We start from the raw sequence: 56,272 nt of genomic DNA, 5'->3' as shown, positions 1-56,272 counted from the left end.
CGAGGGCGGCGGATCGGGCCAGGGTGCAGGGATGGCCTGGCATCCCCCGAGTGGTGGGAAGCCAGATGGGCAGCAGCAGTGCCTCCGGGGAACAGTCCACGGTGTGATCGATGGTGGCGGGGATCCACACCGCGCGCGTGTCGTCCGCCACGAAGTCACCGTCGGGTGTGGCGACATGGGCTCGTCCGCTGGCTGTCCAGACCAGTTCGGGGTGGTCGTGGACCAGTGTTCTGTCCGGCATGCAAACCTCCGTGTCCGACCCGCGATGACGATTTTGGTTAGGTCAGCCTAACCTAAATCATTGCGGAGTGGTCGGCCGGTGCACGAGTAGGCAAGGCGCCGGCCCGCCCAACCCCACCTCTTCGGGTCCTCGCGGCCCGCTGTCCGGAAGGCACCATGAACTCCGTCTTGCGCCGCCTGCAGGCCCTGCTGGCCTGCTGCCTGTTGTTGGCCATCGCCGCCTGTTCTGCAGGAAGCTCAACCAAGGAATCCACCACGGGGGCACCTGCGGCCAGCTCGGGTGTCTGGCCGCGCACCATCACGCACAAGCTCGGCACCACCACCATCCCGTCCCGGCCGCAGCGCGTCGTCTCCACCTCGATGGTGCTCACCGGCTCGCTGCTGGCCATGGATGCGCCCGTCATCGGCACCGGCGCCAGCAAGCCCGGCGCAATCGGGCTCGATGACCAGGGCCTGTTCACCCACTGGGCCCCCAAGGCCAAGGAGAAGGGCGTGAAGGTGCTGTTCAAGAATCAGCAGCTCGACCTGGAGGCGATCACGGCCGCCAAGCCCGACCTGATCTACGTCTCGGTCACCGGCGGCGACTCCTTCGCCGATTCGTACGCACAGCTCGCCAGGATCGCGCCGACGGTCGCCGTCGACTACAACACTGTCGGCTGGAAGGAGACCGTCAAGGAGCTCGGCGCCAGCCTTGGCATGGAACAACAGGCCACCGACGTCGTCGCCGACTACGATGCCAAGGTCTCAGCGCTGAAGAGCAAGGTCAAGGCCCCCGCCGAACCCGTGCAGATGATCGTCTTCAACCCCAGCAACGGCTCCGCCTTCGCCAAGCCCGGCGGCCCCCACGAGGCAGTTCTCAAGGACCTCGGCCTGACACTGGACGCCACCGATCTCGACAAGCTTGGCACCAACGAAGGTGGAAAGGGGCGTGGCGACTTCACCTTCCTCAGCGAGGAGAACTCCATCGCCGCCCTCACGGCCAAGACCGTCCTGCTCGTCTCCGGCACCGAGGACGACGTCCGCCAGATCAAGGCCTCAACGACTTACCAGAAGATCCCCGCCGCCCAGGCGGACGGCAGGCTGGTCCCGCTCGGCCTGCCCAGCTTCAAGCTCGACTACTACAGTGCCCTCGACATGGCCGAGCACCTGGCCAAGGCCTTCGGGGCATGAGCCGTCTGGCCATCGCCGACGCGGTGGCCGCGAGCCCACGGTCTGCCCGGCACGGACGTGCCGGGCAGGCCACCCTCGTGCCAGCCCTCGCCCTGCTCGTCGCCGTCCTCGCCCTGACCAGCCTGTTCGTCGGCTCGCGCCTGCTGACGCCCGGTGCCGTGGCCGAAGCCCTGCGCCACCACGACGCCAGCAACACTGGCCACGCCATCGTCGTGCGGATGCGCATCCCCCGTGCCGTCGTCGGCATCCTCGCCGGCATCGGCCTGGGTGCCGCGGCGGCCGTCATCCAGTCGATGACCCGCAACCCGCTCGCGGAACCCGGCCTGCTCGGTATCAACGCCGGCGCCTCCGCCGCCGTCTGCGTCGGCATCGTCGAGTTCGGCCTCACGGCGCCGCTGCCGATGATGCTGCTCGCCATGACGGGGGCTGGCCTCGCCGGAACAGTCGTCCTGCTCATCGGAGGAGCCTTCAGCCGCACCGCCGACCCGATCCGCCTTGTCCTGGCCGGCGTCGCCATCTCCAGCGTCCTGGGGGCACTCACCAGCCTGATGATCCTCAACCAACCGCAGGCCTTCGCCGATTTTCGCAACTGGGACGCCGGCGGCGTGGCCCCGCGGCCGTGGCCCTTGGTGGGGTTCGGAGCCGGCCTCCTCGCCGTCGGCCTGATGGTGGCGCTGGCCGCCGCCCGGTCCCTCGATGCCTTGGCCCTCGGCGCTGACATGGGCCGTGCCCTCGGCGTCAGCCTCGGCCGGGCATGGGCACTGGGAGGGGTCTCCATCGTCATCCTGTGCGGTGCATCCACCGCACTCGTCGGCCCGATCGGCTTCCTCGGCCTGGTGGCCGCCATCGGCGCCCGACGACTCATCGGTGGCGGGCTCGCGGCGATGATCCCGGTGGCCGGTCTGCTCGCCGCGGGGATGCTGCTCGCCTCGGACCTCATCGGTCGGATAGTCGCCATGCCCGGGGAGGTGGCCGCCGGGGTCGTCTGCGCTCTGGCCGGCGCCCCCGCCTTCGTCGCGCTGGCCCGAGGCTCCCGGGTGGTGACGGCATGACAACGCAGCCCGCCTTCCGCGTCGTGCGACGCGGTGGCCTCGGTCTGATCTGGTACCCACGCGCCGTGCTGGTCTCGCTCGTCCTGGTGGCCATCTGCATCGGCATCGCCCTGCTGGGATTGTTGAGCGGCTCGACGGACCTGCCGCTGCAGGTCGTCCTCGACGGTCTGCAGGGGCACGGCGAGGGCGTCGACATCGTGCGTGGCATGCGCCTGCCCCGGGTGATGTGCGGGCTGGTCGTCGGCGCCTGCCTAGGGGTGAGCGGCGCCGTCTTCCAGTCACTGGGGCGCAATGCGCTCGCCTCGCCCGACATCATCGGCGTGGCCTCCGGGGCGGCGCTCGGTGCAGTCACGGCCATCGTCGTCTTCCATCTGGGACGCGGTGGCACGGCGCTCGGCGCGCTCGTCGGGTGCGTCCTGGCCTCTGGCCTCGGCCATGTGCTCGCGCGGGGGCGGGTCCGGGTGGCCCAGCGCCTCGTGCTGGTCGGCATCGGCATCGGCGCCTTCTGCCAGGGGCTCACCACGCTCCTGCTCACCCAGATCGACCCCGACATCGCGATCGCCGGGCAGAAGTGGCTCACCGGAACCCTCAACACCCGCAGCTGGGATGACCTGGCGCCCGCTGCCCTCGGACTCGCCCTGCTCCCCGTCGTCGTCTGGTGTGCCCGGCACCTCAATGCGCTCGAGATGGGCGATGACCTGGCCCGGCAGCTCGGCGTTGATGCGGACGCCACCCGACGTCGTGCCGCGGCGGCGGGGGTGGCCATGTGCGCCCTGGCCGTCTGCGCCGTGGGGCCCGTCGCGTTCGTCGCCCTGGCCTCCCCGCACCTGGCCCGACGCCTGTGCCTCAACGCCACCGTGCCCGTGGTCCCGGCCGCACTCGCCGGGGCCACGCTGCTGTTGGGTGCGGACGTGGCTGGCCAATCCCTGCCCGACGGGTGGGGGATGCCCGTCGGCATCGCCACCGGCATCCTCGGCGGTGCCTATCTCGCCCTCGTCCTGACCAGGAGGTCATCATGAACACCAGCACGGCCATGGCAATGTCATCGCGCCTGGAGGCCCGGCGGGTCAGCCTCGGCTATGAGGGAGAGCCCGTCGTCGACGGACTCGACCTGGCCATCCCCGACGGGGAGTTCACCGCCATCATCGGCCCGAATGCGTGTGGGAAGTCCACCGTCCTCAAGGGGCTCGCCCGGTTGCTGGCGCCCAGCGTCGGCGAGGTGCTGCTCGACGGGCGGGCCATCGCCCAGCAGTCCACGGCCGATGTCGCCCGACGGCTGGGCCTGTTGCCGCAGGGTGGCTCCGTCCCCGACGGCATCCGCGTCGTCGACCTCGTCGCCAGGGGGCGATTCGCCCACCAGCGCTTCCTGCGTCGCTGGAGCGAGGCTGATGCGTCGGCCGTCGACCGCGCGATGGCCGATGCCCGCGTGGCCGGCCTGGCCGACCGGGTGGTGGACGAGCTGTCGGGTGGCCAGCGCCAACGCGTCTGGCTGGCCCTGGTGCTTGCGCAGCAGACCCCGCTGCTGCTGCTGGACGAACCCACCACCTACCTGGACGTGAACCACCAACTCGAGGTGCTGGACCTCTGCGCCCGCCTGCGCCGCGAGGGCCGCACCGTCGTGGCCGTCCTCCACGACCTCAACCAGGCCATCCGCTATGCCACACACCTCGTGGCCATGCGCGACGGCCGGATCGTGATGGCCGGAAGCCCCGAAGAGGTGGTGACCGCGGAACTGCTGCGAGAAGTCTTCCGGATCGAGGCGCTCGTCCTCGACGATCCGACCAGCGGCGGTCCACTGGTGGTGCCGGTGCGACCGCTGTCCGGGGAGGCGTGATGAAGGACAGGATGCTGCCGCCCACGCCCCGGACCGTGACGGGTGCCCCTCCGCGGACGTCCCCCGGATGGCTGGTCGACCTGCTCGGACGTGGTCCGCAGGCCGTCGAGCAGTGGTGGGCGGGCGTCGGCCGAACTCCCGTCGTCGGTCCCGTCCTCGAGCACGATGGCGTGGACGTCTGCGAGGTGACCTTCGTCGCGCAGGTCGACCCCGGCCCCGAACAGGCGGCAGTCGAGGTGATGGTGCACCTCAACGGCCTCACCGACCACCACCGTCGCGACATCACCCCATCGCTGATGGAGCCGGTGCCGGGTAGCCAGCTGCGCCACCTCACCCTGCTACTGCCCGTGGACGGCACCTGGTCCTACCGCCTCGTCCACGGCAGCCCCCTGGACCGCCACGCAGGCGCCAGCCGGGAGGGATGGCGAGCGGTGCACCTGGCTGGACGGGTCGACCCGCGCAATCCGCGGCGCCTGCACGATGGGCAGGGGGCCGATTCGTCGGTGTGGAGCGGGCCCGGGGCCCGCCTGGTGGACGGCTGGCCCGACGCCGGATCGCGTCATGCCGGAATGCTGGTGGAGCGGGAGGTGTTGCGCGACGACGGCGCCCGACGGCCGGTCTGGGTGCTGGGGGCGGGGCGGCTCGTGCTGGTGATCTTCGACGGTGCCCTGTGGCGCAGCCTCGGCATCGTCGACGCGCTGGCGGCCTGCGCTCCCCTCCTGCCGGGAGGGGAACCCCCGTCGCTGGTCTTGGTGGACTCGATCGACCACCAGCGCCGGGCGCTCGACCTCACCGACGAGGCCCGTCTCGGGGCGCTGCTGGGTGATGCCCTGGACGTGGCCGCACCAGTGCTGGGTGGGCTTCCCGATCCCGGACGCGTGGTCGTCGCCGGGCAGTCCTTCGGTGGGCTCGCCGCGGCGCTGGCCGTCGTACACCATCCCCAGCTGGCCCGGACGGCGATCGTGCAGTCGGGTTCCTTCTGGTATGACCCGGACCGTCCGACCAGCCCGGACCAGCGGGGGCCCGTTCCCGGGCGTCTGGCCCGCCAGCTGTGCGATCCCTTGGACCTGGCCGGGCGACGACTGCTCGTCCAGGCCGGTACCGACGAGGGCGAGATGGACAGCCAGGCCCTTTGGATGGTCGAGCGGCTGCGGGGACTGGGGGCCGAGGCCAGTTTTGACCACTGGCGCGGTGGCCACGACCATGCCTGGTGGCGTCACGGGCTGGTCTTTGCCCTGTCACAGCTGGGATGAGGAGGGCCGATGCCCACCGACCTCCTGTTCGGCGTCCGTGGCCTGTGTGCGGCCCACCCAGGCGGCCCCGAGGTGCTCCACGACATCGATCTCGACCTGCCGCGGGGCAGCTTTGTCGCCGTCATCGGCCCCAATGGCTGCGGAAAGTCGACCTTGCTGCTGTGTCTGGCGCGACTGCTGCGCCCCAGCCGTGGAACGGTCGACTTCAACGGCCAGCCACTCAACAGCGCCACGCCCCGGGCCTTGGCCCGCCGTCTGGCCTTTCTGCCGCAGCAGCCGCTCGCACCGGACGGCATCCGGGTGCGGGACCTGGTGATGCGCGGACGGCACCCGCATCGGCGCCTGCTCCTACCACCCGGCGCTGCCGATCATCAGGCCGTCGACGAGGCTATGGCCGTCGGAGGCGTGGCTGACCTGGCCGATGCCCGGCTTGCCGAGCTGTCGGGCGGTCAGCGGCAGCGCGCGTGGATTGCCATGGCGCTGGCCCAGCAGACCTCCACCATCCTGGTCGACGAGCCCACCAGTTTCCTCGACATCGCCCACCAGGTCGACGTGCTCGAGACCTGCAGTCAGCTGGTGGCGAGGGGCCATGACGTCATCGCCGTCCTGCACGACCTGAGCTTGGCCTGCCGCCACGCCGACCTGCTCGTGGTCATGTCCGCCGGGCGGGTCGTCGCCGTCGGGTCGCCGACACAGGTGATGACCGTGCCGCTCGTCATGGACGTCTTCGACCTGCCCTGCCGCATCATCAGTGACCCCGAAACCTCGACACCCCTGGTGGTGCCCCGTCGCCACCACACCGCCGCCAGCCAGGGCACAAGCCCCATCACAGCCACGAAGGAGCACCCATGAAGTCATCCATGATCGTCACCGTCCTGCTCGCCGCAGTCCTCGCTGGCTGCGGCGCCACCGGTTCCGCCCCCCAACCGTCGCCACCGGCCAGCACCTCCTCTGCCCAGGTCCATACCGTCGAGACGGCCTTCGGGCCGGTCAGCATCCCACGCTCTCCGCGGCGCGCCATCGCGCTCGAAGGTGGCGTCGGCCCCTTGTTGCAGGCCGGCATCACCCCGCTGGCCACCGCCGACGGCGACTATCCGGACCAGTTCCTGCCCGCCGAGTACCAGAAGGTGAAGGACCTGCCGATCATCCTGGGCAAGGACGGGCCCGATCTGGAGAAGATCGCCGCGCTGAAGCCCGACCTGATGATCGGTTTCGTCCGCGGCGGCAAGGCCGCCGAGCTCAGCGCCGAGGCGAAGGCCCAGTGGCAAAAGCTCAATGCCATTGCCCCCACCGTCCTGATCCGTTCGACAGGATCGTCACAGACCAAGGACGCCACGCTGGCGATGGCCGAGGCCCTTGGTCACGGAGAGGAGGCGCATGCCGCGAAGAAGGCCTATGAGGCCAAGGCGGCCGACATCCGCACCAAGCACGCCGCGGTGCTGTCCCGCCACGTCTTCGCCGCCGTCGACTACTACGAGAAGGTCAACGTCTACTCGCCGATCTCGTGGCCCGGTGACACCCTCGTCGATGCCGGGGCGAAGCTCACTCCGGTCTCCCGCGATGAACGGCAGGAGAATGCCACCTTCCTCTCCCTGGAGCAGCTGGGACGGCTGTCCGACTCCACCGTGCTCCTCTACGAACAGCGTCCCGACGACACGCCCGGCGAAGGCGCCACCGAGCTGCTCAAGCAACCGACCTGGCGAGCGCTCCCGGCCGTCAAGGCCTCGCATGCGTACGGCCTTCCCTACTTCTTCGCTGACCGCTACGAAACCGGGCTCATCTCGCTGGAGGCCCTTGACACGATCTTGTCCCGGCTCGAATGAGTGCCACAACCACTGGAGGAAACATGGAACACCACCATCCCCAGGGCCATGCCCCTGACGACGAAGGTCCACGAATCGCCCGCTGGTGGTTCCCCCTCAAACCACGACGCATCGAGGTGGTCTGGGTCCGCCGACTGTCCGAGCACATGGTGCGGCTGCGCTTCACCGGACCCGATCTGGACGACTTTCCGACGGTCGCCCCAGAGGACCACGTCAAGCTCTTCTTCGATCCCGATGACCACAACCGGATCGTCCTGCCCGAGCTTGACGAACAAGGACGGGCATCGTTCGGTGGGTTGACCTACCGCGACTACACGGTGCGCGCCTTCGATCCGGCTGGGCCGTGGCTCGATGTCGACGTGGTCCTGCACGGTGGTGGCATTGCCAGCAATTGGGCGGCCAGGGCTCGCCCGGGTGACGCGTTGGGCATGCTCGGCCCACGAGGCTCTTTCCAGGTCAAGGACGTCTTCGACCAGTACCTGTTTGCCTGCGACGAGACCGCACTGCCCGCCATGGCTCGGTGGCTCGAGATGCTGCGCCCGGGCGTCCCGGTCACCGCCTATGTGGAGGTGGCTGGCCCTTCCGACGAGCTGCCCCTGCAGACGCGGGCCGACCTTCACCTCGTGTGGCTCCATCGCGACGGACGACCAGCCGGAAGCACCCGCCTGCTGGAGCAGGCCGTGCGCGGGCACGCGCTGCCGTCCCGTGGAGATTTCTTCGTCTGGGTGGCAGGCGAGTCGACGTCGATCAAGCCGTTGCGGCGCTACCTTGCACGAGATCTGGGGCTGCCGCGTGACAACTGGGACGTGGACGGTTACTGGCGGCGAGGCCAGACCAACCACGACCATCACATCGACGAGGAGGACGAGTCGGCTGATGCCGCCTGAAGAATCCGGCCGTCGCCGCTGGTTCCGGGCGGCAGTGCTGCTGCTCCTGGTGATCGACCTGCTGGCCTGTCTGGGCAGTCTGGCCATCGGCTCGCAATGGATCGAGCCCACGAGGGTATGGGCAGCGTTGTCCGGCCGCGGGACCGCGAACGAGCAGGCCATCGTCATGGGGCTTCGGCTTCCCCGCACCCTGCTCGGGATGTTGTGTGGGGCCTCGATGGGGATGGCCGGCGCCCTCACCCAGGCCCACACTCGCAACCCGTTGGCCGATCCGGGACTGCTCGGCGTCGGGTCGGGTGCCAGCTTCGCTGTGGTCTGCGCGATGGTGTGGCCGGGCTGGCAAGCGCCTTCGCAGTATGTCTGGGCCGGGGTGGCCGGTGCCGTCATTGCCGGTATCGGGGTGATCGGTCTCGGCCTGCGTCAGCGTTCGGTCGAACCCATGCTCGGGGTGGTGCTCATCGGAGCGGTGGTGACCGCCCTGCTGGGGTCCGCCACCAGTGCCGTGGTGATCACCCACCCGCACCAGATGGGCTCCTTCCAGGCCTGGAGCACCGGCTCACTGGACGGCCGTGGCCTCGACGTGGCACGAGGTGTCCTGCCGGTGTTGCTGTGCGGTCTGCTGCTCGCGGTGTCAGCGCTGGGCGCGCTCCCCGCGCTCGAACTCGGAGACCGGCTCGCGGCGAGCCTGGGCAGCCGGGCCGTTCGCGACCGGGCAATCGGTCTTGCAGCCGTCGTCTTGTTGTGCGGTGGCTCCACCGCCGCCTGCGGCAGTCTGGGTTTCATCGGACTGCTGGCGCCCCATGCCGCCCGTCGACTGTGCGGTGGGCGCCCGGTCATGACTGCGCTCTTGTGCCTACCGACGGGGATTGCCGCCATCCTGATCGCTGACATCATCGGCCGGGTCGCCACTCGCGGCGCCGAAGTGCCGGTCGGTGTCACGCTGGCCGCGCTCGGGGCTCCGCTGTTCGTGTCGCTGGCCCGACGGGCAGGCGACGAGCGGTGAGGGGCCGGTCAGTGGCATGCAGCACGGGCCTGGCCGTGATGCTCATGGCTCTCCTGGTGCTGGACCTGTGCCACGGGCAGGGGTGGATCGCACCACGCGACGTCCTCGCCGTCGTTCTGGGCACCCCTGAGGTGGACCCAACCGCGTCGTACCTGGTGGGAACGGTGCGCGGCCCAGGAGCTCTGGGGGCCGTGATCGCCGGGGCGGCGCTGGGACTGGCCGGAGCCATCACCCAGTCGCTGCTGCGCAATCCGCTGGCCAGCCCGGACATCATCGGGGTCAACGCCGGGGCGTCCTGCTGCGTGGTGGCCACACTCGTCGGCAATGGTGGCGGCGGGATTGCGGCCGCGTCGGGACTGCGAACCGGTGTGGTCGGTCTTCTGGGTGGCCTGGTGGCGGGGGGCTTGGTGGTTGCGCTTGCCTGGCGAGCAGGCCTGACCGCGCGACGTGTGGTGCTGGTGGGTCTTGGGGTCGGTGCCGGACTGCAGGGGCTCACCTCCTGGCTGTTGCTGCAGGTCCCCGCCGCTGACCTGTCCTCGGCGATGGTGTGGTTGACCGGTTCGCTTGCCAATGTTCCCTACGCCTCATTGGGGCAGCTGGGTGCAGGTGTCGGGGCCTGCCTGTTGCTGGCTGCCGCCAACCGGGGCGAGCTCTCCCTGTTGCAGCTGGGTGACCTGACCGTAAGGTCTCTGGGTGTGCGCCTTTGGTTGGCGCAGGGTGTGCAGGCGCTGCTGGCGGTCGTCGCCGCGGCCCTGGCCTGCGCAGTGGCTGGCCCGGTGCCGTTCATCGCGTTCAGTGCACCGCAACTGGCCCAACGTGCCCTCCGCTCGCCCGGGCCGCCGCCCTTGGTCAGTGCCATGACGGGCGCTGCACTGCTGGTGGGGGCGGACATCGCGGCTCGAACCGCTCTCGGCACGCCTGTCCCGGTGGGCCTGGTCACGGCCGTGCTGGGTGGGCCGGTGCTGTTGTGGACACTGATGAATCGTTCCCGGCCGGCCTGAGCCGCATCGGCCGTCGCGCCGCACCGTCCCAACTGGTGCACGACAGGCCGGCCCGGGCCACCCGATGGGTACCCTCTACCCGGTACACGACAACTTCTCCCGAGGTGGGCTCATGTCAGACGCGACGCCACCCGTCAGTGCGGCGGGGCACGAGAACGAACTCCGACGGGGGCTGCGCGCCCGGCACCTGAACATGATCGCGATCGGTGGAGCCATCGGGACCGGTCTGTTCGTGGCCTCCGGGCAGACCATCAACTCGGCCGGCCCCGGCGGCGCCCTGCTGGCCTACGCCGCCATCGGCTTCATGGTCTACCTGCTGATGCAGTCTCTGGGCGAGATGTCCACCTGGCTGCCGGTGGCCGGCTCCTTCGAGACCTACGGCACCCGCTTCGTCAGCCCCTCCTTCGGCTTCGCGACTGGTTGGAACTACTGGTTCAACTGGGCGATCACCGTCGCCGCCGAGCTGGTGGCGGCCTCCCTGGTGATGAAGTACTGGTTGCCCGACGTTCCCGCCTGGGTCTGGTCGGCCGGCTTCCTGACCATCCTCTTCCTGCTCAACGCGGCCAGCGTCGGCACCTTCGGGGAGAGCGAGTTCTGGTTCGCCTCCATCAAGGTGGTCACCGTGATCGTCTTCCTGGTGGCCGGCCTGGCGATGATCCTGGGGATCATGGGCGGCAAGTCCCCGGGCTTCGGTAACTGGACCAACGGCGAGGCGCCCTTCGTGAACGGCTGGCAGGGCATGCTCGGGATCTTCATGATCGCCGGCTTCTCCTTCCAGGGAACGGAGATGATCGGCGTCGCCGCCGGTGAGGCCGACGACCCGGAGAAGTCCATCCCGCGCGCCATCAAGGCCGTCTTCTACCGGATCATGCTCTTCTACATCGGCGCGATCGCCGTCGTCGGTTTCCTGATCAGCTACACCGACGAACGGCTGCTGTCGGCCGACGTCGACAACATCGCCGTCAGCCCCTTCACCCTGATCTTCGAGCGGGCCGGGATCGCCGGCGCCGCGTCGCTGATGAATGCCGTGATTCTGACCTCCATCCTGTCCGCCGGCAATTCCGGGATGTACGTCTCCACCCGGATGCTCTACGGCATGGCGCGTTCCGGGAAGGCGCCCAGGATCTTCGGCACCACCACCAGGCGCGGGGTGCCGTTGACCGCGCTGCTGGCCACCACCGTCGTGGGGGCCATGTGCTTCATCGCCAGCCTGATCGGCGACGGCGGCGCCTACCTGTGGTTGGTCAACGCCTCCGGCCTGGCCGGTTTCATCACCTGGATGGGCGTCGCCTGGTGCCACTACCGCTTCCGCCGGGCCTTCGTCGCGCAGGGGCGCTCACTGGACGAGCTGCCCTTCCGCGCCCGCTGGTTCCCGCTCGGCCCGCTGGTGGCGTTGGGCATGTGCGCCATCGTGGTGGCCGGGCAGAACTACCAGGCCTTCCTGGGCGACGTGGACATCGAGGGACTGTTCGCCTCCTACCTGGGGCTGCCGGTCTTCCTGGCGCTGTGGGCCGGGCACAAGCTCGTCACCAAGGCCCCGACGGTGGACCTGACCACGGCGGACCTTTCCCGCACCGACGTCGCCGATGATGTGGCCTACGACCTGATCCCCTGATCGGATGACGTCCCGCGCCAGGGGAGAGGTGATCGCCGCGCTGCTGGTGGTCTGTCTGTTCTGCGCGATCGTGGGGCCGGTCTGGTGGCAGCGCTGGCGCGAGGGGACACTCGGCTCCGCCACGTCCGCAGCGCCGGTGCCGACCCCTCCACTTCCGGGGCGGGAGGCCGCGACCGTGGTGCGGGTCAGCGACGGTGACACCGTCGTGGTGCGACGGGGTGGCCGGGAGGAGACCGTGCGGATCCTGAACATCGACACCCCGGAGACGCACAAGCGGGGCACGGCCGTGGAATGCCTCGGCCCCGAGGCCACCACCGCCCTGACCCGGCTGCTGCCGAAGGGCACGGCGGTGGAACTGGCCCACGACGGCCCGCGCAGGGACCGTTATGGCCGCACCCTGGCCGCGCTGTGGGCCGACGGCCGTCTGCTCTCGGCCGAGATGGCGCGCCAGGGCCTCACCGGCGCCGTGGTGGTTAGCCGAGCCGACACCTTCCTTGCCCCCGTCGCCGCGGCCCAGCAGGAGGCCATGACCGCACACCGGGGCCTCTATGATCCGGCGATAGCCTGCACCCTGGCCGGGCAGACCCGGGCCCGGGTGCAGGCGCTGCAGAGCGACGACGTCGCGAAACTACGCGCCGCGATCGCGCCGGCGCAGGCCCTGCGACAGCAGCTGGCCACGCCGGACTCGAAGATCGGCGCGGTACAGCGCCAGCGGCACCCGGCGGCCTGGCGTCAGGCCCGGGTCGACGAACTGGACGAAGCCCTCACTCGGGCTGCGCGAACAGTGCGGTGATGCTGGCGCTGTCCAGCTCATTGGCCAGGATGGTGAACCGGACCTGCGCGCTGGTTGCCTCGTCGGGCACCGGCAACTTGTCGAAGGGCAGGGCGTGCACGGTGTGCACATAGCGGTGCGCCGGGCCGGGCGGCGGGCAGGGGCCGCCGTAGCCCTCGTAACCGTAGTCGGTCACCCATTCCCGCACGCCGTCGGGCAGCGGGCCGCCCTCGGGCACGGAGGTCAGGTCCCCGGGGAGATCGACGGCCACCCAGTGCCACCAGCCGGAGCCGGTGGGGGCGTCGGGGTCGTAGATGGTGATCGCGAAGCTCTGGGTCCCCTCGGGGACACCGGTCCAGCTGAGCTGCGGGCTGATGTTCTGGCCACCGGCGCCCTGCTCGGCATACTTCAGGGCAATCTCGGCGCCTTCGGTGATGGACGTGCTGGTGATTTCCATGACCAGAGCCTAGTCAGTCGACGCGCCCGAAGCCCAGCACATGGAGCACCAGTTCCCCGGCCTCGTCGCAGGCGTCCAGGTCGATCGAGGCCTGCAGCTGCCAGTCGTGGTCATGGTCCGGGTCGTCGATGATCTGCGCCACCCGCCAGGTCCGCGGCTCGCCGCCCTTGCCGCCGAACTCCTCGATCCGTAGCATCTTCGGCCCGCGGGCGTCGCCGTCCAGACCCATGTCGTCGTGGGCATCCCAGTAGGCCCCCAGCGCCGCATCCCAGGCGTCGGCATCCATCACCGCGTCGGGATCCCGGGCGTCCAACTCGGCCAGCTCATCGACCTTGTCGTAGGCCATCAGCTCCACATGCCGCCACAGCGCATTGCGCACCAGCACGGTGAAGGCCCGTCGGTTGCCGGTCACCGGATGCCGCTTCTCCGCGGGGTGGGTGAGCGCCTTCAGCCGGTCCTCGGGGTCCGCGTCGGGGTCGGTCAGCGCCTCCCACTCGTCCAGCAGCGAGGAGTCGGTGAGCCGGATCACCTCGCCCAACCACTCCACCAGGTCGGTCAGCTCGTCGGTGACAAAGCGCTCCGGCACGCTCTGCCGCAGCGCCCGGTAGGCGTCGGAGAGGTAGCGCAGCAGCAGCCCCTCGCTGCGCTGGATCTTGTAGTACGCGACATACTCACCAAAGCTCATCGCGCGTTCGAACATGTCCCGGACAATCGACTTGGGGCTGAGCTGGTTCTCGGTGATCCAGGGATGACTGGGCCGGTAGGCCTCGTAGGCATGGTCCAGGAGTTCGGCCAGCGGCTTGGGCCACTCGACGTCCTCCAGCACCTCCATCCGTTCCTCGTAGTCATAGCCGTCGGCCTTCATCTCGGCGACGGCCTCACCCCGGGCCTTGTACTGCTGCTGGATGAGCACGAACATCGGGTCCTCCAGCGTGGCCTCGATGATGCTGACCAGGTCCAGCACATAGTCGGCTGAATCCGGGTCCAGCAGCTCGAAGGCAGCCATCGCAAAGGCGCTCAGCGGCTGGTTCAGCGCAAAGTTGTCCTGCAGGCTCTCCGCCAACTCGTAGCGACGGCCGGACGGCTCGGGCGGTTCAAGGCGGGTCACGACGCCGGCCTGGATCAGGGAACGGCCCAGCGCCACCGCGCGGCGCTTGAGCTGCTTCTGGGTGCGCTCGTCGCCCACCGACTCCTCGACCAGGTGGACCACGGCCCGGGCGGTGTCCTCGTCGCGCTCCACCAGGTTGAGCAGCATCGCATTGGTGATCCGCATCCTGGCGTGCAGGGTCTCCGGGGTGGAGTCGATCAGCTTCTGGAAGCTCTCCTCGGTGTAGTTGACGAAGCCCTCCGGCGGCTTCTTGCGCTGCACCTTGCGACGCTTCTTGGGGTCATCACCGGCCTTGGCCAGCGCCTTGGTGTTCTCGACGACGTGTTCCGGCGCCTGCGCCACCACATAGCCGACGGTGTCGAAGCCGGCGCGCCCGGCCCGGCCGGCAATCTGGTGGAATTCCCGGCTGCGCAGGGTCCGCATCCGGCGCCCGTCGAACTTGGTCAGGGCGGTGAACAGCACGGTGCGGATCGGCACATTGATGCCGACACCCAGGGTGTCGGTGCCGCAGATCACCTTGAGGAGTCCTTGCTGGGCCAGGGTTTCCACCAGCCGTCGGTAGCGGGGGAGCATCCCAGCGTGGTGCACCCCGATCCCGGCCTTGACCAGCTTCTCCAGGGTCTTGCCGAAGCCGCCGGCGAAGCGGAAGTGGCCCATCGCCTCGACGATCCGGTGCCGCTCCTCGGTGCTGACCAGCTTCACGCTGAGCAGCGCCTGGGCGCGTTCCAGGGCGGCGGCCTGGGTGGAGTGCACGATGTAGACCGGCGCCTGGCCGGTGGCGACGATCTCCTCCACCGTCTCGTGGATCGGGGTGAGCGCCCAGCGGTAGACCAGCGGAACGGGGCGGACGGCGTCGGCGATCACCGCGGTCTCCCGCCCGGAGCGACGGGTCAGGTCCTTGCGCAGCTGGGAGACGTCACCCAGGGTGGCGCTCATCAGGATCTGCTGCGCCTGCGGCAGTTCGGTGACGCCCACCTGCCAGGCCCAGCCACGGTCCGGGTCGGCGACGAAGTGGTATTCGTCCATGACCACCTGCGTGACGTCGGCGGTGCGCCCCTCCCGCAGGGCGATGTTGGCCAGGATCTCCGCGGTGCAGCAGATGATCGGGGCGTCGGCGTTGACCGACGCGTCGCCGGTGACCATGCCCACATTGGTGGCCCCAAAGACATCGCACAGCGCGAAGAACTTCTCGCTCACCAACGCCTTGATGGGGGCGGTGTAGAAACTCACCCCGTCGGTGGCCAGGGCGTGGAAGTGCGCCGCCAACGCGATCAGGCTCTTCCCGGAACCCGTCGGGGTCATCACGATGGCATTGTTCCCACTCAGGATCTCCAGGATCGCCTCCTCCTGGTGCGGGTAGAGCGTGATGCCGGTGGAGGCCGCCCAGGTGATGAAGGCTTCGTGGATGGCGTCGGGGCCGGGATTCGAGCCCAGGGCGGGCAGCTGGTCGATGAGGCGCATGGTGCCTCCATCCTTCCATGGGTAACCTTCGGGCCATGGGCCAGACCAGCTTCGCCGTCGCCTTCCTGGGCGGCCTCGCCGCACTGTTCAGCCCCTGTGCCGCCATGCTGCTGCCCAGCTTCTTCGCCTTCGCCTTCAACCGCACCGGCACCATGGTGGGGCGGCTGCTGGTCTTCCTGACCGGGCTGCTGGCCGTGATGGTCCCGCTGGGCGTGGCCGCCGGCTCCCTGGGACAGTTGCTGGTGCGCGACGCGGCCCTGCTGATCCGGATTGGCGCCGTGGTGCTGGTGCTGCTGGGTCTGGTCACCGCTGCCGGGATCAGTCTGCCGATGCCCGGCCTGTCCCGTCGCGGCGGCACCAACCCGGCCTCCCCCCTGGCGATCCTGGCGCTGGGGGCCAGCTATGGCCTGGCCAGCGGCTGTACCGGCCCCATCCTCGGCTCGGTGCTGACCCTGGCCGCGCTCGGCGGGAATCCGCTGGTGGCGGGCCTGTTGATGGCGGTCTACGCGCTGGGGATGGCGCTGCCCCTGATGCTGCTCAGCCTGCTGTGGGAACGCCTGCGGCTGGCCGAGCGCGGCTGGCTGCGGCCCCGGTCGGTCAGCCTGGGGCCGGTGCACACCACCGTGAGCCAACTGGTGACCGGGCTGGTCTTCGTCGCGCTGGGGGTCTTCCTGTTGTTCACCGGCGGCCAGACCGGCGGGCTGCTGGATGCCACCAGCCAGTTCCGGTTGGAGAACCGGCTGGCCGCTTGGGGCCGCAGCCTGGGGGACCTGCCCGTCGTGGTGCTGCTGATTGCCCTGGCGGGTGGGCTGACGTGGCTCTGGCTGGCCGAACGCGACAAGATGGCCCCATGAGCACTGACCACGACGCCAGCCAGCCCGCCCCGCTGCCCGAGCCGATGCTGGACGGCAGGTTGGTGGCCACCCTGCCCGACCGGGCGATGCCCTCGCTGGTGGCCGCGGTGGAGGTGATGGTGCAGGAGGGGATCCGCTCCCTCAGCCTGCCCGCCCCACAGCTGGCCGAGGTGGCGCGGCTGCGCGGCATCTTCGGGCAGCGGGCCAGCATCGGGGTGCACGACGTCGGCGACGCCGCCACCCTGGACGAGGCCCTGGCCGCCGGCGCCGACTTCGTCGCCCTGTGCGGGCCTGACGAGGACCTGGTGGCCACGGCGCGGCAGGCCGGGCGCCCGGTGCTGGTGGCGGCCCTGACCCCTACCGAGGTGCGGGCCGCCTGGCGGCTGGGGATTTCCGGCGTGCTGGTGGTGCCGGCGGAGGTGATGGGCTCCGGCTATCCCGAGGCGCTGGTGCCGTTGACCCCCGACGCGGTGCTGTGTGCCCGGGGTGGTCTGGGCGCCTATTCGGCCCGACGCTGGGCCGAGGCCGGCGCGGTGGCGGTCTGGTTGGACGACGCGCTGATCGGCGACGCCTTCACCGGCGGTTCGCTGGGCAGCCTGCGGGAACGGTGCCAGACCTTCCGCACCGCCGTCGACGAGTGACTACTTCTTCCCGCCGCTCTGCTCGATCGCCTGGGTGAACACCTCGAGCGGCTGCGCCCCGGACAGCGGCGTGGTGTTGACCACGAAGAAGGGGGTGCCGCTCAGGCCCAGGCTGCGGGCCTCGTTCACGTCCTTCTCCACGGCGGCCCTGGTCTGGGCGCTGGTGGAATCCTTGGTGAACCGGGCCAGGTCCGGCACCCCGGCGGCCTTGGCGAAGGCCAGCAGGTCGGCTTGCTTGATGGTGGGATGCCCGCTGGTGGGCGCCTTGGCGTGTACCGCGTCGTAGAACTCCCAGAACTTGTCCTGGTTGCCGGCGGCGCGGGCCGCCATCGCGGTGTTCATCGACTGGTCGCCGAACAGCACCAGGTCCCGGTGCTCGATCCGCAGGCTGCCGGAATCGATGTAGGGCTTGAGCTGGGGGGCGGTCTCCCGGGCCCAGACCGAGCAGAAGGGGCAGCGGAAGTCGGACCACTCGATCATCACCACGGGCGCGTCCACCTTCCCCTTGGCTGTCGGATCCTCCGGATTGCGTCGCGGCAGCTTCTTCATCGCGGCAATCGCCTCCGGGTTCTGCGACGGCTGGGCCCCCGTCGCCGCCGGTTGCGCGCTGCCCGAGGCGGCGGTCTGGGGCGTGCCCTCCCCGGCCCGCAGCCGCTTCAGCTCACTGCTCTGCATGGCCAGCATCGAGGCCAGCACCACGCTGAGCGCGGTGAGCATCGCCACCAGCACCCAGGGCAGCCGGTTCGGCTTGCTGGGGGAGGGGGCGGCGCTGGCGCCGTGCTGCCACCCCTGTCCGGGGGTGTGCGGGGGCTGGTGCTGTGCTGGCTCCTGGGACATGCCCCAACCCTATCCGGCGGGAATGAGCGGATGACTGGGGCATTAGTTCGGTTTCACCCGCCGGATCGCCCGCCCAAGGTCGCGGCAAGGCCGTTTGCGATGAAAGACTGGGGCGACGCAGCAGCTCGACGCGGGGGTGTCGAGTCCACGGGGGCTGCGGATGGAGGTTTTCACCGATGACCAGAATGAGCCTGGCCGAGCGCCGTCAGAAGCTGATCACGGCGGCACTGACCGTGATCGAGGAGCAGGGACTGGCCTCGGCCACCACTCGGGCCATCGCAGCCCAGGCGGGCATGCCGCTGGCCAGTTTCCACTACGCCTTCGAGTCCCACCAGGCGCTCCTGCGGGAGGCGATGGGGGCCCTGGACGAGGCCGAGCTGGCCCGCCTGGAGGCCCTGGAGGTGCGGGGCGATTCCACCCATGAGGTGCTGCTGGGCCTGCTGGACCAGCACCTGCACGACGTCGTCGCCCAGCGTGGCACCCAGCTCAGCCTGTGGGAACTGGCCGACCAGGCGCTGCGCACGCCGGGGCTGGAGGACGTGCCGGCCGGGTGGCGGGCCAAGCGGGTGGCCCTGCTGGCCACCAAGCTGGCGGACCAGCCGGATCCCGAGGGGCTGGCCGAGGCGCTGCTGATGCTGGCCGATGGGGTGACGATGCGGTATCTGATGACTGCAGATGAGCTGGGCACCCGGCAGTCGATGGCGGTCTGGCTACGGCAGGCGGTCGCTGCCTGAGAATCCCGACGGAGCTTTTTGGGATTCTCTCAGAATTTCCTTACACTTGTCTCAGAAACGGACAAGCAGTGAGGACATGACGTGACGGACCCGGCCGACGCCCAGCTCGAGCCCCTCGAGAACCCCGCGGAGGGGATCGAGGACGAACCTCGACGGGTCCGTCAGCTGGTCGCGCCGCTGGCCCTGGTGGCCGGGTTGGCCGTCGCCATCGGCGGCGCCATCCTGATCCCCAGCTCCGCCAGCGAGGACATCGCCGAAGCCTCCGGCCCGCAGGCCACCAGCGCGCAGCCGCAGCACACCAACACGCCCAGCGTGCTGCCCAGCCCGAGCCGCACGTCGCACACGCCGAAGGCGAGCGCCACCACCAGCGTCAGTCAGAAGCCCAAGCCGAGCGTGAGCCCGACGGTCAAGGCCGTGCCGAGCAAGGCCACTCCCAGCGCCTCCTCCACGTCCAAGGTGGCCTCCTCGGTCAGCTCCGCGACGGCCACTCCCCGGGAGACGGTGGAGACGGTGGCCCCGCTGAGCGAGGTGGTCGGCACCCGCTATGCCACCGAGGACCTGAACGTGCGTCGGCAGCCGGACGTCGATTCCGAGCGGATCGGCGGCCTCCGGCAGGGCGACGAGGTCAAGGTCACCGAGCTGCATCGCGACGGCTGGCGGCAGGTCTCGCTGGACGGCAAGCCCGGCTGGGTGCGTTCCGGCTACCTCAGCCTGGCCAAGCCCGCGGCGGAGGCCCGGGCCGCCACCCCCAGCCGCACCACGGTGGCCGCCGACGACTCCGAGGAGTCGGCCTCAGCCGGCCGGGAGACCCGGCGCGGCACCGCCTCCAGCAGTGACGGCACCTCCGTCAGTCGCTCGGCCCGCGGCCTGCGCACCGACACCTGTCCCACGTCAGCGCCCAGCGGCCTGACTGCGGCCACCCGCTCGGTGCACCAGGCGGTCTGCGGCAACTTCCCGTCCATCACCAACTACGGCGGTGCCCGGGGTTCCGACGATGCGCACGGCAGTGGCCGCGCGCTGGACGTGATGGTCAGCGGTCAGCAGGGCTGGGAGGTGGCCCGATGGGCGCGTGCCAATGCCGCGCGGTTGGGGATCACCGAGGTGATCTACTCCCAGCAGATCTGGACCACCCAGCGCTCCGGTGAGGGCTGGCGTTCCATGGGTGACCGGGGCTCCGCCACGGCCAACCACTACGACCACGTGCACATCACCGTCGGCTGACCAAGCCCCAGACCCCAGGCCTCAGTCCCACTGCCAGGACAGGCCGTGGACGCCGATCGGCGCGTCCAGCAGGCTCAGCTGCAGCTGTCCCTCCTGGATCCGCAACGGGTCCCCGGGGACGGCCAGCGTCTCCTCGGGCGCCGGTGGCCACGCTGTGGGCTCTCGTCGCTGGTAGTAGCGGGTTGCCCGGGCCGGCGGCTGCCCCCGGAAGATCACATTGACCACGAAGTCACGCTGCCGGCTGTGCAGGGCGCGCTGGAAGCGGAAGCAGGGGGCCTCGGTGGGGGCACAGATCACCTGGTAGCAGAAGGCGTGCAGCTCATCCCTGGCCAGCGCGCGGGGCAGGATCAGCTCGGCCACCACCAGATGCGCCTCGGGCACCTTGATCTGCCGGCCCACCCGGCAGCCGGAAATGGCGCGGATGCGGGGCGCCGCCGGACCGTCCGCGTCCTGGAAGTAGATCGCGGGGATCCGACGCAGCCCGTCCACGCGAGCAGCGGCCAGCTGGTGGTGGGCGACGCTTCGCTCATTGCGGCGGGCGCCAATCACCACCAGGTCGGCGCTGCTGATTCCCCGCAGGTTCTGGGCGGTGAGCTCCAGGCTGGTCAGGGCCCGTTCCAGCTCGCCCATGGTGGGGCGAACGGGCTCGCCCTGGTCCTCCTCGCCCCTGGCCAGGGTCTGGCGCAGGCTGCCGGAGGGTAGTGACAGGACTCGCTCCAGTTCCTCCACGGCGCGCAGCGAGTTGGCTCGTCGCGGGGTGTTCTTGCCGGTCTGCCAGTTGCTCAGCGTCGCCACCGAGACCGGGGTGCCGGCCGCCGTGAGATGGTCGCTGATCCGGCCCAGGGTCAGCTCGGTGCCGGTCAGCGCCTGGGACAGGCGCAGCGCAAAGGCCGGGTTCTGCGTGAGTTCCGTGCCGGTGGAGGTCATGGAACAATTTTGCTCAGTGAAGGATCAATTGGACAGGGATCTCGCTTCCGGAGTGTGGTTCCGGCCTACGGCAGATCTGGTTGACCCGAATGCCGCCGGCCGCTAGGGCCAACTAGGCTGGCCGCATGACGACTCCGGTTGATGCCACCACCACGTCCGCCTGGGCGGACCTGACCACGCTGCACGACGAGTTCACCCCGGACCTCAAGGGTGCCTTCGCCTCCGACCCCGAGCGCGCCCAGCGCTACACCCTCGACGCGGCCGACCTGCACGTCGACCTCTCCAAGAACTTCCTGAGCGACGAGGTGCTCGCCGCCCTGCTGGCGCTGGCCGAGCAGGTCAACCTGGCCGAGCGTCGGGAGGCCATGTTCACCGGTGAGCACATCAACGTCACCGAGGACCGGGCCGTGCTGCACACCGCCCTGCGGCTGCCCAAGGCCGAGGAGCTCAATGTCGACGGCCAGGACGTGGTGGCCGACGTGCATGAGGTGCTGGACAAGATCTACGCCTGGGCCGAGCAGATCCGCAGCGGCGAGTGGAAGGGCGTCACCGGCAAGCCGATCACCACCGTGGTGAACATCGGCATCGGCGGCTCCGACCTGGGCCCCGTGATGGTCTACGAGGCGCTGAAGCCGTACAAGACCGGCCCGGACGCCCGCTTCATCTCCAACATCGACCCCAACGACTGCGCGGAGAAGGTCGCCGACCTGGATCCGGAGCAGACGCTGTTCATCGTCGCCTCCAAGACCTTCACCACCCTGGAGACCTTGACCAATGCCCGGATGGCGCGCGACTGGCTGCTGGGCAAGCTGACCGAGGCCGGCGTGATCGACGGGTCCGAGGAGCAGGCCAAGGACGCCATCGCCAAGCACTTCGTCGCCGTGTCCACCGCGCTGGACAAGGTGGAGGCCTTCGGGATCGACCCGAACAATGCCTTCGGCTTCTGGAACTGGGTGGGTGGCCGCTATTCGGTGAGCTCCGCCGTCGGCACCGCCGTGATCGTGGCCATCGGCAAGGAGAACTGGCAGGACTTCCTGGCCGGCATGCACGCCATGGACCTGCACTTCCGGGAGACCGAGCCGGCCAAGAACGTGCCCCTGATCATGGGCATGCTGAACGTCTGGTACACCAACTTCTTCGGTGCCGAGAGCCACGCCGTGCTGCCCTATGCGCAGTACCTGCACCGCTTCGCCGCCTACCTGCAGCAGCTGACCATGGAGTCCAATGGCAAGTCGGTCCGCTGGGACGGCACGCCGGTCACCACCGGCACCGGCGAGATCTTCTGGGGCGAGCCCGGCACCAATGGCCAGCACGCCTTCTACCAGCTGATCCACCAGGGCACCAAGCTGATCCCGGCCGACTTCATCGCCGTCGCCAATCCGGCGCACGCCACGAAGGACGGCGACGTGGACGTGCACGAGCTCTTCCTGTCCAACTTCTTCGCCCAGACTGCGGCGCTGGCCTTCGGCAAGACCGCCGACGAGGTGCGTGCCGAGGGGACGGCCGAGCACATCGTCCCGGCCCGGGTCTTCGCCGGCAACAAGCCCACGACGTCGATCATGGCCCCGGCCCTGACCCCGAGCGTGGTTGGCCAGCTGATCGCCCTGTACGAGCACATCACCTTCGTCCAGGGCATCGTCTGGGGCATCGACTCCTTCGACCAGTGGGGCGTGGAGCTGGGCAAGCAGCTGGCCATGAAGATCGCCCCCGCCGTCCAGGGGGACGAGGAAGCCAAGAAGCAGCAGGACTCGTCGACGCAGGGCCTGATCGACTACTACCTGGCGAAGCGTTCCAAGTGACCCTTTCCTGATCCTGTCGAACCGCGCCCCGTCCTCCCCGCGGAGGGCGGGGCGCCGTCGTCCTTCCGGGCCGGCGGCAGCACGTATCATTGGTGTGCGCTCCCGGAACTGCGGGAGCCCGTCGATGGCCCGGCGCTGCCGCTCAAAGGCGCCCCTGTCGTGGCTGACTGCCCTATTCATCCCCTGTTGATCTTCATTCCCCGGTGGGAGTACCAGTGCTGCGGCGAGCCCCTGCGGGTGGGTGACGTGCTGCCGCTGCGGCTGAACCCGATGCCACCGGATCGGGTCTGGGCCCGACGACTGCCGGCGCCGCCGGAGTGGGTCGGCACGCACCACGGGCCGGCCGCGCCCGGGGATCGCCTGATCCGGGCCCACGTCTACCGGATCTGGGAGGCCTTCGCCGACGAGGAGGTGGTGGGGGGCCGCATCCGGCTCGCTCCGTCGTCGGGCAGCCTGCGCCCGATCCTGGTGATCAACCCCAACCGGGACACCTGGGAGGGGGATCCGGACTGGGATCGCCCCGGCCTGCCGCCCGGTCGCCGTCGCCCGCGGGCCGCCCACGGCTGGGTGCTGCTGGTGGACGTGCTGGCCGAGCTGAACCCTGCGGTCCAGTAGCGACGCTGGCTAGGCTGGGGCCACGCACCACAGAACGGGGATCCTCATGACCGACGCCGGGTTCAGCCTGCCCACCATCACCGACACCGCCACCATCCCCACCGGGGACATGCCCGGTGACAAGGTGCAGATCGGCGAGGATCATGTGGCCAAGGCCACCACCGTCCTCGGTGAGCTGTGGCCGCAGCTGCAGCAGATCCTGGCCGACTCCCCGCACCGGCGCGCGGTGATCTCGGTGCACGGCGGCTCTGGTGTCGGCAAGTCGGAGACCGCCTCGGTGCTGGCCGAATTCCTGCGGCACAACGGTCTGGGCGCCTATGTGCTCAGCGGGGACAACTACCCCCGTCGGATTCCGCGCGACAACGACGCGGAGCGGCTGCGGGTCTTCCGCAGCGAGGGCCTCAAGGCCTTGGTGGCCTCCGGCGGCTACGACGAGCAGGCGAAGGCCACACTGGCACAGCTGCAGACCGTCGACCGCGACGCGGACCCGGCCGCGTGCGCCGAGTACCCGTGGCTGGCCGCCTACCAGAAGGGCGGTGCCGAGGCCCTGGAGCAGTACCTGGGCAGCCCGCTGGAGGTGGACTTCGACGAGGTCAGCGCCATCCTGGCCGCCTTCCATGATGGCGCGGATTCCCTGCACCTGAAGCGGATGGGCCGGGAGCTGGACCAGCTCTGGTACGACGACGTCGACGTGCGTGACGTGCAGGTGCTGGTGATCGAGTGGACCCACGGCAACTCCGCCAACCTGCGCGGCGTGGACATTCCGATCCTGCTGAACTCCACCCCGGAGGAGACCTTGGCGCACCGTCGCTCCCGGGCCCGGGACGGTGCCACCGACAGCCCCTTCACCACCATGGTGCTGGGCATCGAGCAGGCCCATCTGCACGAGCAGGCCCACCGGGCCAAGATCATCATCAACAAGGCCGGCGAGCTGATCAGCCACGCCGACTACCTGAAGAGCATGGGTGCGGACCTGCCCGAGCCCGGGGCCATGATCAACTTCTACCCGGACAGCATGGGCGGAACGCTGGGCGACGAGGTGGACTTCCTCACCGATCCGGCCGTGGCGGGCGCCTTCACCAGCGCCTACGTGCTGCCGAGCGTCTTCAACACCGATCTTGACCGCGGCTTCTCGGTGATCGACTACGACCTGTCCACCACCTACACCCGCCCCGGTGACCTCGAGGCCCTGCGCGCGGCGGGCATCAAGCTGAAGTTCGACTTCATCCTGAACCACGCGTCGGTCCTGAGCCCGCAGTTCCAGGACCTGCTGGCCAAGGGCGCCCGCAGCGAGTACGCCGACTTCTTCATCGACTGGAATGCCTTCTGGGAAGGCCATGGCGAGATGACCCCCGAGGGGTACATCCAGCCCGACGCCGAGTTGATCAAGGACATGTTCTTCCGCAAGCCGGGCCTGCCCATCCTGATGGTGCGGATGCCCGACGGTACGGAGAAGCCCTACTGGAACACCTTCTACCAGGAGGTGCGCTACACCGCGCCGGATCCGCAGACCATCATGCAGGTGGCCGGGGTGCAGTACCAGACCGCGGTCCGCCTGGCCGAGAGCATCAAGGCTGCGCTGGACGAGGGGCTGACCCCGTCGGAGATGGCACTTGATCTTGGTGCCGATGTTGATCTTGAGGCTTGGAATGCCGTCGTCGAGCACCTGGAGGCCGGCCGGCGCTACCTGGGTCAGATGGACCTCAACATCAAGAGCCCCACGGTCTGGGACTTCTACGCCGACGTGCTGGACAAGCTGGCCGGCTACGGCGCCGAGATCGTCCGGCTGGACGCCTTTGCCTATGCCCCCAAGGAGCCGGGGGAGAAGAACTTCCTCAATGATCCCGGCACCTGGGATCTGCTGGACCAGGTCAACCAGCTGGCCACCGACCGCGGCCTGAAGCTGCTGCCGGAGATCCACTCCCGCTACGAGGAGAAGATCCACGAGCTGATCAGCGCCAAGGGCTACCTGACCTATGACTTCTTCCTGCCCGGCCTGGTGATCGACGCCTTCGAGAGCCAGGATGCCGGCCACCTCAAGGCGTGGATCGCGGACATCCTGGTCAAAAAGCTGCGCACGGTGAACATGCTGGGCTGTCACGACGGCATCCCGCTGCTGGACCTCAAGGGCCTGCTGTCCGACGAGCAGATCGACGCCCTGATCCAGACCGTCAAGGGCCGCGGCGGCTACGTCAAGGACCTGCACGGCGAGAAGAAGATGTACTACCAGGTCAACGCCACCTACTACTCGGCGCTGGGGGAGAGCGACGACGCGATGCTGCTGGCGCGCGCCATCCAGCTCTTCATGCCCGGCAAGCCGCAGGTCTGGTACCTGGACCTGTTCGGCGGCACCAATGACCATGCCGCCGTGGAGCGGGCCGGGGCCGGTGGCCACAAGGAGATCAACCGCACCAATCTGACTGTCGAGCAGCTGCGCCATGGGTTGGCACAGCCGCTGGTGCAGCGCCAGATCGAGCTGCTGCGCTTCCGCAACAGCTTCGGCGCCTTCGGCTGGGATGCCGAGTGCACCGTCGCCGAGACGGCGGCCCACGAGCTGCAGATCACCTGGCGCAAGGGGGAGCACGTCGCCGAGCTGCGGGCCGATCTGGCGGCCAAGCGCTTCACCATCACCGCCGACGGCCAGCCGGTCTGATGGCCCGGCCCCTGATGCGCGGATGGAGCCGTCGTCGTCGGTTGGTGGCGGCCGGCGCGGCCGGTCTGGTGGTGGCGCTCGGCCTGCCGTGGCTGGTCACCGCCGTCGGTTCGGCCGGGCGGGTACACACCGTCGAGGAGTTCGCCGCGGACGGTGACCAGGCGCCGGTGGCCCTGGTGCTGGGTGCCCAGGTGCTGCCGGACGGCCGGCCGTCGCGCTACCTGCGTGGGCGGCTGGACCGGGCCGTGGAGCTGCACCGGCGCGGGCTGGTGAAGGTGATCCTGGTCTCGGGGGACAACGGGACCGAGCACTATGACGAGCCCACCACCATGAAGCGCTACCTGACCGAGGCCGGTATCCCGGAGGGCGACGTGGTGACCGACTTTGCCGGCTTCGACACCTACGACTCCTGCGTGCGGGCCAAGCGGATCTTCGGGGTGGACCGGCTGGTGGTGGTGACCCAGGGCTACCACGTGCCCCGGGCGGTCACCACCTGCCGCCTGGTGGGGGTCGACGCCCAGGGCGTGGGGGACTGGAGCGTGCAGGGCACGGGGCGGCTGCAGAATGTGCCGGTGCTGTGGCGGCTCGGCTGGGCCCGGTTTGCGGTGCGGGAGGTGCCCGCCAACCTCAAGATGCTGGCCGATGTCGGGCTGCACCGCACCCCGACCATGGGGGAGCCGGAGAAGGGCGTCCAGGAGGCGCTGGGGCGCTGAGGGAGTCAGTAGGCGCCGTCGGAGGCCAGCACGGCCTTGACCGTCTGCGCCAGGATCGAGAGGTCCTGGGTCATCGACCAGTTGTCGACGTAGTACAGATCCAGCCGGACGGTGTCGTCCCAGCTCAGGTTGGAGCGGCCGGAGACCTGCCACAGGCCGGTCAGGCCGGGGCGCACCTCCAGGCGACGGTTGACGTGCGGGGCGTACAGCGCCACCTCCTTGGGCAGCGCCGGCCGCGGGCCGATCAACGACATGTCGCCGCGGACCACATTCCACAGCTGCGGCAGCTCGTCGATGGAGAAGCGACGGATGAAGTGACCCACCTTGGTGATCCGCGGGTCGTTCTCCATCTTGAACATCACCGCATTGGGGCCCTGGTTCTGCAGGCTCTTGAGGATCTCCTCGGCATTGGTCACCATCGAGCGGAACTTGAGGCACTCGAAGTGCTCGCCATTCTTGCCGACGCGCACCTGCTTGAAGATCACCGGGCCGTGGTCGTCGAACCAGATGGCCAGGGCGGTGATGATCATGATCGGGCTGATCGCCAGCAGGATCAGCGAGGCGAAGACGATGTCGAACAGGCGCTTGCCCCAGCGGCCGGCCTGCTGAGTGGTGGGCGGTTCCACCAGCACCAGCGGGATGCCGGCGACGGGCCGCACCTGGATGCGCTGGCTGGCAATGTCGGTCAGCGCCGGGGCCACCACCATCTGGCAGTGGTGCGATTCCAGCTGCCAGGCCATCCGACGGAAGCCGCGCGAGGAGGGGAAGGAGCCGTTGGCGAAGATCACGATGTCGATGTCGCGGGAGTCCACCACGTCCAGGGCCTCCTCGACGGTGCCCAGCACGGGCAGGTCCAGATCACCGCGTGCGGAGCCCTCCGGCAGCAGCGCGCCGACGACGTAGTAGCCCAGCCAGGTCTCCCGCTGGGCGACGGTCAGGATCTCCTGGATGTTCTCCGGATTGCCGGCCAGCACCACCCGTCGGGTCAACCAGCTGCGGCGACGCAGGATGTGGATCACCCGGCGCACCATCCAGCGGGTGAGCACCAGCATCGGGGTGCCGACCGCGAACAGCAGAATGTAGAAGCCGCGTGACAGGTCGAACTTGGTCAGGTAGCAGCAGATCCCGATGAAGGCCGCGGCCATCAGGCTGGAGTGCATGGTCCGGGCGTACTCGTCGGTGCCGGTGCCCAGATTCTTGTCCGAATAGGCGCCGACGCTGAGCAGGCAACCCAGCCAGATCACGACGGCCAGCGGCCACAGCGTGGAAACGCTGTAGTGCACCTGCGCCAGGTCCTGGAAGCCGGGCACCAGGTTGCGGAAGGCCAGCGCGATCAGCGTGGACAGCAGGATGGTCAAGGTGTCGGTCGCCACCAGGATCCACGGCGCAAAGGCGCGCGAACGATGGGTGACCCGACGCGGAATCCGCAGCTTGGTTGGGTTCACGGTGTTCTTCAACAGCATTCTCGCTCCACCCCTGGAGACGGGCGGCTGCCAGTGGTGGGTCTGCGCGCGCTGACGTGTCCCACCCTTGACTCCCCCGAGTAAAGATCGTGGTCTGGAAGGGCCTGGACCCTCTCAGTTTGTGGCTGGTCTGACGCAGTGCTCCCGACACGTCCTGACCCCCGGGCCACGTTGCGGACTCTACCGGGAGACGGGTTCCACGGCATCGTCGCGCAAGGCATTTGAGCCCGAGTACTCAGCAGGATCTCAGCCGCTCGGTCGGGCTCCCGGGGTCACCAGGTGGAGACGCCGCGGCCCATGCCCTGGTAGTGCCAACCTGCCCGCTCCCACTGCCGCGGGTCCAGCACATTGCGCCCGTCGATGATGTGCGCCTCGCGGACCCGCGGGCGCAGCTCCTCCGGGTCCAACTCGGTGAAGGTCTTCCACTCGGTGAGCACCATCACCACGTCGGCATTCTTCACGGCCTGCTCCACGGTGTCGACGACGTGCAGGTCGGGCCGGGCCCGGCGCAGCGCACCTCCGGCGGCCGGATCGGTGATCACGACGTCGGCGCCGCGGGCCCACAGCCGGGTGGCGATGTCCAGTGCCGGAGAGTCGCGCAGGTCGTCGGAATCCGGCTTGAAGGCCGCGCCCAGCACCGCCACCTTGCGGCCCACCAGCCGGCCACCGAACAGGTCGGCCGCCATGTCGACCGCGGTCTCCCGGCGACGCAGGTTGATGGCGTCCACCTCGCGCAGGAAGGTGAGCGCCTGATCCACGCCCAGCTCACCGGCCCGGGCCATGAAGGCCCGGATGTCCTTGGGCAGGCACCCGCCGCCGAAGCCGATCCCGGCGCGCAGGAACTTCTTGCCGATCCGGTCGTCGTAACCGATCGCCTCGGCCAGCCGGGTCACGTCGGCGCCGGTGGCATCGCACAGCTCGGCCATCGCGTTGATGAAGCTGATCTTCGTGGCCAGGAAGGAGTTGGCCGCCACCTTCACCAGCTCGGCGGTGGGGTAGTTGGTCAGCAGCCGCGGGATCTGTTCGGCCAGCAGCTGGGCATAGCACTCGTCCAGGATGGCGCGCAGCTGTTCGCCCCGCTCCCGGTCCTCCGGAAGGCCGTAGACGATCCGGTCCGGGTGCAGCGTGTCCTGTACCGCGAAACCCTCCCGCAGGAATTCCGGATTCCACACCACGGCGATGTTCTTGCCGGAGGCCTTGGCCGCCTGCTCGATCCGCTCTGCGGTGCCCACCGGCACGGTGGACTTGCCGGCGATCAGCACCGGGACGTCGCCCTGCGGCCGGGCGTGGGTGAGCACCGACTCCACCGCGGCGTCCACATAGCTCAAATCGGCGGCGTAGCGGCCCTGCATCTGCGGGGTGCCGACGCCGATGAAGTGGATCTGGCAGTCCGCGATCTCGGCGGCATCGGTGGTGAAGCGCAGCCGGCCCGCCTCGACATTGCGGGTCAGCACCTCGCCGAACCCCGGCTCGTGGAAGGGAGTCTCACCGCGCGCCAATTTGTCCACCTTGGCCTGGTCGACGTCGAGCCCGATCACCTCGTGCCCCAACTCGGCCATGCACGCGGCATGCACAGCACCCAGATAACCGCAACCAATCGTGGACAAGCGCATGGTGACACCCTAGCGAGCCGGGGTGTACGGCCGGTGAACAATCGCGGGGATCAGAAATCGGCCTCCGCGGGGTTGGCGCCCAGCCGGTTGTTGGACTCGATCTGGGCAATAGCGGCCACGTCCGACTCGTCGAGCTCGAAGCCGAAGACGTCGAAGTTGGCGGCGATCCGCGCCGGGGTGACGGACTTGGGGATCACCACATTGCCCAGCTGCAGGTGCCAACGGATGATCACCTGGGCCGGGGTGGCCAGGTGCTTCTCCGCGATCTTGGCGATCACCTCGTGCTGCAGGTCCTTGGCCTGGCCCAGCGGGCTCCACGCCTCGGTGGCGATCCCGCGCTCCGCATGCACGGCCCGCAGCTCGGGCTGCTGCCAGGTGGGGTGCAGCTCCACCTGGTTGATCGCCGGGGTCTCGCCGTTCAGCTTGTCCAGGTGCTCCACATTGTGGTTGCTGACGCCGATGCTGGTGGCCAGGCCCTCGGCCTTGAACTGCTGCAGGGCATCCCAGGCCTCGATGTAGGCCTCGCCGTACTTCACATTGGCCGGCCAGTGGATCAGGTAGAGGTCCACGTGGTCCAGGCCCAGCTTGGTCAGGCTGGTCTCGATCGCCTTGCGGGCATCGTCGGCCTGGTGCGAGTCATTCCACAGCTTGGTGGTGATGAACAGCTCGTCGCGGGCAATCCCGGACTCCTCGATCGCCTTGCCGACGCCCTCCTCGTTGCCGTAGATGGCGGCCGTGTCGATGTGCCGGTAACCCACCTCCAGGGCGGTGGCCACCGCGGGGGTTGCCTGCTCGTTCTCCACCTGCCAGACACCGAAACCGAGCTGGGGGATCTGCTTGCCGTCGTTCAGGGTGGTCATGGGTACGGACATGGTTCTCCTCGATCTGTCGTGCGGTTACGGGACGATTCCCGTGCGGTCAAGCCACTGCCTCGCGATCACCGCGGAGCTCTGCTGCTTGCCGACACTCAGGGTATTCAGCTCCACCAGTTCCTCGGTGGTCAGGCGGCTGGTGACCAGTGCGATCACCGACGCGGCGTCGGCCCCCACCCGGGAGCTGGCCACCGGCACCACGTTCTGGGGCAGGACCAGGTTCTTGGGATCGGACAGCACCACCAGGTTGTTGGCCTTGATGGCCGGGCTGGCGGAGTACACGTCGGCCACCTGGACCTTGCCGTCGGTCAGGGCCTTGACGGTGAGCGGGCCGCCGGAATCCTCCACCGGCAGCACCGTCGCCTCCACCCCGTAGGCCTGTTTGAGCCCGGTGGGGCCGTAGGGGCGCTTGGCGATCTCCGAGTTGGCGGCGATCTTCACCCGACCCAGCGTGGCCAGGTCCTGGATCGTGGCCAGCTCGTGCTGCTTGGCGGCCTGTGCGGTCACGACGAAGGAGTCCTGGTCCGTGGCCTCGGCCGGCTCCAGGGCCATCAACCCGGCGGGCAGGCTCTCCCGCAGTCCGGTCATGATCTGGGGCGTGCTGCGGGCGGTGGAGTCCTTGCGGTAGTACTGCAGCAGCGCGCCGGCATATTCCGGCATCAGGTCGATCCGGCCGGCCTGCAGCTCCGGCAGGTAGACCTCCCGCTGACCAATCTGGTAGCTGCGGTGGATGGTCCAGCCGCGGGACTCCAGCGCCTGGGCGTAGAGCTCGGCGATGATCTCGTTGGAGTAGTACTGCTGGGAGCCGATGGTCAGTTCCTTCGACGCGGGTCCGGCGTCGCCGGCCTGCTGCGTGCCCAGCGGGTCACTGCTGGCACAGCCGGCCAGCATCACCAGCGCGATCAGCGCGGCCAGTAGGCGTCTCATGTCATCTCCCGGGGTTCTGGGATGGGGCGGGCGCGACGAAGTGCCCGCTCGGTCAGCTCGAAGGTCAGCTCCAGCGCGATGGCCAGGCCCACCACCAGGAGGGAGGCGGCCAGCATCTGCGGATAGTCCTGGGTCTTCAGGCCCAGGAAGAGGTCCCGGCCCAGCCCGCCGGCCCCCACGTAGGCGGCCAGGGTGGCCGTGGAGACCACCTGCAGGGTGGCGGAACGCAACCCGCCCACCAGCAGGGGCAGCCCCAGCGGGATCTCCACCTGGCGCAGCACCTGCCATTCGGTCATGCCCTGCGCCCGGGCGGCGTCGACGGTGACCGGGTTGACCGCCTCGATCCCGGCATAGGCGCCGGCCAGCACCGACGGGATGGCCAGCAGCACCAGGGCGACCAGCGGAGCCTGCAGCCCGACGCCCAGCCACAGCCCCAGCAGGGTGACCAGCCCTAGGCTGGGCAGGGCCCGGGCGGCACCGGAGCTGCCGACGGCCAGGTTGCGGCCCCGCCCGGTGTGCCCCACCAGGTAGCCCAGCGGGATGGCCACCGCCGCGGCCAGCGCGACGGTGAGCAGGGTGTAGCCCAGGTGCTCCAGCAGGTGGGTGGGCCAGCCGTCGGGGCCGTGCAGGTTGGCGGGGTCGGCCAGCCAGGCGAAGGCGGCGCGGATGAAGTTCATCGTCGGCCTCCCCGTGCCCAGGGCAGCAGCAGCCAACCCAGCCCCACCAGCAGCGCGTCCAGCCCCCAGGCCAGCGCGACCGTGAGCACGATGCCGGTCAGCACCTCGGCCAGGATGCCGCGTTGGAAGCCGTCGGTGAACAACTGGCCCAGGCTGGGCACCCCCAGCAGGGCGCTGACGGTGACCAGGCTCACGGTGCTGACCGCCACCACCCGCAGGCCGGCCAGCAGGGCGGGCCCGGCCAGCGGCAGCTGGACGGTGAAGAAGCGGCGCACCGCGCCGTAGCCCATCGCCGTGGCGGACAGGGTGGGGCCCTCGCCGACGGCGTCCAGCCCGTCGGTGGCGGAGCGCACCATCAGGCCAAAGCCGTACAGGGTCATGGCGGCGATCACATTCCACCGGTCCCGCACCGTGGTGCCGATCAGCATCGGCAGCACCACGAACAGCGGCAGCGACGGGATGGCGTAGACCAGTCCCGAGATGGCCACCAGCGCCGCCCGACCCGGGCGGTAGCGGTGCGCCAGCCAGGCCACCGGCAGGGCCAACAGGAAGCTGAGCACCACCGCCGGAAGGGTCATCAGCAGGTGGGACCAGGCCTGATGGCCGATCAGGCCCAGGTTGTCCAGCACCCACCTCATGGGCCCAACCGTCCCGCCGGGCGGCCATTGGCGTCCACCACCAGGGTGCCATTCGGGCCCTCCACCAGGTGCAGCGTGAGGTCACCGCGGTCCAGACCCAGGAAGCTGGCGACGAAGTCGTCGGCCGGGTTGGCGACCAGCTCGGCAGGGGTGCCCACCTGGGCCACCTCCCCGCCCTTCTTCAGCAGCACGATCTGGTCCCCCAGCGCCAGCGCCTCGGCGATGTCATGGGTGACGAACAGCACCGTCTTGTGCAGGTCGGCCTGGATCCTGCCCATCCAGGCCTGCAGTTCGGAGCGGACCAGCGGGTCCACGGCCCCGAAGGGTTCGTCCATCAGCAGGATGTTGGGGTCGCTGGCCAGGGCCCGGGCCACCCCGACCCGCTGCTGCTGGCCGCCGGACAACTGGGCGGGCCAGCGCCTGGCCATCGCCCGGTCCAGCCCCACCAGGTCCATGAGTTCCAGGGCGCGGCCGTGGGCCTCGCGTCGGGCCACCCCATTCAGCCGGGGCACGGTGGCGATGTTGTCCACCACCCGCCGGTGGGGCAGCAGCCCGGAATTCTGCATCACATAGCCGATCCGGCGGCGCAGCTTCACGGCGTCGGTGGCGGCGATGTCCTCGTCGTCGATCAACACCCGGCCGGCGGTGGGGGTGACCATCCGGTTCACCATCCGCAGCAGGGTGGTCTTGCCGCAGCCCGACGAGCCCACCAGCACCGTGGTCCGGCCCGTGGGGACCACCAGGCTGAAGTCGTCGACGGCCATGGTGCCGTCCGGGTACTGCTTCGAAACGTGCTCGAACTCGATCCCCATCCTGTCCCCTTCCCGGGTTGGTGATGGTGTCTGCGGCTGGTTTCCACCCAACCACGGCCGACCGACAGAAATTCCACCCCAGCGGGTGGAATCTGCTGGGCCAGTGGCCCGTGGAAGAATGTGGGCCATGTCTTCTCTGCCCTCCCAGCTCACCGAACGGGTCCAGGCCGTCACCGGCATCGACCCGGAGATGCGTCCCGCCACCAAGCCGCAGTTCGGCCATTACCAGTCCAATGTGGCGTTGCGCCTGGCCAAGACGGAGGGCAAGCCGCCGCGCGAGGTGGCCGCGGCGATCGTCGAGAAGCTGGACCTGGCCGACCTGTGCGAGCCGCTGGAGATCGCCGGGCCCGGTTTCATCAACTTCCGGATCAAGTCCTCCGTGCTGGCCGAGGTGGCCTCCGGGCTGCTGGCCGACGAGCGCTGCGGTATCTCCCGCACCCAGCGGCCCCAGCGGGTGGTGATCGACTACTCGGCGCCCAATGTGGCCAAGCAGATGCACGTCGGACACCTGCGGACCACCATCATCGGCGACTGCTTCAACCGGGTGCTGACCGCCGAGGGCGACGAGGTGATCCCGCAGAACCACATCGGTGACTGGGGCACCCAGTTCGGCATGCTGATCGAGCAGATCCTGGACGAGGGGATCGAGGCCTCGTCGCTGGACCTGGCCGCGGCCGACGAGTTGTACAAGCGGGCCGCCGCGCACTTCAAGGCCGACGAGGACTTCGCCACCCGCGCCCGGGCCCGGGTCTCGGTCTTCCAGGGTGGGGACGAGGAGTCGCTGGCCATCTGGCGGGACCTGGTGGAGATCTCCAAGCCCGGCTTCAACTCCGCCTACGAGCGGCTGAACGTGCTGCTCACCGACGAGGACCTGGCGGGGGAGAGCACCTACAACGACGACCTGCCGGTGCTGGTCAAGGAGCTGGAGGAGTCCGGCGTCGCGGTGGTGGACGACGGCGCGCTGTGTGTCTTCGTCGACGGTTTCGAGGCCCCGCTGATCGTGCGCAAGCGCGACGGGGGCTACGGCTATGCCACCACGGACCTGGCGGCCATCCGGCGCCGGGTGCGCGAGCTCAAGGCGGACCGGATCATCTACGTCACCGACGCGCGCCAGGCAGGCCACTTCGGCCAGGTCTTCGCCGCCGCCCGCAAGGCCGGCTACCTGCCCGACGACGTGCAGGTGCAGCACGTCGGTTACGGCATGGTGCTGGGTGACGACAATCGCCCGCTGAAGTCCCGCGACGGCTCGGCCTTCAAGCTGGCCGACCTGCTGGACCTGGCCGAGCAGAATGCCAGCGCGCCGATTGCCCTGGCCGCCATCAAGTACGCCGACCTGTCCTCGGGCCTGCAGAAGGACTATGTCTTCGACCCGGTGCGGATGACCCAGACCACCGGCGACACCGGCCCCTACCTGCAGTACGCGCACGCCCGGATCTGCCAGATCATGCGCAAGGCCGAGGCCGAGCAGGTGGCGGTGCCGGAGCGGATCACCCTGCTGGACGAGCCGGCCGAACAGCAGCTGGCATTGCTGCTCAGCCGCTTCGGCGAGGTGGTCGACGAGGTGGCCAACAGCCTGCAGCCGCACAAGCTGTGCGGCTACCTGTACGAGCTGGCGGGCGCCTATTCCACCTTCTACGAGCAGTGCCCGGTGATGAAGAGCACCGGCGAGGTGCGGGCCAGTCGGCTGGCGCTGTGCGTCGCCACCCGTCGGGTGCTGGCCACTGGGCTCGGTCTGCTGGGGATCGACGCGCCCGAGCGCATGTGACCGGGGTGAGGTGACGTGCGGGGCGTCCATCGGGTGGCCTGGGCGATCAGTCTGACGGTGGTCCTGGTGCTGCTGGCCACCAGCCTGTTTGCGTGGCGGGTGGTCTACCGTCCGCGGCTGGACCAGTTGCCCCCGGGCGGGGTGGACGCCTTGCTGGTGCTGGGGCCGCTGGACCCGTGGCGCCTGGAGATGGCCGAGCAGCTGATGCGCGACGGGCGGGCCCGGAATCTGGTGCTGTCGACCCCGAACATGCCGTGGGACGCGATCTACTGTGACCGGGACCATGACTGGCCGGCCTACTGCTTCCCGCCGGACCCGTCGACCACTCGCGGTGAGGCGATCGGGCTCAAGCGGCTGGCCGAAGCCCATGGCTGGCAGAGTTTCGCGGTGCTGACAGTTGACTTCCACGCCGCCCGCAGCCGGTTCATCTTCCAGCGCTGCCTGGGCGTTGACGTGCCGGTGGTGGGCAGCCACCAGCCATCGCTGGATGGCCAGCGGCCCTACCAGGTGGCCTACCAGGCGGGGGCCTTCGCCAAGGAGATCACGCTGGGCCGTTGCCCGGCCTGACCACTCAACTCTTGCGCTGGGCCGCCAGCCAGGCGGCACCGATGATCCCGGCCTTGTTCTTCAGCTCGGCCGGGATGATCGGGGTCTCGAGCTCGAGCAGCGGCAGGTACTTCTCATGCTTCTTGCTCACGCCGCCGCCGACCACGAACAGGTCCGGCCAGAACAGCATCTGCATGGTCTCGTAGTAGCGCTGCAGCCGCTTGGCCCACTCGGCCCAGGACAGGTCCTCGTTCTCCTTGGCGCTCATCGCGGCCCGGCTCTCGGCGTCGAAGCCGTCCACCTCGATGTGCCCCAGCTCGGTATTGGGCAGCAGCACCCCGTCGTTGATCACCGCGGTGCCGATCCCGGTGCCCAGGGTGGTGAGGATCACGACTCCCTGGGTGCCCTTCGCGGCGCCGTACTGCACCTCGGCCAGCCCGGCGGCGTCCGCGTCATTCACGATGGTGATACCGCGGCCAAGCGTGTCCTCGAAGAACTTCTCCGCCTCCAGCCCCTTCCAGCTCTGGTCCAGGTTGGCGATCATCGGCACCCTGCCGTGGCGCACGGGGGCCGGGATGGTGATGCCGACGGGGGCGTCGCCGATCTGGCCGGCGAAGTGCTCGACGATCTGCGCCACCGCGCTGGCGACGGCCTCCGGGGTGGACGGTTGCGGGGTGGGGATCCGGAACCGCTCCGCCGCAAAGTCCCCCGTGGTCAGGTCCACCGGGGCGCCCTTGACGCCCGAACCGCCGATGTCAATGCCCAGGACAGTGTTCATTGCCCCAGCCTAGGGCAAGACATTCGGGTCGATCTCCACCGACGGCGTGCGGATGGGCTCCACCCCGTGCACCGCGCGCAGCCCGAAGCCCAGGTTGTACAGCTCCTCGAAGTAACGCTTGCTCTGCAGGCTCATCAGGGAGGCCACCAGCAGCTGCATGGACAGGATGGCCGCGGTGATGGTGAGCCCCTGCCAGCCCAGCCTGCCCATCAGGGTCAGCACCAGGGCCACCAGGCCGAAGAGCAGGGCCGGGATCAGCGGCACCCAGAAGGGCCGCCACAGATAGCCATTGATCAGCTGGCGGTAGGTGGTGAGCCGGCTGGTGGTGCTGGTCAGGGCGGAGCGGCTGACCCGCTGCTCCAGCCCGGCCCAGCTCAGCGTCGCCGGGATCTCCACGATCCGGGCGCGCAGGATCTGCGCCTTGTAGATGATCTCCACCATCACGTCCGGCCCCTCCGCCTTCAGGGAGAGGGCGCGGATGAACGGCCCGTCGTAGGCCCGCACCATGCCGGTGAGCGTCTTCACGTCGTGGTAGGCGGCGACGTTGAGGAACCTGTTGGCGGCCTGGCTGCGCACCGCCAGTGGCTTGGGCACCCGGACCGACTGGCCCCCCGCCATGTAGGGGGAGGCGATCACGACGTGCGGGCGGCTCTCCAGCCAGGTGTCCACCAGCCGGCCGATGTCGGCCACCGAGTAGCTCAGGTCACAGTCGACGGCCACCACCACGTCGCCGCGGGAGGCCTGGATGCCGGTCCGCATCCCCGCACCCAGCCCGGCATTGCGTCGGTGGGAGAGGATCCGCACCGGGGTGGTCAGCTGTTCGGCGGCCCGGGTGGCCTCGGCCAGCGTGTCGTCGTCGCTGCCGTCGTTGACGACGATGATCTCCCAGTCCACGGCGGTCTTGCTGCGGGCCAGCTCGTCGATCGCCACCAGGGTGCGCGCCACGGTGGCCTCCTCCCGGAAGGCCGGGATGACGAAGGAGCCGGTGGTGCGTTCGTGCTTCGCGCTGGTCCCCTGAACCGCGGTCATGGTGCTACTCCCCTGGACACACTGGACATCTCTCACCCACCTAACCACCGGGGAGAGCCAGCCGAGGCGGTCCCGACGAGCGGTGAGACCATACTCTAGAAGTACTCAGATCTGAGGATCGTAGGGCGGGTGCCCGTCCTCGCGAAGAAGTACGGCGCAGGCGCCCAGGGTGACGGCCAGGCCCAGACCGGCCATCGGCCCGGTGTGGGGGCGGGGGAGTTCCCCCAGCAGGGTCAGCCCGACGATGGCCGGCAGCAGGGTCTCGGTCAGGTACATCGGCCCCAGCACCGTGGTCGCCCGGCCCCGGGCCAGCCCCCGGGTCAGGTGCGCCTGGCCCAGGACGATGCCCACCCCGGTGAGCAGGCCGACGACCCAGGTGGCCAGCGGCAGCTCCCAGAACCGCCACAGCGGGTGGGCCGCATCCCCGATCACCAGCCGGGCCCCGATGGCGCCGAAGCTGAAGCCCAGGCCGGAGGCCAGCCCCAGGACGGCAGGAGAGGGGCGAGCAGCCAGGAGGGCCGTGGCCAGGGCGGCGCAGCCGGCCATCAGCCACACGTGCGATGTCCGGATCGGGACCGCGGGGCCGCCGATCGTGGTGGTGCTGAGCAGTGCCAGCCCCACCAGCAGCGCCCCCAGGGCGGCCACCTCGCGTCGGCCCAGACGACGGACGCCGCTCAGGTGCTGCAGGGCGGCGGTGACCCCGAGCCCCGCGGTGGAGCAGGCCTGCACGATCAGGAGCGGCAGGCTGTGCCGGGCCAGCAGGGTGGCGCCGAAGCCGAGGCCCTGCAGGACGGTCCCGAGCCACCAGGCGCGGGAGCGCAGGGCGCCGTCCTGGTGTTGGGAACCCTCGTGCAGCCGGGCGCCGGCCAGGCCATAGGCGAGCACGCCCACGGCCAGCGCCAGGGCGCTGAAGAGCATCACGAGGCTGGCCAGCGGCGGTTGATCTCGTCGACGATCAACCGGCTGGCGCTGTGCTCCGGGTAGGGCAGCGGGCGTTCGGCCAGGCCGGCCCGCCAGGCCGGGGCATCGGCCCAGGCCCGTAGCATCGCGTCGGTGGGGTCCTCGTCGCCCAGCAGCCGGCACCAGCCGTCCAACAGCTCCGGCCGCTCCGTGGAGTCCCGCACCACCAGCAGCGGTCGACGGAACAGGCAGGCCTCCTCCTGCACGCCGCCGGAATCGCTGACCAGCAGGCCCGCGCCGGACTCCAGCCCGACGAAGGTGCGGGGCGGCTGCGGACCGATCACCCGGACCTTGCCCAGCCGATCCCCCAGCCCCCAGCGTTCGATGTTCTTGGCGGTGTGCGGGTGCATCGGGACCAGCACGGTGGTGCGTTCGGCCAGGGCAGCCAGGGCCTCCACCAGTTGGGTCAGCTTCCGTTCGTCGTCCACGGTCCCGGCCCGGTGCACGGTGCTCAGCACGTAGCCACCCTCGGTGAGGTCCAGCTCGGCCAGCAGCCGCCCGCGTTCGGCGTCGTCGGGGGAGACCACGCTGATCGCGTCCAGCAGGGTGTTGCCCGTGATGCAGATCCGGTCATCGGTCACGCCCTCGCGTCGCAGCTGGGCGGCATTGGCCTCCAGCGGGGTGCAGCACAGGTCCGCCACCTGGTCCACCAGGATGCGGTTGATCTCCTCCGGCATGGTGCGGTCATGGCTGCGCAGCCCGGCCTCGACGTGCACCAGGGGAGTTCCCGTCGCGCTGGCCGCCAGACCGCCCGCCAGGGTGGAATTGGTGTCACCCTGGACCACCACCGCCCGCACCGGGTGCTCGGTCAGGTAGCGGGTGAGCTCCATGGTGGCCAGCCCGATCTGCTCGCCGCGCAGCCGGCCACCGACGTCGATGTGGTCGGCCACCCGTACACCAGCCAGGTCGGCCAGTACATTGCGCCACATCGCCTCGTCGTAGTGCTGACCGGTGTGCAGCACCCGTCCACCGGCGCCCAGGAGCCGGGCGATCCCGGCCAGCTTGATTGCCTCCGGCCGGGTGCCCACCACCACCAGCACCTCGTCGGTGCCCCCTGGCTGGTTCACTTCGCCTGGATCTCCCGGCCCCGCGCCAGCACGTCGATCCCGCGCTCCCGCACCGGGATGCCCCTGATGGATTCGGCATGCTCGGCCAGGTTGACCAGCCGGTACTGCTTGGCGAAGGCCTCCAGGATGAAGTCCAGCATCTCCCGCTTCCTGCCCAGCGGCATGGTCATGCCGGGGAAGAACTCCAGGCCGGGCGCATCCTTGCCGTCCAGCAGGTCCAGCGGGTGCAACAACAGCGACGGCTGGGTTCCGGTGGCCCTGCAGAAGGCCAGGGCGGCCTTGAGGTAGGCCTTGGCGACGGGCGTCGAGTAGCCGGACAGGTAGATGACGTAGGACGCGTGGATCGGCACCCGGGCCATCGGGAAGACGGTCACGGGCACCTCGGTGAGCTGCACCGCGGGGGAGGTCTTGCCATCGACCTCACAGCAGGGCGCCTTCCAGGTGAACGGCTTGTTGGGCAACGCCGCATCCCACAGCGAGCCGAACAGGGCCTTGCGGTCCTCCCGCTCCTGCTTGGTCAGGTCCTTGTTGGTGCGCAGGTAGTACTGCCGCGCCACCGGCCCGATCCAGGTGGCCAGTACCGAGCAGTCGTAGTCATAGTCCAGCTCCACCAGGGCGCGCATCAGGTCCGGACTCATCGCGAAGCCGGGGGCGCGGAAGCCGCGCGGCTTCGGCGCGCCGGCCGCCATCAGGGCGTCCTCGGTGCGCTTGAGCTCGTCGCGCAGCTTCTGGGGCGAATACAGGTGCAGCCACGGCTCGTGCTCATAGGAGTGGGAGCCGATCTCACAGCCGAACTCCACCAAGGACTGCACGAAGTCCGGGCCGTCCGCAGCGGCGGCATCCGCGCCCACCACCATCACCGACGGCTTGATCCGGTGCGCGCCGAAGGCCTCGATCATCCGCTCCCCCAGGATCGGCAGGTAGCTGGGGCGGTCCACCCAGTCCGCGTCGCCATGGGTGCGCTTGTAGCTCCAGAAGTTGTCGGCATCCAGCCCAATGCTGGCCAGTGGCTTGGACGGTGTGGTGGGCATTCGGGTCTCCCGGCTGTCATGCATCTGTCCAGTCAGCCTACTCAGCGAAGGGTGCGCAGCCGGTCCCGAGCGACCAATGCGGTCGCCCGCACCCATTCGGCCACCAGGTAGCGCGGCCCGGTCCATGGCAGATGCTGGCGGGCGTCGGCGACGAACTCCTTGAGCCCGGTCAGCGGCTGGGTGAAGCCGGTGTTGATCGAGGTGATGGCGAAGGTGCGCACCCGGTGCCCGGCGGGAACCGTCGTCGGGGTGAAGGACTCGCCCCGCAGGGCGGCCAGCATCGCCGCGACGAAGTCCGTACCGGCGGCACGCAGCGAGACGATCGATCCCCAGGGGCGCTGGTTCACGTCGATCACCCGCAGGCCGCGCTCGGTGCGGATCAGGTCCAGGTTCACCAGCCCGGCACCGCCCAGGGTGGCCACCACCCGTCGGCCCACCGCCAGCACCTCGGGATCGTCCAGCGTCAGGGTCTGGTCCAGGGGGCCCAGCTCCCCGAACTGGCTGGTGGCGCCCTCGCTGCGCACCCCTCGGTAGACCCCGTCCAGCAGGATCTCGCCGTCGGGCCGGTAGCAGGCGGCGTAGCACAGGCCGTCGTCACCGGGGCAGAACTCCTCCGCATAGACCCCGCCGTCCTTGGCGAAGTCGGCCTGAGCCTGACTGATCTGGGTGACGTCATGGCAGATCCGCACCGACTCCCCGCCATTGCCCATCCGGCCCTTCACCACCAGGGGCAGGCCCAGCTCGGCGGCCAGCCGTTGCGGGTCGGGCTCGGCGCTGTGGCGGGGCACCGGGATGCCCGCCTCCGCCAACCGGTCCATCGCCCACAGCTTGTCCACCCACTGCCGGCGGCGACGCAGCTCGTCGGCCAGCTCCCCAGCGATCGGCAGGGTGAGCACGGTGTCCAGCACCTCGGCCAGGACGAACTCGGAGGCCTGCAGGTCCAGGAGCCGTTCCGGCCCGATCCGGCGAACCACCTCGGTCAGCTCCTGCGGGGAGGTGGCATTGGCGACGGGCGTGAACAGCCGGCTGCGGAGCCGTCGGACCGGGGAATAGGGGTAACCGATCCACACGGTCCGTACGCCCTTGCGCTGCAGCACGGCGCAGGTCTGTTCGAAGGCCACCAGCCCCGTGCCGACGAAGACCACGGTGTCGCGGCTCATGTCGTGGTCTCCAGTCCGCGTTCGGCCAGGTCGAGCGATGACTCCACATTGAGGGTCCCGGAAGTGGACTGGGCGGTGCAGACCACCGTCACTCCTTGGATCGAGGTCTGGAAGGGCAGCGGGGACTCGGCGCCCGGCACCGGCAGCGGGACCACGTGACGTGCCCGGTTGATGCTGCTGGCCAGGACCGTGGGTTCGAAGTCGGGGAAGGCCTGACGCAGGCCGGCCAGCATCCGGTCCCGGACCTGGTCATCGGTCAGCGCGAACCACTCGTCGTCCGGGGAGCAGTAGTGCGGCAGGTAGACCAGACTCGCGCCACCTGTGTGCTCCGGGGGCAGCAGGGCGTGCATGCCGATCACCCCGGTCAGTTGGACGTCGTCCACCAGATAGGTGATGTAGGAGTCATTCGGCGGCTGCTCCAGCAGGAAGCTGCCGCAGACCACCCCTAGGTAGGGCGCTGCCGTCAGCTGGGCCCGCTCCGCCGCGGTGAGTTGGGGGAGCAGCCGGGCGGTCACCGGCCCGGGGGTGGTGACGAAGACCCGGTCGGCCTGCAGACTGCTGCCGTCATTCAACTGCACCGTCAGGCCGTCGGCCTCCCGGACCACCCGCTCCACCGACATCGTGGTGCGGATCTCGCCACCCAGCTCGCCGATTCGAGTTGCCAGCGCGTCGAAGACGGGGCCGTAGCCATTCGGCAGCACCCCGAACCGGTCTCCGGAACCCTTCAGTTTGGCCCGGACCAGCCGACGGAAGGTGCCCACCAGGAAGGCCGCCGAGACGCGGTCCGCCTGGGTGCCGAGCTTGGCCCGCAGGATGGGCCACCAGAAGGACTCCAGGGCGCTGCCGCCGGCGGTGCGTCGCAGCCACTCGACGCTGGTCATCCGGTTGGCCAGCGGCATCGGAAGGGCCAGGGAGGCGGCGATGGATGCACCGATCCGAGCCCGATCCGTGGCCTTGAGCATGGGCAACCTGACCATGTCCACCAGACTGGTGGCCGGGTATCGCACACTCCTGGCGATGATCTCGGCCGGGGCGGAGGTCCAGCCCACCGTGTCGGTCAGGCCGAGCTCGTCCAACAGGGCCAGCACCCGCTCGTCGGACTCCAGGATCACGTGGTAGAACCGGTCGACGTCGAAGCTCTGGCCGTTCACGGTGAAGCGCTCGGTGGCGGTCAGCCCGCCGAGGGTGGGATTCGGGTCGATCAGGGTGACCCGGTGGCCCGCCTGGGCGCTGCGCAGCGCGAGCAGGCCCCCGGTGGCGCCGCCGCCAATCACGATCGAGTGCTGATGGTTCACGGCGCCAGCCTAGGGGGAGAGCCGGGCCATGCGACGATGTGACCAACGCACTCGAGCAAGGATCCGGTGATGACGACAACTGGGGGCGGGCGATTCCGAACAGGTCTGGCCGCTGTCGGGGTTTTCCTCGCGGCCTTCCTGACGGGCAGGTACGCCCTGGTGGCCTGGCAGCTCAGGGCACCGGAGGATGCTCGCTACCCCTATCCCAATCCGGGCATGACGGACCTCCGGGACACGGTGACCCTGCCCGCGCGTGCCCTGGCGCGGGGGATCGACCCCTACCGGGTCGACGCCTACACGACGGCCTTCCCCCATGCCCAGGAGTTCGACCCCTACATGCCGTGGTGGTTGACCGTCACCAAGCCGTTGGCAGACCTGCCGTGGGACCGGGCGACCCTGGTCTGGTCCTGGGTGCTGGCCGGGTGTGTGTCGGCCTGCGTCGTGGGCGTGAGTGCCCGCATTCGGCAACTGGGGGCCGGAACATGGTCACCGGTCCTGCTGGCAGCCGGGATGATCTGTGCCCAGTGGCTCTGGCGCCCGACCACCTTTGGTCAGGGCCTGGGCAATGTGGGGGCGCTGGCGAGCCTGGTCACCCTGCTGGCCATTCTGCCTGCGGATCGGGACCGGTGGCTGGCTCCATGGGTTGCCCTGGCCTGGGTGAAACCCCAGTTCGGCATCCCCGTCGTGGTGGTGCTGCTGTGCCGTGGGCAGTGGCGGCGGGTGCTCGGGGGGACCATGATGGCCGTGGTGGCCAGCCTGCCCATGATCGGCCGGCTGGTCCAGCTGGAGGGTGGTCTGCCGGCCTTGCTGCGGACGGTGCTGGCCAGTGCCTCCCAGCTGTCAACCCGAACGGACCTGGAGCCGCTGCAGGGGCGCGTGGACACGGTGGCGCAGCTCACCCTCTGGGGGGCGCCACCCAGTGGAGCGGTGGGGCTGCTGGCGGGCGCGGCGGTGCTGGCGCTGACGGCCCGGCTGGCCATGACCGTGTCGGAGCGAAGCCCGGCCCCCGCCACGTTGCTGGTGGGCCTGGCCCTGCTGGTCACCTTTCCCCACATCCACTACGACCTGGCACTGCTGGCGCCCCTGGTGGTGTGGGTGGTGGTCGATCGGCGTGGGGGGCGGTGGGCGTTGGCCATCGCCCTCTTCCTGGCAGTCGTCGGCCTCCTGCCCGGTCATGCGCTGGTGGGAGGGGAGTACAACCGGGTGCAGGCAATGGCGGTTCAGCTGGCCTTCCTCGGGGCACTGGGCTGGGCGCTGACCGAGTTCCGCACGATCCGGCGGATTCCTCGTGGCACTAGGCTGGATCAATGAATTCCACCCACATGAAGGTTGGCGCCGTCGTGCCGTCCGTCAACCGGCCCGACGCGCTCGCCCGGGTGGTCCGGGCGCTGCGACACCAGACCCAGCCGCTGGACCAACTGGTGATTTCCGTGCCGGACCTGCGCGGGATTCCGGAGGAGGTCCAGCACGATGCCGGAGTGCAGCTGGTGGTCGGCAGCCGTGGTGCCTCGGCCCAACGCAATGCCGGTGTGGCCGCCCTGCGTCCGGAGATCGACGTCGTCGTCTTCCTGGACGATGACTCGGTGCCCCGGGAGGACTACGTCGAGGCCGTCGCCCAGGCCTTCGCGCAAGCCCCAGATGTCGTCGCGCTGACCGGTCGAATGGCTCGTGACGGGGCGGCCGAGCACCGGGAGTTGAGCGAAGAGGAACTGACGGCGGCCCTGGTGGACAGTCATGGTGAGGACCTGGTGGAGGTGCGCCCCAGCCGGGAGCTGTACGGCTGCAACATGGCCGTGCGCAGCGGTGCCGCCCGGTCAAACCCCTTCGACGAACAATTGCCAGCCTATTCGTGGCTGGAGGACCTTGACCTGGCCCGGCGGTTGGAGCGGCAGGGCAGGGTCGTCCACGACCCGCGGTGCGTGGTGGCGCACCAGGGAAATGCGTCCGGGGGGCGGGAACAACATCTGCGCTTCGGCTACAGCTGCGTGGCCAACCCGGTCTACCTGCGCCGCAAGGGCAGCCTGCAGTGGCGCGACGTGATCCGCCTGGTGGGGCGTCCGACGGTCGGAAACCTGCGGGGGCTGTTCGGGCAGGACGCTGTGACCAGGCGGGCCCGGCTGCGCGGTGAGCTGTTGGCGTTGCGTGACCTGGTGGGTCGCCGGCTCTCACCCGTGCGAATTCTGGAAATCTGACTCTCAGGATCGGTCGGTAAGCTGGCCAAGCCGGTGCGGCGGGGGACATCACAAGGGGTAAGGGTTTCCATGTTTCTAGAGCAGACCTTTGGGCAGCGGCTCCGAAAGGGGCTGTTGCCGGCGCTGATCGGTGCCGTGCTGGGTGCCCTGATCGGCGTCGCGGCCAGCTTCGCCCTGCCCACGAAGTACACGTCGACGGCCATCGGGCTGGTGGTGGCGAATGCCGGCAAGGATCCCGCGACGGCCAATGCCGGCCAGGAACTGGCCCTGTCGCGTTCCCAGACCTTCGCGGTGGTGGGGGAGTCCCTGGCCGTTGCCCAGGAGGTCAGCCGGATGATGCCCGGGGAACCCGATCCCGCGCAATTGCTCGGCAAGGTGCAGATCGATCCCGGGGCCCTGGTGCCCACGCTGACGGTCACCGCCCAGGCAGACTCCCCGCTGGCTGCCCAGGCCCTGGCCAATGCCTGGATGAAGCAGGTGGAGAAGACCAGCCTGGAACTGGAAACGGCCTCCAGCAAGCAACCCCTGGTGGTGGTCAAGCCGATCGGCAGCGCCACCCTGCCCGGCGGCGCGGACCAGCCCACCGGCCCGGTCCTCATCCTGCTGCTGAGTCTGCTCGGTGCGGCCTCCGGCTTCGTGGTCGGCATGGTCCTGCTGGGCGTGCGGCGGCATCAGCATCCGTGAACGGACTGCTGCTGGCGGCCGGCGCGGTGGCCGTCGTGCTTGCGCCGGCCGTGCTCGCTCTCCTGTGGGCCATGCGCCCGTGGCTGCGGCTGATGGCCGATGGCTGGCAGACCCCCACCGGGCGCCTGGTCCTGGTGCTGGCCCTGGGCGCCGGGGCCTGCCTGGTCATCCAGTTCAGCTTCCTGCTGGTCTTCCCGGCCGAGCAATCCTTCGCGGTCTTCGGGGCAGTCAAGCGGATCGCCCTGCCGTTGATGTACCTGCTGTTCGCCCTGGCCCTGCTCTGGGTTGGTAGCGAGGGGCCGCGGCTGCGCTCCGTTCCCTGGGCATGGTGGCTGCTGCTGGGCTCCCTGGTGGCCAGCACCCTGGCCCAGGTCCTGCTGCCCCGCCAGTCCTTCCAGCTCGGCAACTGGGTGCAGGGCTTCCTGCTGCTGGCCGGCTTCCTGTTGTTCGTCGCCGTCGGTGCCCAGGCGGCGTCGTGGACGCCCGGCCAGGAGCGGGTGATCTGGCTGATGCTGGTTCCCCTCACGCTGTTCGAGTTGTGGTCCAGACAGTCCGTGGGGGTCTTCCTCTCCGTGGCCTTCCCCACCCTGCTGGCGATCCTCTATCTGGCCCTGCGCACCCGGCGCTGGTTGCTGGGCGTGGTTGCGGGTGGCGTGGTCGCGTGGGGCCTGCAGCAACTGTTCGCCGATCCCTTCGGCAGTTCCGCGGTGAAGGGGCAGTTCGCGGTCTGCGTGGCACTGGTGGCGCTGGCGCTGATGCCACTGTGGGCCCGGCTCCCCCTGGTGTTGGCGGCCCTGGCGGCCCTGGTGCTCATGGCGCCCGGCAGCGGGCTGCTCAGGTTGATGCGTGGTCGCTTCGGCGGGGTCAGCGACGTGACCCTGGCCCACCGCGGCTACGAGACCCATCAGGTGCTGGAGCTGCTGCATGCCGACGGCGTCTCCTACTGGTTGGGTCTGGGGCCCGGGGGGACGGTGGACCTCAGCGCCAGCCCGGACTACCTCACCCTGCTCGCGTCGGGGCGTTACCTCCCGGCGGTGGACGATGTCCACTTCCTGACGTCCTGGCTGCTGCTCAAGCTGGGCTTTCTGGGGCTGCTGTCCTTTGGGGTAGTGATTGGCCTTGGCCTGTGGGAGTGCGCGCACGTGCTGGCGGCCCGGCGGCCCGACCCCTTCCGGATCTTGCTGGCCATGCTGTTCGCCGCCGGCGTGGTGCTGGCGCTGCCGGCGGCCACGATGGTCTTCGCGTCCCCCCTGACGGCGATGGCCCTGGGCGTGCTGCACGCGCGTCACGGGAAAGAGCTCACCGGCTCACCCGTTCCCCGGCGCGCAGGGCCGGAGTCTGGGTTGCGTTGGTCACCTCCAACCCGTGGGATCCCAGCAGGTAGTGGTTCTCCCGCAGCGTGACCCCGCGCGGTTCCGGCGCTGCCGGGGCACCGGAGGTCACCAGCACCGCGGGGGTCGCTCGCCGGTGCGCCCGCAGGTCGAAGCGGTTGCCCACCAGCTCCACCCCGGAGGAGCCGCTCAGGATGGTGACCAGGCCTTGACTCCCGGTGCCGGTGGCCGCCTGGGTGAAGCTGTTGCGCTCCAGCCGGACGTTGCGGGAGCGGTCCTCGATGTGGACGGGTGAGAACTGGTACCTGGTGAAACTGTTGTTGGTGATGCGTACGTCGGCTGCATTCGCCAACCCGATCCCGAAGCCGGCGGCGGCCTGCGGTGAGCCGTAGCGGTTGTCCCGGAAGGTGCAGCCCGCGATGGAGACGTCAAAGAGCCGCGCCGAAGGGGCATTCAGCTCGATGTCGTCGGCCCGGTTGCGCGCGAAGGTGGTCCGTTCGATGGCCAGCCCCGAGACCTCCAGGCGGTCCTGATTGGACAGGTAGAGCGCGTAGTCGAGGTCGGTCAGGGTCGATTCCTCGATCCGCAACGAGCGGATCGGGCCCGGGCCGGTGAGGCGCAGGCCATGGTTCTCACCCCCGCCCTCGCCCCGGGGCTGGCTGCGAAGGGTCACACCGAAGAGCCTGGTGCGCTCGCCCCCTCGCAGCGTCAGCAGGGTGGAAGGCGCCTCGGTCTGGCTGACCAGCTCCAGCCGGTGCAGCTCGACGTCGTTCCCCTCCACGCTGAACAAGCCGGTCGGGGGCCGTCCCGGACCGTCTCGGAGCAACAACCGGGCCCCCTCACCCTCGCCCCGGATGGTCGTCCCGGTGGGCAGCTCCAGGGTGGCACCGTCCCCCTCGGGCAGCACCACGCAGGTGCGGCCGGCCGGGAGCAGGACGGTCCCGCCCGTGGTCCCCAGTTGGGACAGTGCCCGGGCCAGCGCCGGACGGTCATTGCTGCGGGCGTCACAGCGGGCGCCGACGTCGGTCAGGCTCACCGTTCGGGCGGGCTCCTCCTGGCAGCCCGTCAGCAGTGCAGCCAGCAGGAAAGCCGCCGGCCAACAACGCCTGGACATCTCGTCACCCGGCTTCGTTGGAGGAGGCCTCGGCCCGGCCCAACGCCCGCACGCTCTCGACCACCTCGACCACCGCCCGCAGTGCCAGCCCGGCGAGGACGGCAACCAGGGCGCCACCCGCCTGCCAGCGGATAGCTGCCGGTGCGATCGCCACCAGGCTGGCGATGCCGGTGGTCAGGGTGGCGGTTGCCACGAAGCGGAGGCGCTGGAAGGTGGACAGGACCACGTGGGAGAGCATCAACTCATAGGTGCCCAGGCCGACGAAGACTGCCATGGCCGCGTTCAGGGGCCAGCTGGTGGTGATCACACCGCCACCCAGCACCCGGGTGAGCAAGGGTGCCAGGCCGAAGATGAACAGGCTCAACAGGGTGCACAGGCCCAGACCAGCCCACAGCGTCTTGCGGCCTCGGGCCACCCGGTCGCCCCGGGGAACCCAGCCCTGGAGGGCCGTCACGAAGGGTGTCAGGGCAACCGACATCTGGCGCTGCAGCTTGTCCACGAAGGCGAACATGGGCTGGGCCGCCGGGTTGGCGTGTGCCACGATCACGATCGGCAGGGCGCTCATCAAGGATCCCGCCACGCTGGCCACCACTCCGTCGCGTTGGGCCACCAGCACCTGCCGCACGGGACGCGTGGCCGACGCCGTCGCGCCCTGCTGGCGGAGCCGATGCAGGACCCAGACGGTGCTCACGGCCACGGCCAGGACCATGCCCATCAACTGACCAGCGACGCCCACCATGGCGGAGCCGCCCAGCAGCATCAGCGCCATGCCCAGGACCGTGCCGAGCACGCGCGGGATGGTCTCGGTGGCCAGCAGAGTCCAGGGCTGGACCGCGCCGACGAAGAACCAGTTGGCCGACAGCCCCACGGTGGCCGAGGACACGGCACCCAGGGCGGCGAGGCCACCGTGGCCGGGCTGGGCGCTCAGCATCGAGGCGATCACCACGACGGCGCACACCGGCAGGAAGAGGACCAGCCGGGCGACCAGCGATTCGATGAACTGTCGGCGCGCCTCGGTGGGGTTGGCCCCCGCAAGTTGGGCCGGCCCGGCCATGTTCCAGCCATAGCCCACCACGACGGAGCCCACACCGCCCAGCGACTGTCCCAGCGCCACGGCACCCCAGGCCACGGAGCCGGAGGCCTTCATCATCACCGGGATGAGCAGCAGGGACGCGATGGCGAGCAGGGCCATCGAGGCTCCGAAGCCCACCACGCGGTGTAGCCCAGCCAACTTTCGCACGTGCGTGATCCCTCCCCGAGTGCTGGGACACGCAGGCCCAGACCCGGGACACTCTAGACGAGTCCGAAGCCTGTCGAGTCCGGGCTTCAGGCTGGACTCAGCTGGGTTACACTCGGCTCGGGCTGCGGCCCCGCAGCCCCTGAGGACCAGCGCGGTCATGGAGGGAGAGACATGACATCATCGCCGACTGCTCCGGGGCATCGACGCCGGCTGGCCCAGTTCACCGGCATGGGTTATGACAAGGGACGCCCCGCCGCCGTGTGCGCTGCGTGGGCCCTGGTGGCCGAACCACTCACCAGGTCCGTCCTGATGCCGCCCACCGTCCGGGCCTCGGTGCTGCGGGCCTTCGGCGCCCGGATCGGCCAGAACGTGAACATCCGCAATGGCGTGCGGATCCACTGGCCGTGGAAGCTCAGCGTCGGGGACAACAGCTGGATCGGGGTGGGTAGCTACCTGCTGAACCTGGAGCCGATCACCATCGGTTCGGACGTGTGCGTCTCCCAGCAGGCCTTCCTGTGCACGGGGAGCCACGACGCCAAGGACGTCGCCTTCGAGTTCGACAATGCCCCGATCACCGTCGAGGACGGCGCCTGGGTGGCGGCACGGGCCACCGTGCTGCGGGGTGTGACCGTCGGCCGGGATGCCGTCGTGGGCGCCACCGCCCTGGTCGTGAAGGACGTACCTGCCGGGGCCCGGGTGCTGGCCCCTCGTTCCGAGGCCAGGGAGGCCCAGCCGTGAAGATCATCCAGGTTGCCACCGTCATCACCCCGGAGAATGCCTATGGTGGCCCCACCACCGTGGCCTTCAACCACTGTCGAGCGCTCCGGGATGCCGGGCACGACGTCACCCTGGTGGCGGGTGCCCAGGGCTTCGAGGGTCCGCTGCCGGACACCTTCCAGGACGTGCCGGTGAAGCTCTTCCCCGTCATCCAGGTGATCCCCGGTGCCGGCTTCGCTGGGCTGGCCAGCCCCCAGATGCTGGCCTGGTTGCGGCGCCATGCGCGCCAGGCGGATGCCGTGCACGTCCATCTGGCACGGGACTTCGTGACCCTGCCGGCGGCCTCCCTGGTGCAGAACCTCGGGGTGCGGACCTGCGTGCAGACGCACGGCATGATCGATCCCTCCCAGAAGCTGCTGGCCCGTCCGCTGGATGCCGCGCTCACGCGCCGGGTGCTGCGCGCCGCCGCCCGCGTCTTCCACCTCACGGAGGTGGAGCGCCAGGGTGTCCTGGCGGTGGGCGGCCCCCGTCTCCGGGTGGAAGAGCTCCACAACGGCCTGGATGCCGATTCGATGCCCAGCCCGAAGGAGCACGCGGAGGTGACCGTGCTCTACCTGGCCCGCCTGCAGGCCCGCAAACGCCCTCTGGTCTTCGTGCAGGCCGCGACGGAACTGGCTCGCGAATTCCCTGAGGTGGGCTTCCGGATGGTGGGCCCCGACGAGGGTGAGGGCCCGGCGGTTGCGGCCGCCATCCAGGCCGCCGGTCTGGGCAGACGGCTGCGCTGGGATGGGCCGGCGGACCGAGCGGGTTGCCAGGAGGCCATGGCCACCGCGGACCTGTATGTGCTGCCCTCGGTCGACGAGCCCTACCCGATGTCGGTGCTGGAGGCGCTGGCCGCCCGGCTCCCGGTGGTCCTAACGGACACCTGTGGGTTGGCGCCCGCCGTGGCGCGCGGCGCGGCCGGCACCGTGACCACCAATGACCCCGCCGAGATTGCCGCGGCCATTCGGCGTTATCTGGCGGATCCCGGGTTGCGACGGCAGACCGGGGAGCGGGCCCAGCGCCTGATCCGGGACGAATTCTCGATGCGCCCGATCGTGGAGCAGTTGGTCAGCGCCTACCGAGGGGCCTGAGCACGAGCTGTTCTCGTCCTCGCGGCGGTCGTGGGGCAGGTCAGCTTTCGCTATCGTTTCCGTGGCTGGCGTGACACACGTCGGCCAGATGCATCCGGGGGGAGTTGCCCGGCCGGCAGGCCGGCGCAGGAAAGACACACATGAAGATCTTGATCATCGGGGTGAACTATTCGCCGGAGATTTCTGGCATCGCGCCCTACACCACGGCGATGGCCGAGGGGCTGCAATCCGTCGGGCACCAGGTGAGGGTGTCCACCGGCATCCCGCACTATCCGCAGTGGAGCAATTACACCAACTTCCGCGGCCTTTGTCGTGAGGAGAGCATCCGCGGGGTCACGGTGCGGCGGGTGCGGCACGTGATCGGCTCGGGTGGGATGGGCCTGAGCCGGATCATGCAGGAGGTCACCTTCGGGCTGGGGGCCGCGCTGAGCCCCTGGCACAGGCCGGACGTGGTCCTTTGTGTCAGCCCCGCGCTGATCAGCACCGGAATCCAGGTGCTGCGCAGCAAGCTGCCCGGCCAGCCGCCCGTCACCGTCTGGGTGCAGGACCTGTACAGCAATGGCGCCAAGGAGATCGGCGGCAGTGACCTGAAGAGCAGGCTGCTGCTGGCTCTGGAGTCCCGGATCCTGAAGGCCGCCGACGGGGTGCTGGTGATCCACGAGCGCTTCCGGCGCCACGTCGTCGACGACTTGGGGGTGGACGACGCCAAGGTCTGTGTCTCCCGCAACTGGAGCCACATCGACATCAGCCTGGCCGCGGACCCGGCCGAGGTGCGGCGCAAGTACTTCGGGGATGCCCGGCTGGTGGCCATCCACACCGGCAACATGGGGGCCAAACAGGGGCTGGAGAACATCGTCGAGGCGGCCCGGTTGGCGGATGAGAAGGATTCCGACGTGGTCTTCGGGCTGGTGGGCAATGGCTCCCGGCACGACGCGCTGGTCCAGGCCGGGCGGGGGGTCAAGCACCTGGTCTTCGTGCCCTCCCTGGATGACTCGGAGTACGCCGCCATGCTGCAGTGCGCCGACGTGCTGATCGTGAACGAGAAGCCCGGGCTGCGGGAGTCCGCCGTGCCCAGCAAGCTGACCAGCTACTTCATCCAGGGAAAGCCCGTCGTCGCCGCCACCGAGGCCGACAGCGCCACCGCGGACGAGGTCCGGGTGGCCCAGGCCGGCCCGATCATCGCCCCCGGCGACCCGGCGACCCTGCTGGCGGTCGTGGAGGACATGGCTGGCTCGGTCAACCGGGCCGGCACCTACGGCGCCAATGCCCGACGTTTTGCCGAGGAGAACTTTGCGGCCGTCAAGGCGGTGGCCCGGGTCTCCGAGTGGCTCTCACACTTTCCCCGCCGTCAGTTCCCCACGCTCGTGGATGCCGGCGCAAACATCACGGAAACGGAGTAAATCCATGGCCAAGAAGGCCTTCATCACCGGAATCACCGGTCAGGACGGTTCATACCTGGCGGAGCTGCTGCTGGGCAAGGGCTACGAGGTGCACGGCCTGATCCGTCGCGCGTCCACCTTCAACACCCACCGGATCGACCACCTCTACGAGGACCCGCACGAGGAGGACGTGAAGCTCACCCTGCACTACGGCGACCTGTCCGACGGTGCTCGACTGGTGACCCTGATGGACACCATCCGCCCCGACGAGGTCTACAACCTGGCCGCGCAGAGCCACGTCCGGGTCTCCTTCGACGAGCCGGAGCACACCGCCGACACCACCGGCGTCGGCACCGTGCGGCTGCTGGAGGCCGTGCGCCAGGCGGGCATCAGCCCGCGCTTCTACCAGGCCTCCACCTCCGAGTTGTTCGGCGCCACTCCGCCCCCGCAGGGCGAGGAGACGCCGATGTACCCGCGCTCGCCCTACGGCGCCGCCAAGATGTACTCCTACTGGATCACCAAGAACTACCGCGAGGCCTACGGTCTGCACGCGGTCAACGGCATTCTGTTCAACCACGAGTCCCCGCGTCGCGGCGAGACCTTCGTGACCCGCAAGATCACCCGCGCCGTCGCCGCCATCAAGGCCGGCAAGCAGGACAAGCTGTACATGGGCAATATCGACGCCATCCGTGACTGGGGCTACGCCCCGGAATATGTGGAGGGCATGTGGCGGATGTTGCAGGCCGATGACCCGGAGGACTTCGTGCTGGCCACCGGCAAGGGTTACACGGTGCGCGACTTCCTCCAGTTCGCCTTCGAGGCGGTGGATCTGGAGTGGGAGAAGTACGTCGAGTTCGACGAGCGCTACCTGCGCCCGACCGAGGTGGACGCCCTGATCGGCGACCCGTCCAAGGCCAAGGAGAAGCTGGGCTGGGAGGCCACCGTCTTCACCCCGCAGCTGGCCCGGATCATGGTGGAGAACGACCTGAAGCAGGTTGAGGTGGGCGGCAAGCTGTGGATCGACGCCGCCGTCAATGGCGAGGGCGAATCGCTGCCCGGCTTCAAGACCTGGAAGTGATGCCGATGAGTGAGGACGCATTCACCCCCGCCCCGCTGGACCGCTCCGCGACGGTCTACGTGGCGGGGCACCGCGGCCTGGTGGGCGGCGCCATCCTGCGCAAGCTCACCGACGAGGGCTTCACCGACATCGTCACCCGCAGCCATGCGGAGCTGGACCTGACCGACCGGCAGGCCGTGCTCGACTTCTTCGAGCAGACCCGGCCCCGCTACGTCTTCCTGGCCGCGGCCAAGGTGGGCGGCATCCTGGCCAACAACACCTATCCCTACGACTTCATCAGCCAGAACCTGCAGATCCAGGTGAACGTGATGGATGCCGCATTGGCGGCCGGGGTGGACCGGCTGCTCTTCCTGGGCAGCTCCTGCATCTACCCGAAGCTGGCCGACCAGCCGATCAGCGAAGACGCCCTGCTGACGGGCTACCTGGAGGAGACCAACGACGCCTACGCGATCGCCAAGATCGCCGGCATCCTGCAGGTGCAGGCCGCCCGGCGCCAGCACGGGGTGCACTGGATCAGCGCCATGCCCACCAACCTGTACGGCCCGGGGGACAATTTCTCCCCGAAGGGCTCGCATGTGCTGCCGGCGCTGATCCGTCGCTATGACGAGGCGGTGGCCAACGGCACCCCGGTGGTCACCAACTGGGGCACCGGCAGCCCCCGGCGGGAGTTCCTGCACGTGGACGACATGGCCTCGGCCTGCCTGCACCTGATGGAGCACTACGACGGGCCGCAGCAGGTCAACGTCGGCACTGGGACCGACTGCACCATCAAGGAGGTGGCCGAGACCATCGCCGAGCTGGTGGGTTACACCGGGACGGTGGAGTGGGACACCTCCAAGCCCGACGGCACCCCACAGAAGCTGCTGGATGTCAGCTTGCTCAAGGGGGAGGGTTGGCAGCCGCAGTACGACCTGCGTTCCGGCCTGGCCAATGCCATCCAGTGGTACCGGGAGAACAGGGACCAACTCCGGCAGTGAGGCCGGCCGGGCCCTTCTGCTTTCGGCGGAAGGGGCGTGAAGGCGGCAAAATCCCTTGTCATCGGGGAGCGGTGGTGGTCGGTGGTGAGTGCCGCCGGGCCTTATTGGTCAGTTGACCTTGTGAGTGGCAGGGGCGCTGCCTATAGTTCTGCACGGCCGGGGGCCATGTCGGGGGAATGTCCAGCTGAATTCCCAGAGCCAAGGAGCTCCCAATGGCCTCCCTCCGCCGTGCCCGATGCCTCAGCGTGGCAACAGCCATGACCGGCCTGGCCCTGATCGCCCCGGCCCTGCCGGCGAGCGCGGCGCCGGCGCGCCCGGCCGTGGCCCAGAAGTCGGTCGTCACCGTCAGCATGCGCTCGGACACCTACCGTGGCACCGGGGCCCGCGTCCGGGTCGCCCTGAACAAGAAGGTCGTGACCACGATCTCCACGCAGCGCCCCTGGAGGTCCAGCCGGATCCAGTTGCCACGGGCCCTGCGCGCCGGGGACGAGCTCCAGCTCCTGTTCGACAATGATGCGCGCGGTACGGTCAGTGGCCGCCGCCAGGATCGCACGCTGTACCTCCGTTCCCTTGTCGTCGACGGGAAGAGCGTGCCGCTGACCAGCGCCGTCTACGATCAGGGTCATGGCTGGAAGTACGCCACCGATGGCCGCAGGACGAGCAGGTTCAACGGACGGATGCTCACCGACGGTGCTCTGCGCTACCGGGTCCTGGCGGCGAAGGCCGCGCCGACCAAGGCCCGGGCCGTGACCTCGGCCACGGTTCCAGCTGCCGCATCGACGGCCGCGCGTCGGCCCGCCGTCGGTTCCCACCGGGTCACCCTGGACCAGTTCCGTACCGACGGCACCCCCCGGGGCAATGCCAACCAGATCACTGCGGCCCTGGACGTGCTGCGGGCCAAGGGCGGCGGCACGCTGGTCCTGCCCGATCGACGCCTGGTGGTGGATCCCCTGGGCACCGTGGACCTGCCCTCGCGGGTGGCGCTGGTCGGTTCGGGCAGCCGATCGGAATTGGCCCTGTCCAGCGCCGACAAGTCCCGCTATGTCCAGTTGCTGCGGATCAACTCGGACCAGGTGCGGATCGAGAATCTCCGGTTGACTCGGGCCAATGCCGCCTATGGGCGG

General features: G+C 69.6%; 53 protein-coding genes (2 of these 53 cut by a window edge). 32 read left to right on the top strand and 21 right to left on the bottom strand.

What is annotated here, in order from left to right; genetic code table 11:
- Positions 1-241: the 5' end (the start) of a helix-turn-helix transcriptional regulator gene (locus AAEX60_RS07850; protein WP_342102453.1), read on the bottom strand. Its footprint begins 431 nt before the window's first position; 241 of the gene's 672 nt are visible here — the first part of the coding sequence; it begins with the start codon at positions 239-241; the stop codon falls past the left edge of the window.
- Positions 242-396: 155 nt separating this feature from the next.
- Between AAEX60_RS07850 and fepB the strand changes: the two genes are divergently transcribed.
- From fepB to AAEX60_RS07790, 12 genes are all read left to right on the top strand, one after another.
- Positions 397-1,410 (top strand): Fe2+-enterobactin ABC transporter substrate-binding protein, encoded by a 1,014-nt coding sequence (gene fepB / locus AAEX60_RS07845; protein WP_342102451.1) that lies wholly within the window; start codon positions 397-399, stop codon positions 1,408-1,410.
- Positions 1,407-2,462, top strand: a complete 1,056-nt coding sequence (locus AAEX60_RS07840; RefSeq protein WP_342102449.1) for a FecCD family ABC transporter permease — start codon at positions 1,407-1,409, stop codon at positions 2,460-2,462. Before fepB ends, AAEX60_RS07840 begins: the two co-directional genes overlap by 4 nt.
- Positions 2,459-3,481, top strand: a complete 1,023-nt coding sequence (locus AAEX60_RS07835) for a FecCD family ABC transporter permease (RefSeq protein WP_342102446.1) — start codon at positions 2,459-2,461, stop codon at positions 3,479-3,481. The genes AAEX60_RS07840 and AAEX60_RS07835 overlap by 4 nt, the downstream gene beginning before the upstream one ends.
- Entirely contained in the window at positions 3,478-4,296 is an 819-nt protein-coding gene (locus tag AAEX60_RS07830; RefSeq protein WP_342102443.1) for an ABC transporter ATP-binding protein, read from the top strand. Before AAEX60_RS07835 ends, AAEX60_RS07830 begins: the two co-directional genes overlap by 4 nt.
- Positions 4,296-5,549 carry an enterochelin esterase domain-containing protein gene (locus AAEX60_RS07825; RefSeq protein ID WP_342102441.1) on the top strand — a complete coding sequence of 418 codons (1,254 nt, stop codon included), beginning with the start codon at positions 4,296-4,298 and terminating at the stop codon, positions 5,547-5,549. The genes AAEX60_RS07830 and AAEX60_RS07825 overlap by 1 nt, the downstream gene beginning before the upstream one ends.
- 9 nt (positions 5,550-5,558) lie before the next feature.
- On the top strand, positions 5,559-6,401 hold the full coding sequence (locus tag AAEX60_RS07820) for an ABC transporter ATP-binding protein (protein WP_342102438.1): 843 nt from the start codon (positions 5,559-5,561) through the stop codon (positions 6,399-6,401).
- Entirely contained in the window at positions 6,398-7,372 is a 975-nt protein-coding gene (locus AAEX60_RS07815; RefSeq protein ID WP_342102437.1) for an ABC transporter substrate-binding protein, read from the top strand. Before AAEX60_RS07820 ends, AAEX60_RS07815 begins: the two co-directional genes overlap by 4 nt.
- Positions 7,373-7,395: 23 nt before the next feature.
- Positions 7,396-8,259, top strand: coding sequence for a siderophore-interacting protein (locus AAEX60_RS07810; protein WP_342102436.1), 864 nt, complete (start codon positions 7,396-7,398; stop codon positions 8,257-8,259).
- 49 nt (positions 8,260-8,308) lie between these two features.
- Entirely contained in the window at positions 8,309-9,262 is a 954-nt protein-coding gene (locus AAEX60_RS07805) for a FecCD family ABC transporter permease (protein WP_342102434.1), read from the top strand.
- An 11-nt stretch (positions 9,263-9,273) separates the two neighbouring features.
- On the top strand, positions 9,274-10,263 hold the full coding sequence (locus tag AAEX60_RS07800) for a FecCD family ABC transporter permease (RefSeq protein ID WP_342102433.1): 990 nt from the start codon (positions 9,274-9,276) through the stop codon (positions 10,261-10,263).
- 112 nt (positions 10,264-10,375) lie between these two features.
- The gene (locus AAEX60_RS07795) at positions 10,376-11,878 is read left to right on the top strand and encodes an amino acid permease (RefSeq protein WP_342102431.1); all 1,503 of its coding nucleotides are present in this window, start codon (positions 10,376-10,378) and stop codon (positions 11,876-11,878) included.
- A 4-nt stretch (positions 11,879-11,882) separates the two neighbouring features.
- The gene (locus AAEX60_RS07790) at positions 11,883-12,671 is read left to right on the top strand and encodes a thermonuclease family protein (protein WP_342102429.1); all 789 of its coding nucleotides are present in this window, start codon (positions 11,883-11,885) and stop codon (positions 12,669-12,671) included.
- Here AAEX60_RS07790 and AAEX60_RS07785 read toward each other — a convergent pair.
- Both AAEX60_RS07785 and AAEX60_RS07780 read right to left on the bottom strand, forming a co-directional pair.
- On the bottom strand, positions 12,643-13,107 hold the full coding sequence (locus tag AAEX60_RS07785; protein ID WP_342102427.1) for a YbhB/YbcL family Raf kinase inhibitor-like protein: 465 nt from the start codon (positions 13,105-13,107) through the stop codon (positions 12,643-12,645). The two genes, AAEX60_RS07790 and AAEX60_RS07785, sit on opposite strands and share 29 nt — an antisense overlap.
- Before the next feature lie 13 nt (positions 13,108-13,120).
- A complete protein-coding gene (locus AAEX60_RS07780) occupies positions 13,121-15,676 on the bottom strand; it encodes a DEAD/DEAH box helicase (protein WP_342102425.1) in 2,556 nt (851 codons plus the stop codon).
- 35 nt (positions 15,677-15,711) lie between these two features.
- Here AAEX60_RS07780 and AAEX60_RS07775 point away from each other — a divergent pair, with 35 nt between their 5' ends.
- The gene (locus AAEX60_RS07775; RefSeq protein ID WP_342102423.1) at positions 15,712-16,530 is read left to right on the top strand and encodes a cytochrome c biogenesis CcdA family protein; all 819 of its coding nucleotides are present in this window, start codon (positions 15,712-15,714) and stop codon (positions 16,528-16,530) included.
- Complete coding sequence (locus tag AAEX60_RS07770) at positions 16,527-17,171, top strand: bifunctional 4-hydroxy-2-oxoglutarate aldolase/2-dehydro-3-deoxy-phosphogluconate aldolase (protein WP_342102421.1); 645 nt, start codon at positions 16,527-16,529, stop codon at positions 17,169-17,171. Before AAEX60_RS07775 ends, AAEX60_RS07770 begins: the two co-directional genes overlap by 4 nt.
- Here AAEX60_RS07770 and AAEX60_RS07765 read toward each other — a convergent pair whose 3' ends face one another.
- Entirely contained in the window at positions 17,172-18,008 is an 837-nt protein-coding gene (locus AAEX60_RS07765; protein ID WP_342102419.1) for a DsbA family protein, read from the bottom strand.
- A 176-nt stretch (positions 18,009-18,184) separates the two neighbouring features.
- Here AAEX60_RS07765 and AAEX60_RS07760 point away from each other — a divergent pair, with 176 nt between their 5' ends.
- The gene (locus AAEX60_RS07760) at positions 18,185-18,742 is read left to right on the top strand and encodes a TetR/AcrR family transcriptional regulator (protein WP_342102417.1); all 558 of its coding nucleotides are present in this window, start codon (positions 18,185-18,187) and stop codon (positions 18,740-18,742) included.
- 81 nt (positions 18,743-18,823) lie between these two features.
- On the top strand, positions 18,824-19,963 hold the full coding sequence (locus AAEX60_RS07755) for an SH3 domain-containing protein (protein ID WP_342102415.1): 1,140 nt from the start codon (positions 18,824-18,826) through the stop codon (positions 19,961-19,963).
- 21 nt (positions 19,964-19,984) lie between these two features.
- Here the strand turns inward: AAEX60_RS07755 and AAEX60_RS07750 are convergent, their stop codons facing one another.
- The gene (locus tag AAEX60_RS07750) at positions 19,985-20,890 is read right to left on the bottom strand and encodes a hypothetical protein (protein ID WP_342102414.1); all 906 of its coding nucleotides are present in this window, start codon (positions 20,888-20,890) and stop codon (positions 19,985-19,987) included.
- Positions 20,891-21,015: 125 nt separating this feature from the next.
- Between AAEX60_RS07750 and pgi the strand changes: the two genes are divergently transcribed.
- The 4 genes from pgi to AAEX60_RS07730 all read left to right on the top strand — a co-directional run bounded on the left by pgi (position 21,016) and on the right by AAEX60_RS07730 (position 26,670).
- Positions 21,016-22,689, top strand: a complete 1,674-nt coding sequence (pgi, locus tag AAEX60_RS07745; RefSeq protein ID WP_342102411.1) for a glucose-6-phosphate isomerase — start codon at positions 21,016-21,018, stop codon at positions 22,687-22,689.
- A gap of 186 nt (positions 22,690-22,875) precedes the next feature.
- A complete protein-coding gene (locus tag AAEX60_RS07740) occupies positions 22,876-23,304 on the top strand; it encodes a DUF6578 domain-containing protein (RefSeq protein WP_342102409.1) in 429 nt (142 codons plus the stop codon).
- A 46-nt stretch (positions 23,305-23,350) separates the two neighbouring features.
- Positions 23,351-25,957 carry a sucrose phosphorylase gene (locus AAEX60_RS07735; RefSeq protein ID WP_342102407.1) on the top strand — a complete coding sequence of 869 codons (2,607 nt, stop codon included), beginning with the start codon at positions 23,351-23,353 and terminating at the stop codon, positions 25,955-25,957.
- A gap of 41 nt (positions 25,958-25,998) precedes the next feature.
- Complete coding sequence (locus tag AAEX60_RS07730) at positions 25,999-26,670, top strand: SanA/YdcF family protein (RefSeq protein WP_446721291.1); 672 nt, start codon at positions 25,999-26,001, stop codon at positions 26,668-26,670.
- Between the two features lie 5 nt (positions 26,671-26,675).
- Here AAEX60_RS07730 and AAEX60_RS07725 read toward each other — a convergent pair whose 3' ends face one another.
- The 7 genes from AAEX60_RS07725 to AAEX60_RS07695 all read right to left on the bottom strand — a co-directional run bounded on the left by AAEX60_RS07725 (position 26,676) and on the right by AAEX60_RS07695 (position 33,672).
- Positions 26,676-28,133 (bottom strand): sugar transferase, encoded by a 1,458-nt coding sequence (locus AAEX60_RS07725; RefSeq protein ID WP_342102405.1) that lies wholly within the window; start codon positions 28,131-28,133, stop codon positions 26,676-26,678.
- Positions 28,134-28,405: 272 nt separating this feature from the next.
- The gene (locus AAEX60_RS07720) at positions 28,406-29,746 is read right to left on the bottom strand and encodes a UDP-glucose dehydrogenase family protein (protein WP_342102402.1); all 1,341 of its coding nucleotides are present in this window, start codon (positions 29,744-29,746) and stop codon (positions 28,406-28,408) included.
- Between the two features lie 50 nt (positions 29,747-29,796).
- The gene (locus tag AAEX60_RS07715; RefSeq protein ID WP_342102401.1) at positions 29,797-30,618 is read right to left on the bottom strand and encodes an aldo/keto reductase; all 822 of its coding nucleotides are present in this window, start codon (positions 30,616-30,618) and stop codon (positions 29,797-29,799) included.
- 24 nt (positions 30,619-30,642) lie between these two features.
- The gene (locus AAEX60_RS07710; RefSeq protein WP_342102400.1) at positions 30,643-31,545 is read right to left on the bottom strand and encodes an ABC transporter substrate-binding protein; all 903 of its coding nucleotides are present in this window, start codon (positions 31,543-31,545) and stop codon (positions 30,643-30,645) included.
- On the bottom strand, positions 31,542-32,222 hold the full coding sequence (locus tag AAEX60_RS07705; protein ID WP_342102399.1) for an ABC transporter permease: 681 nt from the start codon (positions 32,220-32,222) through the stop codon (positions 31,542-31,544). Before AAEX60_RS07705 ends, AAEX60_RS07710 begins: the two co-directional genes overlap by 4 nt.
- Positions 32,219-32,860 carry an ABC transporter permease gene (locus AAEX60_RS07700; RefSeq protein WP_342102398.1) on the bottom strand — a complete coding sequence of 214 codons (642 nt, stop codon included), beginning with the start codon at positions 32,858-32,860 and terminating at the stop codon, positions 32,219-32,221. The genes AAEX60_RS07705 and AAEX60_RS07700 overlap by 4 nt, the downstream gene beginning before the upstream one ends.
- The gene (locus AAEX60_RS07695) at positions 32,857-33,672 is read right to left on the bottom strand and encodes an ABC transporter ATP-binding protein (protein ID WP_342102397.1); all 816 of its coding nucleotides are present in this window, start codon (positions 33,670-33,672) and stop codon (positions 32,857-32,859) included. The genes AAEX60_RS07700 and AAEX60_RS07695 overlap by 4 nt, the downstream gene beginning before the upstream one ends.
- Before the next feature lie 127 nt (positions 33,673-33,799).
- Here AAEX60_RS07695 and argS point away from each other — a divergent pair, with 127 nt between their 5' ends.
- Positions 33,800-35,437 (top strand): arginine--tRNA ligase, encoded by a 1,638-nt coding sequence (gene argS / locus AAEX60_RS07690; protein ID WP_342102396.1) that lies wholly within the window; start codon positions 33,800-33,802, stop codon positions 35,435-35,437.
- A 15-nt stretch (positions 35,438-35,452) separates the two neighbouring features.
- The gene (locus AAEX60_RS07685; RefSeq protein ID WP_342102395.1) at positions 35,453-36,004 is read left to right on the top strand and encodes a YdcF family protein; all 552 of its coding nucleotides are present in this window, start codon (positions 35,453-35,455) and stop codon (positions 36,002-36,004) included.
- A gap of 4 nt (positions 36,005-36,008) precedes the next feature.
- On the opposite strand, the gene ppgK is transcribed toward AAEX60_RS07685, so the two are convergent.
- The 7 genes from ppgK to AAEX60_RS07650 form a co-directional block, all read right to left on the bottom strand.
- A complete protein-coding gene (ppgK, locus tag AAEX60_RS07680) occupies positions 36,009-36,761 on the bottom strand; it encodes a polyphosphate--glucose phosphotransferase (RefSeq protein ID WP_342102394.1) in 753 nt (250 codons plus the stop codon).
- 9 nt (positions 36,762-36,770) lie between these two features.
- On the bottom strand, positions 36,771-37,790 hold the full coding sequence (locus AAEX60_RS07675; protein ID WP_342102392.1) for a glycosyltransferase family 2 protein: 1,020 nt from the start codon (positions 37,788-37,790) through the stop codon (positions 36,771-36,773).
- A gap of 105 nt (positions 37,791-37,895) precedes the next feature.
- Positions 37,896-38,708 (bottom strand): hypothetical protein, encoded by an 813-nt coding sequence (locus AAEX60_RS07670; protein ID WP_342102390.1) that lies wholly within the window; start codon positions 38,706-38,708, stop codon positions 37,896-37,898.
- Positions 38,708-39,817, bottom strand: coding sequence for a non-hydrolyzing UDP-N-acetylglucosamine 2-epimerase (wecB, locus tag AAEX60_RS07665; protein WP_342102389.1), 1,110 nt, complete (start codon positions 39,815-39,817; stop codon positions 38,708-38,710). Before wecB ends, AAEX60_RS07670 begins: the two co-directional genes overlap by 1 nt.
- Positions 39,814-40,848 carry a polysaccharide deacetylase family protein gene (locus AAEX60_RS07660; RefSeq protein WP_342102388.1) on the bottom strand — a complete coding sequence of 345 codons (1,035 nt, stop codon included), beginning with the start codon at positions 40,846-40,848 and terminating at the stop codon, positions 39,814-39,816. The genes wecB and AAEX60_RS07660 overlap by 4 nt, the downstream gene beginning before the upstream one ends.
- A gap of 41 nt (positions 40,849-40,889) precedes the next feature.
- Positions 40,890-42,008: an ATP-grasp domain-containing protein gene (locus tag AAEX60_RS07655; RefSeq protein WP_342102386.1), complete on the bottom strand. Its 1,119-nt coding sequence runs from the start codon at positions 42,006-42,008 to the stop codon at positions 40,890-40,892.
- The gene (locus AAEX60_RS07650) at positions 42,005-43,303 is read right to left on the bottom strand and encodes an FAD-dependent oxidoreductase (RefSeq protein WP_342102385.1); all 1,299 of its coding nucleotides are present in this window, start codon (positions 43,301-43,303) and stop codon (positions 42,005-42,007) included. The genes AAEX60_RS07655 and AAEX60_RS07650 overlap by 4 nt, the downstream gene beginning before the upstream one ends.
- A gap of 69 nt (positions 43,304-43,372) precedes the next feature.
- Here AAEX60_RS07650 and AAEX60_RS07645 point away from each other — a divergent pair, with 69 nt between their 5' ends.
- The 4 genes from AAEX60_RS07645 to AAEX60_RS07630 all read left to right on the top strand — a co-directional run bounded on the left by AAEX60_RS07645 (position 43,373) and on the right by AAEX60_RS07630 (position 47,582).
- On the top strand, positions 43,373-44,614 hold the full coding sequence (locus AAEX60_RS07645) for a glycosyltransferase family 87 protein (protein ID WP_342102384.1): 1,242 nt from the start codon (positions 43,373-43,375) through the stop codon (positions 44,612-44,614).
- Positions 44,611-45,495 (top strand): glycosyltransferase family 2 protein, encoded by an 885-nt coding sequence (locus AAEX60_RS07640; RefSeq protein ID WP_342102383.1) that lies wholly within the window; start codon positions 44,611-44,613, stop codon positions 45,493-45,495. The genes AAEX60_RS07645 and AAEX60_RS07640 overlap by 4 nt, the downstream gene beginning before the upstream one ends.
- A gap of 69 nt (positions 45,496-45,564) precedes the next feature.
- Positions 45,565-46,179, top strand: coding sequence for a YveK family protein (locus AAEX60_RS07635; RefSeq protein ID WP_342102382.1), 615 nt, complete (start codon positions 45,565-45,567; stop codon positions 46,177-46,179).
- Positions 46,176-47,582 carry a hypothetical protein gene (locus AAEX60_RS07630; protein WP_342102381.1) on the top strand — a complete coding sequence of 469 codons (1,407 nt, stop codon included), beginning with the start codon at positions 46,176-46,178 and terminating at the stop codon, positions 47,580-47,582. Before AAEX60_RS07635 ends, AAEX60_RS07630 begins: the two co-directional genes overlap by 4 nt.
- On the opposite strand, the gene AAEX60_RS07625 is transcribed toward AAEX60_RS07630, so the two are convergent.
- Positions 47,479-48,546 (bottom strand): right-handed parallel beta-helix repeat-containing protein, encoded by a 1,068-nt coding sequence (locus AAEX60_RS07625; RefSeq protein WP_342102380.1) that lies wholly within the window; start codon positions 48,544-48,546, stop codon positions 47,479-47,481. The genes AAEX60_RS07630 and AAEX60_RS07625 overlap by 104 nt on opposite strands.
- 82 nt (positions 48,547-48,628) lie before the next feature.
- A complete protein-coding gene (locus tag AAEX60_RS07620) occupies positions 48,629-49,864 on the bottom strand; it encodes a hypothetical protein (RefSeq protein ID WP_342102379.1) in 1,236 nt (411 codons plus the stop codon).
- Between the two features lie 171 nt (positions 49,865-50,035).
- On the opposite strand from AAEX60_RS07620, the gene AAEX60_RS07615 reads away from it, so the two are divergent.
- The 6 genes from AAEX60_RS07615 to AAEX60_RS07590 all read left to right on the top strand — a co-directional run.
- Entirely contained in the window at positions 50,036-50,602 is a 567-nt protein-coding gene (locus AAEX60_RS07615; RefSeq protein WP_342102378.1) for a DapH/DapD/GlmU-related protein, read from the top strand.
- Positions 50,599-51,714 (top strand): glycosyltransferase, encoded by a 1,116-nt coding sequence (locus AAEX60_RS07610; RefSeq protein WP_342102377.1) that lies wholly within the window; start codon positions 50,599-50,601, stop codon positions 51,712-51,714. The genes AAEX60_RS07615 and AAEX60_RS07610 overlap by 4 nt, the downstream gene beginning before the upstream one ends.
- Before the next feature lie 140 nt (positions 51,715-51,854).
- Entirely contained in the window at positions 51,855-53,114 is a 1,260-nt protein-coding gene (locus tag AAEX60_RS07605) for a glycosyltransferase family 4 protein (protein WP_342102375.1), read from the top strand.
- Positions 53,115-53,118: 4 nt separating this feature from the next.
- Positions 53,119-54,171 (top strand): GDP-mannose 4,6-dehydratase, encoded by a 1,053-nt coding sequence (gene gmd, locus AAEX60_RS07600; protein WP_342102374.1) that lies wholly within the window; start codon positions 53,119-53,121, stop codon positions 54,169-54,171.
- 5 nt (positions 54,172-54,176) lie between these two features.
- The gene (locus tag AAEX60_RS07595; RefSeq protein ID WP_342102372.1) at positions 54,177-55,148 is read left to right on the top strand and encodes a GDP-L-fucose synthase family protein; all 972 of its coding nucleotides are present in this window, start codon (positions 54,177-54,179) and stop codon (positions 55,146-55,148) included.
- 212 nt (positions 55,149-55,360) lie between these two features.
- Positions 55,361-56,272, top strand: the 5' portion of a protein-coding gene (locus AAEX60_RS07590) for a carbohydrate-binding domain-containing protein (RefSeq protein ID WP_342102371.1). 753 nt of this gene lie beyond the right edge of the window; only the first 912 of its 1,665 coding nucleotides appear in the window; the start codon lies at positions 55,361-55,363; its stop codon lies beyond the right edge, outside the window.

Source organism: Luteococcus sp. H101 (assembly GCF_038433155.1).
In the GTDB taxonomy this organism is placed as follows: domain Bacteria; phylum Actinomycetota; class Actinomycetes; order Propionibacteriales; family Propionibacteriaceae; genus Luteococcus.
This window is presented reverse-complemented; position numbering and strand designations above follow the sequence as displayed.

Bases quoted from the DNA above. Each gene is read 5' to 3' on its own strand.
- AAEX60_RS07765 (WP_342102419.1), bottom strand. From the start codon at position 18,008: ATGTCCCAGGAGCCAGCACAGCACCAGCCCCCGCACACCCCCGGACAG.
- AAEX60_RS07750 (WP_342102414.1), bottom strand. From the start codon at position 20,890: ATGACCTCCACCGGCACGGAACTCACGCAGAACCCGGCCTTTGCGCTG.
- AAEX60_RS07780 (WP_342102425.1), bottom strand. From the start codon at position 15,676: ATGCGCCTCATCGACCAGCTGCCCGCCCTGGGCTCGAATCCCGGCCCC.
- AAEX60_RS07715 (WP_342102401.1), bottom strand. From the start codon at position 30,618: ATGTCCGTACCCATGACCACCCTGAACGACGGCAAGCAGATCCCCCAG.
- AAEX60_RS07790 (WP_342102429.1), top strand. From the start codon at position 11,883: ATGACGTCCCGCGCCAGGGGAGAGGTGATCGCCGCGCTGCTGGTGGTC.
- AAEX60_RS07725 (WP_342102405.1), bottom strand. From the start codon at position 28,133: ATGCTGTTGAAGAACACCGTGAACCCAACCAAGCTGCGGATTCCGCGT.
- AAEX60_RS07640 (WP_342102383.1), top strand. From the start codon at position 44,611: ATGAATTCCACCCACATGAAGGTTGGCGCCGTCGTGCCGTCCGTCAAC.
- AAEX60_RS07675 (WP_342102392.1), bottom strand. From the start codon at position 37,790: ATGACCGCGGTTCAGGGGACCAGCGCGAAGCACGAACGCACCACCGGC.
- AAEX60_RS07660 (WP_342102388.1), bottom strand. From the start codon at position 40,848: ATGCCCACCACACCGTCCAAGCCACTGGCCAGCATTGGGCTGGATGCC.
- AAEX60_RS07785 (WP_342102427.1), bottom strand. From the start codon at position 13,107: ATGGAAATCACCAGCACGTCCATCACCGAAGGCGCCGAGATTGCCCTG.
- AAEX60_RS07670 (WP_342102390.1), bottom strand. From the start codon at position 38,708: ATGCTCTTCAGCGCCCTGGCGCTGGCCGTGGGCGTGCTCGCCTATGGC.
- AAEX60_RS07795 (WP_342102431.1), top strand. From the start codon at position 10,376: ATGTCAGACGCGACGCCACCCGTCAGTGCGGCGGGGCACGAGAACGAA.
- AAEX60_RS07830 (WP_342102443.1), top strand. From the start codon at position 3,478: ATGAACACCAGCACGGCCATGGCAATGTCATCGCGCCTGGAGGCCCGG.
- AAEX60_RS07655 (WP_342102386.1), bottom strand. From the start codon at position 42,008: ATGAGCCGCGACACCGTGGTCTTCGTCGGCACGGGGCTGGTGGCCTTC.
- pgi (WP_342102411.1), top strand. From the start codon at position 21,016: ATGACGACTCCGGTTGATGCCACCACCACGTCCGCCTGGGCGGACCTG.
- AAEX60_RS07820 (WP_342102438.1), top strand. From the start codon at position 5,559: ATGCCCACCGACCTCCTGTTCGGCGTCCGTGGCCTGTGTGCGGCCCAC.
- AAEX60_RS07720 (WP_342102402.1), bottom strand. From the start codon at position 29,746: ATGCGCTTGTCCACGATTGGTTGCGGTTATCTGGGTGCTGTGCATGCC.
- AAEX60_RS07635 (WP_342102382.1), top strand. From the start codon at position 45,565: ATGTTTCTAGAGCAGACCTTTGGGCAGCGGCTCCGAAAGGGGCTGTTG.
- AAEX60_RS07770 (WP_342102421.1), top strand. From the start codon at position 16,527: ATGAGCACTGACCACGACGCCAGCCAGCCCGCCCCGCTGCCCGAGCCG.
- AAEX60_RS07615 (WP_342102378.1), top strand. From the start codon at position 50,036: ATGACATCATCGCCGACTGCTCCGGGGCATCGACGCCGGCTGGCCCAG.
- ppgK (WP_342102394.1), bottom strand. From the start codon at position 36,761: ATGAACACTGTCCTGGGCATTGACATCGGCGGTTCGGGCGTCAAGGGC.
- gmd (WP_342102374.1), top strand. From the start codon at position 53,119: ATGGCCAAGAAGGCCTTCATCACCGGAATCACCGGTCAGGACGGTTCA.
- AAEX60_RS07825 (WP_342102441.1), top strand. From the start codon at position 4,296: ATGAAGGACAGGATGCTGCCGCCCACGCCCCGGACCGTGACGGGTGCC.
- AAEX60_RS07835 (WP_342102446.1), top strand. From the start codon at position 2,459: ATGACAACGCAGCCCGCCTTCCGCGTCGTGCGACGCGGTGGCCTCGGT.
- AAEX60_RS07775 (WP_342102423.1), top strand. From the start codon at position 15,712: ATGGGCCAGACCAGCTTCGCCGTCGCCTTCCTGGGCGGCCTCGCCGCA.
- AAEX60_RS07695 (WP_342102397.1), bottom strand. From the start codon at position 33,672: ATGGGGATCGAGTTCGAGCACGTTTCGAAGCAGTACCCGGACGGCACC.
- AAEX60_RS07710 (WP_342102400.1), bottom strand. From the start codon at position 31,545: ATGAGACGCCTACTGGCCGCGCTGATCGCGCTGGTGATGCTGGCCGGC.
- AAEX60_RS07760 (WP_342102417.1), top strand. From the start codon at position 18,185: ATGACCAGAATGAGCCTGGCCGAGCGCCGTCAGAAGCTGATCACGGCG.
- fepB (WP_342102451.1), top strand. From the start codon at position 397: ATGAACTCCGTCTTGCGCCGCCTGCAGGCCCTGCTGGCCTGCTGCCTG.
- AAEX60_RS07605 (WP_342102375.1), top strand. From the start codon at position 51,855: ATGAAGATCTTGATCATCGGGGTGAACTATTCGCCGGAGATTTCTGGC.
- AAEX60_RS07810 (WP_342102436.1), top strand. From the start codon at position 7,396: ATGGAACACCACCATCCCCAGGGCCATGCCCCTGACGACGAAGGTCCA.
- argS (WP_342102396.1), top strand. From the start codon at position 33,800: ATGTCTTCTCTGCCCTCCCAGCTCACCGAACGGGTCCAGGCCGTCACC.
- AAEX60_RS07700 (WP_342102398.1), bottom strand. From the start codon at position 32,860: ATGAGGTGGGTGCTGGACAACCTGGGCCTGATCGGCCATCAGGCCTGG.
- AAEX60_RS07735 (WP_342102407.1), top strand. From the start codon at position 23,351: ATGACCGACGCCGGGTTCAGCCTGCCCACCATCACCGACACCGCCACC.
- AAEX60_RS07840 (WP_342102449.1), top strand. From the start codon at position 1,407: ATGAGCCGTCTGGCCATCGCCGACGCGGTGGCCGCGAGCCCACGGTCT.
- AAEX60_RS07645 (WP_342102384.1), top strand. From the start codon at position 43,373: ATGACGACAACTGGGGGCGGGCGATTCCGAACAGGTCTGGCCGCTGTC.
- AAEX60_RS07815 (WP_342102437.1), top strand. From the start codon at position 6,398: ATGAAGTCATCCATGATCGTCACCGTCCTGCTCGCCGCAGTCCTCGCT.
- AAEX60_RS07595 (WP_342102372.1), top strand. From the start codon at position 54,177: ATGAGTGAGGACGCATTCACCCCCGCCCCGCTGGACCGCTCCGCGACG.
- AAEX60_RS07705 (WP_342102399.1), bottom strand. From the start codon at position 32,222: ATGAACTTCATCCGCGCCGCCTTCGCCTGGCTGGCCGACCCCGCCAAC.